At 71.2% G+C, this 52,060-nt stretch carries 44 protein-coding genes and 1 pseudogene (1 of these 45 only partly in view); 27 read left to right on the top strand and 18 right to left on the bottom strand.

Going from position 1 to position 52,060, the window contains the following annotated elements; all coding sequences use genetic code 11:
* The 11 genes from BEK98_RS37445 to BEK98_RS37495 form a co-directional block, all read left to right on the top strand.
* Positions 1-288, top strand: partial view of an ROK family transcriptional regulator gene (locus tag BEK98_RS37445; RefSeq protein ID WP_094221217.1) — the 3' portion only. 912 nt of this gene lie to the left of the window's left edge; 288 of the gene's 1,200 nt are visible here — the last part of the coding sequence; the start codon falls outside the window, past its left edge; its stop codon occupies positions 286-288.
* A 209-nt stretch (positions 289-497) separates the two neighbouring features.
* Positions 498-1,541, top strand: coding sequence for an ABC transporter substrate-binding protein (locus tag BEK98_RS37450; protein ID WP_094221218.1), 1,044 nt, complete (start codon positions 498-500; stop codon positions 1,539-1,541).
* Positions 1,538-2,386, top strand: coding sequence for an ABC transporter permease (locus BEK98_RS37455; RefSeq protein ID WP_094221219.1), 849 nt, complete (start codon positions 1,538-1,540; stop codon positions 2,384-2,386). Before BEK98_RS37450 ends, BEK98_RS37455 begins: the two co-directional genes overlap by 4 nt.
* Entirely contained in the window at positions 2,362-3,096 is a 735-nt protein-coding gene (locus BEK98_RS37460) for an ABC transporter ATP-binding protein (RefSeq protein WP_094221220.1), read from the top strand. The genes BEK98_RS37455 and BEK98_RS37460 overlap by 25 nt, the downstream gene beginning before the upstream one ends.
* A complete protein-coding gene (locus tag BEK98_RS37465; RefSeq protein ID WP_094221221.1) occupies positions 3,093-4,427 on the top strand; it encodes an LLM class flavin-dependent oxidoreductase in 1,335 nt (444 codons plus the stop codon). The genes BEK98_RS37460 and BEK98_RS37465 overlap by 4 nt, the downstream gene beginning before the upstream one ends.
* Before the next feature lie 41 nt (positions 4,428-4,468).
* Positions 4,469-5,359: a TauD/TfdA dioxygenase family protein gene (locus tag BEK98_RS37470; protein WP_094221222.1), complete on the top strand. Its 891-nt coding sequence runs from the start codon at positions 4,469-4,471 to the stop codon at positions 5,357-5,359.
* 122 nt (positions 5,360-5,481) lie between these two features.
* Positions 5,482-6,870: an amino acid permease gene (locus tag BEK98_RS37475; RefSeq protein ID WP_094221223.1), complete on the top strand. Its 1,389-nt coding sequence runs from the start codon at positions 5,482-5,484 to the stop codon at positions 6,868-6,870.
* A gap of 121 nt (positions 6,871-6,991) precedes the next feature.
* On the top strand, positions 6,992-7,639 hold the full coding sequence (locus tag BEK98_RS37480; protein ID WP_094221224.1) for a superoxide dismutase: 648 nt from the start codon (positions 6,992-6,994) through the stop codon (positions 7,637-7,639).
* 190 nt (positions 7,640-7,829) lie between these two features.
* Positions 7,830-10,049, top strand: coding sequence for an MMPL family transporter (locus BEK98_RS37485; RefSeq protein ID WP_094221225.1), 2,220 nt, complete (start codon positions 7,830-7,832; stop codon positions 10,047-10,049).
* Positions 10,050-10,054: 5 nt separating this feature from the next.
* Complete coding sequence (locus BEK98_RS37490) at positions 10,055-11,212, top strand: sensor histidine kinase (RefSeq protein ID WP_094221226.1); 1,158 nt, start codon at positions 10,055-10,057, stop codon at positions 11,210-11,212.
* Positions 11,209-11,844 (top strand): response regulator, encoded by a 636-nt coding sequence (locus BEK98_RS37495; protein WP_094221227.1) that lies wholly within the window; start codon positions 11,209-11,211, stop codon positions 11,842-11,844. Before BEK98_RS37490 ends, BEK98_RS37495 begins: the two co-directional genes overlap by 4 nt.
* On the opposite strand, the gene BEK98_RS37500 is transcribed toward BEK98_RS37495, so the two are convergent.
* The 7 genes from BEK98_RS37500 to BEK98_RS37530 form a co-directional block, all read right to left on the bottom strand.
* Positions 11,845-12,462: a histidine phosphatase family protein gene (locus BEK98_RS37500; RefSeq protein WP_094221228.1), complete on the bottom strand. Its 618-nt coding sequence runs from the start codon at positions 12,460-12,462 to the stop codon at positions 11,845-11,847.
* Between the two features lie 46 nt (positions 12,463-12,508).
* Positions 12,509-13,282: an SDR family NAD(P)-dependent oxidoreductase gene (locus BEK98_RS37505; protein ID WP_167444345.1), complete on the bottom strand. Its 774-nt coding sequence runs from the start codon at positions 13,280-13,282 to the stop codon at positions 12,509-12,511.
* 295 nt (positions 13,283-13,577) lie between these two features.
* Positions 13,578-14,123 carry an EF-hand domain-containing protein gene (locus BEK98_RS37510; protein WP_094221230.1) on the bottom strand — a complete coding sequence of 182 codons (546 nt, stop codon included), beginning with the start codon at positions 14,121-14,123 and terminating at the stop codon, positions 13,578-13,580.
* 163 nt (positions 14,124-14,286) lie between these two features.
* Positions 14,287-15,636 carry a cytochrome P450 gene (locus tag BEK98_RS37515; protein ID WP_167444346.1) on the bottom strand — a complete coding sequence of 450 codons (1,350 nt, stop codon included), beginning with the start codon at positions 15,634-15,636 and terminating at the stop codon, positions 14,287-14,289.
* Positions 15,633-17,045, bottom strand: coding sequence for a cytochrome P450 (locus tag BEK98_RS37520; protein WP_094221232.1), 1,413 nt, complete (start codon positions 17,043-17,045; stop codon positions 15,633-15,635). The genes BEK98_RS37515 and BEK98_RS37520 overlap by 4 nt, the downstream gene beginning before the upstream one ends.
* Before the next feature lie 6 nt (positions 17,046-17,051).
* Positions 17,052-18,059 carry a terpene synthase family protein gene (locus BEK98_RS37525; protein WP_094221233.1) on the bottom strand — a complete coding sequence of 336 codons (1,008 nt, stop codon included), beginning with the start codon at positions 18,057-18,059 and terminating at the stop codon, positions 17,052-17,054.
* Between the two features lie 140 nt (positions 18,060-18,199).
* Positions 18,200-19,627, bottom strand: a complete 1,428-nt coding sequence (locus BEK98_RS37530) for an FGGY-family carbohydrate kinase (protein WP_094221234.1) — start codon at positions 19,625-19,627, stop codon at positions 18,200-18,202.
* A 181-nt stretch (positions 19,628-19,808) separates the two neighbouring features.
* Here BEK98_RS37530 and BEK98_RS37535 point away from each other — a divergent pair, with 181 nt between their 5' ends.
* Genes BEK98_RS37535 through BEK98_RS37570 form a run of 8 tightly spaced genes read left to right on the top strand, consistent with a single transcriptional unit; the run spans position 19,809 to position 28,356 of the window.
* Positions 19,809-21,230 carry an ABC transporter substrate-binding protein gene (locus tag BEK98_RS37535; RefSeq protein ID WP_094221235.1) on the top strand — a complete coding sequence of 474 codons (1,422 nt, stop codon included), beginning with the start codon at positions 19,809-19,811 and terminating at the stop codon, positions 21,228-21,230.
* Positions 21,230-22,114, top strand: a complete 885-nt coding sequence (locus tag BEK98_RS37540; RefSeq protein WP_094221236.1) for a carbohydrate ABC transporter permease — start codon at positions 21,230-21,232, stop codon at positions 22,112-22,114. Before BEK98_RS37535 ends, BEK98_RS37540 begins: the two co-directional genes overlap by 1 nt.
* On the top strand, positions 22,111-22,935 hold the full coding sequence (locus tag BEK98_RS37545; protein ID WP_094221237.1) for a carbohydrate ABC transporter permease: 825 nt from the start codon (positions 22,111-22,113) through the stop codon (positions 22,933-22,935). The genes BEK98_RS37540 and BEK98_RS37545 overlap by 4 nt, the downstream gene beginning before the upstream one ends.
* Positions 22,932-24,023, top strand: a complete 1,092-nt coding sequence (locus tag BEK98_RS37550) for an ABC transporter ATP-binding protein (RefSeq protein ID WP_094221238.1) — start codon at positions 22,932-22,934, stop codon at positions 24,021-24,023. The genes BEK98_RS37545 and BEK98_RS37550 overlap by 4 nt, the downstream gene beginning before the upstream one ends.
* Positions 24,023-24,847, top strand: a complete 825-nt coding sequence (locus BEK98_RS37555; protein WP_094221239.1) for a DeoR/GlpR family DNA-binding transcription regulator — start codon at positions 24,023-24,025, stop codon at positions 24,845-24,847. The genes BEK98_RS37550 and BEK98_RS37555 overlap by 1 nt, the downstream gene beginning before the upstream one ends.
* Positions 24,825-25,898: an ABC transporter ATP-binding protein gene (locus BEK98_RS37560; protein WP_094221240.1), complete on the top strand. Its 1,074-nt coding sequence runs from the start codon at positions 24,825-24,827 to the stop codon at positions 25,896-25,898. The genes BEK98_RS37555 and BEK98_RS37560 overlap by 23 nt, the downstream gene beginning before the upstream one ends.
* Positions 25,895-26,917, top strand: coding sequence for a 2-hydroxyacid dehydrogenase (locus BEK98_RS37565; protein WP_094221241.1), 1,023 nt, complete (start codon positions 25,895-25,897; stop codon positions 26,915-26,917). The genes BEK98_RS37560 and BEK98_RS37565 overlap by 4 nt, the downstream gene beginning before the upstream one ends.
* 11 nt (positions 26,918-26,928) lie before the next feature.
* On the top strand, positions 26,929-28,356 hold the full coding sequence (locus BEK98_RS37570) for an FGGY-family carbohydrate kinase (protein ID WP_094221242.1): 1,428 nt from the start codon (positions 26,929-26,931) through the stop codon (positions 28,354-28,356).
* 41 nt (positions 28,357-28,397) lie between these two features.
* Here the strand turns inward: BEK98_RS37570 and BEK98_RS37575 are convergent, their stop codons facing one another.
* On the bottom strand, positions 28,398-29,060 hold the full coding sequence (locus BEK98_RS37575) for a DsbA family protein (RefSeq protein WP_094221243.1): 663 nt from the start codon (positions 29,058-29,060) through the stop codon (positions 28,398-28,400).
* Positions 29,061-29,199: 139 nt separating this feature from the next.
* Between BEK98_RS37575 and pepN (BEK98_RS37580) the strand changes: the two genes are divergently transcribed.
* The 3 genes and pseudogenes from pepN (BEK98_RS37580) to BEK98_RS37590 all read left to right on the top strand — a co-directional run.
* The gene (pepN, locus tag BEK98_RS37580) at positions 29,200-31,779 is read left to right on the top strand and encodes an aminopeptidase N (protein ID WP_167444347.1); all 2,580 of its coding nucleotides are present in this window, start codon (positions 29,200-29,202) and stop codon (positions 31,777-31,779) included.
* 207 nt (positions 31,780-31,986) lie between these two features.
* Positions 31,987-33,024, top strand: a complete 1,038-nt coding sequence (locus BEK98_RS37585) for a hypothetical protein (RefSeq protein ID WP_094221244.1) — start codon at positions 31,987-31,989, stop codon at positions 33,022-33,024.
* A 110-nt stretch (positions 33,025-33,134) separates the two neighbouring features.
* Positions 33,135-33,503, top strand: a pseudogene (locus BEK98_RS37590) (GNAT family N-acetyltransferase); the annotation flags it as partial.
* On the opposite strand, the gene BEK98_RS37595 reads toward BEK98_RS37590, so the two are convergent.
* The 6 genes from BEK98_RS37595 to BEK98_RS37620 form a co-directional block, all read right to left on the bottom strand.
* Positions 33,453-34,820: a glycosyltransferase gene (locus BEK98_RS37595; protein ID WP_244202144.1), complete on the bottom strand. Its 1,368-nt coding sequence runs from the start codon at positions 34,818-34,820 to the stop codon at positions 33,453-33,455. The pseudogene BEK98_RS37590 and the gene BEK98_RS37595 overlap by 51 nt on opposite strands.
* A 151-nt stretch (positions 34,821-34,971) precedes the next feature.
* Positions 34,972-36,105: a serine hydrolase domain-containing protein gene (locus BEK98_RS37600; protein ID WP_208643341.1), complete on the bottom strand. Its 1,134-nt coding sequence runs from the start codon at positions 36,103-36,105 to the stop codon at positions 34,972-34,974.
* Positions 36,106-36,199: 94 nt separating this feature from the next.
* Complete coding sequence (locus BEK98_RS37605) at positions 36,200-37,954, bottom strand: TIGR03767 family metallophosphoesterase (protein WP_094221246.1); 1,755 nt, start codon at positions 37,952-37,954, stop codon at positions 36,200-36,202.
* Positions 37,955-38,185: 231 nt separating this feature from the next.
* Positions 38,186-38,632 (bottom strand): NUDIX hydrolase, encoded by a 447-nt coding sequence (locus BEK98_RS37610; RefSeq protein WP_208643342.1) that lies wholly within the window; start codon positions 38,630-38,632, stop codon positions 38,186-38,188.
* A gap of 9 nt (positions 38,633-38,641) precedes the next feature.
* Positions 38,642-39,607 (bottom strand): pyridoxamine 5'-phosphate oxidase family protein, encoded by a 966-nt coding sequence (locus tag BEK98_RS37615; RefSeq protein ID WP_094221248.1) that lies wholly within the window; start codon positions 39,605-39,607, stop codon positions 38,642-38,644.
* A 2-nt stretch (positions 39,608-39,609) separates the two neighbouring features.
* Entirely contained in the window at positions 39,610-40,056 is a 447-nt protein-coding gene (locus tag BEK98_RS37620) for a VOC family protein (RefSeq protein ID WP_094221249.1), read from the bottom strand.
* Positions 40,057-40,161: 105 nt separating this feature from the next.
* Here BEK98_RS37620 and BEK98_RS37625 point away from each other — a divergent pair, with 105 nt between their 5' ends.
* On the top strand, positions 40,162-40,704 hold the full coding sequence (locus tag BEK98_RS37625; protein WP_094221250.1) for a CGNR zinc finger domain-containing protein: 543 nt from the start codon (positions 40,162-40,164) through the stop codon (positions 40,702-40,704).
* Between the two features lie 157 nt (positions 40,705-40,861).
* The gene (locus BEK98_RS37630) at positions 40,862-44,164 is read left to right on the top strand and encodes a S8 family serine peptidase (protein WP_094221251.1); all 3,303 of its coding nucleotides are present in this window, start codon (positions 40,862-40,864) and stop codon (positions 44,162-44,164) included.
* 54 nt (positions 44,165-44,218) lie between these two features.
* Here BEK98_RS37630 and BEK98_RS37635 read toward each other — a convergent pair whose 3' ends face one another.
* Positions 44,219-45,088: a hypothetical protein gene (locus tag BEK98_RS37635; protein ID WP_094221252.1), complete on the bottom strand. Its 870-nt coding sequence runs from the start codon at positions 45,086-45,088 to the stop codon at positions 44,219-44,221.
* A 1-nt stretch (position 45,089) separates the two neighbouring features.
* Positions 45,090-45,608 carry an RNA polymerase sigma factor gene (locus BEK98_RS37640; protein ID WP_094221253.1) on the bottom strand — a complete coding sequence of 173 codons (519 nt, stop codon included), beginning with the start codon at positions 45,606-45,608 and terminating at the stop codon, positions 45,090-45,092.
* 308 nt (positions 45,609-45,916) lie between these two features.
* Here BEK98_RS37640 and BEK98_RS37645 point away from each other — a divergent pair, with 308 nt between their 5' ends.
* Both BEK98_RS37645 and pepN (BEK98_RS37650) read left to right on the top strand, forming a co-directional pair.
* Complete coding sequence (locus tag BEK98_RS37645) at positions 45,917-46,936, top strand: aspartate-semialdehyde dehydrogenase (RefSeq protein ID WP_094221254.1); 1,020 nt, start codon at positions 45,917-45,919, stop codon at positions 46,934-46,936.
* Between the two features lie 164 nt (positions 46,937-47,100).
* Positions 47,101-49,677 (top strand): aminopeptidase N, encoded by a 2,577-nt coding sequence (gene pepN / locus BEK98_RS37650; RefSeq protein WP_094221255.1) that lies wholly within the window; start codon positions 47,101-47,103, stop codon positions 49,675-49,677.
* Positions 49,678-49,746: 69 nt separating this feature from the next.
* Here the strand turns inward: pepN (BEK98_RS37650) and BEK98_RS37655 are convergent, their stop codons facing one another.
* Positions 49,747-50,976: a M14 family zinc carboxypeptidase gene (locus tag BEK98_RS37655; protein WP_094221256.1), complete on the bottom strand. Its 1,230-nt coding sequence runs from the start codon at positions 50,974-50,976 to the stop codon at positions 49,747-49,749.
* Between the two features lie 173 nt (positions 50,977-51,149).
* On the opposite strand from BEK98_RS37655, the gene BEK98_RS37660 reads away from it, so the two are divergent.
* Positions 51,150-51,626, top strand: coding sequence for a DUF1203 domain-containing protein (locus tag BEK98_RS37660; RefSeq protein ID WP_094221257.1), 477 nt, complete (start codon positions 51,150-51,152; stop codon positions 51,624-51,626).
* A gap of 54 nt (positions 51,627-51,680) precedes the next feature.
* Here the strand turns inward: BEK98_RS37660 and BEK98_RS37665 are convergent.
* Positions 51,681-52,060: LysR substrate-binding domain-containing protein (locus tag BEK98_RS37665; RefSeq protein ID WP_244202139.1), on the bottom strand; the 380-nt coding region annotated here is incomplete at its 5' end.

Genomic DNA, 52,060 nt, shown 5'->3' on the forward strand with positions numbered 1-52,060 from the left:
GGGGACGAGGTGGCGGTACGGCTGCTGGTGGAGCGGGCGCGGATGACCGGGCGGGCGGCGGGGCTGCTGCTGGACGTGCTCAATCCGGAGACGGTGGTCGTGACCGAGGTGGGTGTCATGCACCGGGAGGACTGCCTGACCGCGCTGCGCGAAGCGGCCGGAAATCACCGGTCCGCGGCCGTGCTGCCGACGAGTTTCCCGGATTCCGTGCTGGCGGTCGCGGGCGGCTCCGTGGTGCTGGACGCGCTGTTCCGGGACCCGTTGGGTGCGTCACCTGAGGCTATTTAATTCAGAAACTCGGAATGTTGACAGGCGTCGCTCATGGCCGGGAACATCCTGGTCATGAGCCCGCTCACGAGCTGTCGCACCCTCTGTTGCTGACACATTGCCGCGCATGAAGCGCGTGTTTCTCGCTGCGTGAGTTTTTCCTGCTCCGGCTTGCCTTCCCGGAATTCCTCCTGCCTTTCCGCTCGCTCTTTTTCCCCGGGAGTCCTCCCATGCACCGTCGTGTCTTTCTCACGTCCCTGCTCTGCGCGTCCGCCGCCGTCGCCGGCCTCAGCGGCTGCGCGGACGGCAGCGCCGCCGCCGACACCAGGGGCGCCGCCACCAAGCCGCTCGCCGACAAGGTTCCGTCCGGCACCAGCCTGAAGATCGCCTCCTACCAGGGCACGCAGCAACTGCAGTTCAGACTGGCGAAGCTGCCCCCGCTGCCGTTCACCGTGTCGAGCTGGGTCAACATCGGGGCCGGTCCGGACGTCATCAACGCGTTCCGCGCCAAGTCCCTGGACCTCGCCAACAACGCGGGCATCCCGCCGATCCAGGCGCACTACCAGGGTTTCGACGCGAAGATCGTCGCGATCAACATCACCCGCAAGCCCAACTACCTCTTCGCCACCAAGCCCGGCAGCGACATCCGCACGGTCGCGGACTTCAAGGGCAAGAAGCTCGCCTTCTCCCAGGGGCAGGCGCAGGGTGTCGTACTGCTGCGGGCGCTGAAGCAGGCGGGCCTGAAGTACGACGAGGTGAAGCTGGTCCCGCTGACCAGCAACCAGTTCCTGACCGCCCTGCAGTCCGGGCAGGTGGACATCGCCCCGCTCGCCAACAGCCAGGCACCCGCCTACCTCAAGCAGTACGAGGGCAAGGGCGCCCACACCATCCCCACCGACGTCGTCGACCTGCTCAACCTGCTGTGGGCGCCGCAGTCCGTGCTGAACGACCCGGCGAAGGCCGCGGCGATCGCCGCCTACATCCCCGAGTGGGCCAAGGGCCAGGTGTGGCAGTACGAGCACCCGGACGTGTGGAACGAGGAGTTCTACGTGAAGACGCAGAACCTGACCCTCGACCAGGCCCGGGGCATCAGCAAGCTCGCCAACAAGCCTCTCTTCCCGCCCAGTTGGGACGAGGCGATCAAGTGGGAGCAGGAGACCGCCGACCTGCTCGCCGAGGGCGGCTTCGTGAAGAAGTTCGACGTCTCCTCGCTCTTCGACCACCGCTTCGAGTCCCTCGCCGCCAAGGCCGTACCGGCGGAGTATCGGAGGTGAGCGCCGTGACCACGACGACGACCGCCGTGGCGGCCACGGCCGCCGGGGAACTCCCCCAGGTCCGCCGGCGCCGCCGCCTCTCCCCCGGCCGCCGCCTGCCCGCGGCCCGGCTGGCCGGCCCGCTGCTGCTGGTCGCCCTGTGGGCCGCCGCCTCGGCCGCCGGACGGCTGGACCCGGGCGCCATCCCGGCGCCCTGGACCGTGCTGCGAACGGGCGTCCACCTGTGGACCGACGGCACGCTGCCCACCGACATCCTGACCTCGCTGGAGCGGGCCGCGTACGGCTTCGTGATCGGCCTGACCGCCGGCGTCGCCCTCGCGCTCGCCTCCGGGCTCAGCCGGGCCGGGGAGGCGCTGATCGACGGGACCGTGCAGCTCAACCGGGCAATCCCGACCCTCGGTCTGATCCCGCTGTTCATCCTCTGGCTGGGCATCGGCGAGACCTTCAAGATCGCCATCATCGCGATCGTCGTCTACATCCCGCTCTACCTGAACACGCACGCCGCGCTGTCCGGCATCGACAGCCGGTACGTCGAACTCGCCGAGGTGCAGGGCCTGTCGAGGTTCGCCTTCATCCGGCAGATCGTGATCCCGGGGGCGCTGCCCGGATTCTTCGTGGGACTCCGGCTCGCCGTCACCGGCTCCTGGCTGGGCCTAGTGGTCCTGGAGCAGATCAATGCCACCAGCGGCCTCGGCTATCTGATGTTCCAGGCGCAGAACTACGGCCAGACCCACGTCATCCTGGTCGGCCTGCTGATCTACGGCATCTTCGGACTGGTCTCCGACAGCGTGGTCCGGCTGATCGAACGGAGGGTGCTGTCGTGGCGCCGCACACTGAACAGCTGACCCGGCCCGCCGTCCAACTGCGCGGCCTGACCCGGTCGTTCGAGGAGCGTACGGTCCTCGACGGCATCGACCTCGACCTGCCCGCCGGCCAGTTCACGGCCCTGCTGGGGCACAGCGGCTCGGGCAAGTCCACCCTGCTGCGAGCCGTCGCGGGCCTCGACCACGGGGTCGCGGGCAGCGGGCAGCTCACCGCGCCCGAGCGGGTGTCGGTCGTCTTCCAGGACTCCCGACTGCTGCCCTGGCGCCGGGTACTGGACAACGTACTGCTCGGCCTGGACGGCAAGGACGCCGTCGAGCGTGGCCGTTCGGCACTGGCGGAGGTCGGCCTCGAAGGGCGGGAGCGGGCCTGGCCGGGCGAGCTGTCCGGCGGCGAGGCACAACGGGCCGCGCTCGCCCGCTCCCTGGTCCGCGAACCCGAACTCCTGCTGGCCGACGAGCCGTTCGGCGCACTGGACGCGCTCACCCGGATCCGGATGCACCATCTGCTGCGCGAGCTGTGGGAGCGCCACCGGCCCTCGGTGCTGCTCGTCACCCACGACGTGGACGAGGCGATCGTGCTCGCCGACCGCGTCCTCGTCCTGGACCAGGGCCGGATCGGCCTCGACCTGACCATCGACCGTCCCCACCCGCGCTCCTACCGCGAGCCGGTGCTGGGCGAATACCGCGAGCGGCTGCTGGCCGCACTGGGCGTCACGGAGGATCATCAGTGACACAGAGAAGGCTCCACCTCAACGCGTTCCTGATGAGCACCGGCCATCACGAGGCATCGTGGCGGCTGCCGGAGAGCGATCCGTACGCGCACGTCGATCTGGACCACTACGTGCGGCTCGCCCGGATCGCCGAGCGCGGCACCTTCGACTCGCTCTTCCTGGCCGACGGCCCGCACCTGTGGGGCAGCATCGCCCAGCGCCCGGCCGGCGCCCTGGAACCGCTCACCCTGCTCACCGCCCTGGCGACGGCCACCGAGCACATCGGTCTGATCGCCACCGCCTCCACCTCCTACAACTCCCCCTACAACCTGGCCCGCAAGTTCGCCTCGCTGGACATCATCAGCGGCGGCCGGGCCGGCTGGAACATCGTGACCACGGCGGGTGCCGAGGCCGCGCGCAACTTCGGCCTGGACGCGGAACCCGCGCACGCCGAGCGGTACGCCCGGGCCGCCGAGTTCCTCGACGTGGCCCTCAAGCTCTGGGACAGCTGGGAGGACGACGCGATCGTCGCCGACAAGGCGGCCGGGGTCTGGGGCGACGACGCCAAGATCCATCCGCCCCGGCACCAGGGGACGTACTTCAGCGTCGAGGGCGCGCTCAACGTGCCGCGCTCCCCGCAGGGCTATCCGCTGCTGGTGCAGGCGGGCTCCTCCGAGGACGGCAAGGCCTTCGCCGCCCGGTACGCGGAGGCGGTGATCACCGCCCAGCAGACACTGCGGGACGCGCAGGCCTTCTACGGCGACCTCAAGTCCCGTACCGCACAGGCCGGAAGGGACCCCGAGCACATCAAGGTGCTGCCCGGCATCGTCCCGGTGATCGGCGCCACGGAGGCCGAGGCGCGGGCCGCCGAGCAGTTGCTGGAGGACCACATCGTGTACGACCACGGGGTGAGCCGCCTGGAGAGCCTGCTGCAACTGCCCTCCGGAACACTGGAGTTGGATGCCCAGCTCCCCGCCGACCTGCCGCCCGAGTCCGCCATCGAGGGCGCCAAGAGCCGCTACACGCTGATCGTGGAGCTGGCCCGGCGCGAGCGGCTGACCGTACGGCAGCTGATCGGACGGCTCGGCGGCGGACGCGGGCACCTCACCTTCGCCGGGACACCCGAGCAGGTCGCCGACCAGATCGAGACCTGGTTCACCCAGGGCGCCGCCGACGGCTTCAACATCATGCCGGCGGTGCTGCCCTCCGGTCTGGAGACGTTCGTCGAGCACGTCGTACCGATCCTGCGCACCCGCGGCCTGCTCCGCACCGCCTACGGCCCCCGCCAGACCCTGCGGGAGCGCTACGGCCTCCCCCGCCCCGCCAACCAGCACACCGCAGCCCTCGTCTGACTCGCATGACTCATCCGACTCGTCTGAAAGGACCAGCGACCATGTCCATCGGGATCACCAAGGTCACCGCACGCATCGGCGCCCGGGTCTCCGGCGTCGACATCACCCGGCCCCTCGCCCCGGAGCAGGTCGCCGCGCTCCGCGAGGCCCTGAACGCCCACAAGGCGCTCGTCTTCGACGCCCAGGGCCTGGACGACGCCGGCCAGCAGGCCTTCGCCCGGCACTTCGGCGACCTGACCACCGCCCACCCGACGGTCGGCGCCGTCGAGGGTGCCCCGAACGTGCTGCCCGTGGACAGCGAGCGCGGCCGCGCCAACCACTGGCACACGGACGTCACCTTCGTCCTCAACCCGCCGCAGGCCAGCACCCTGCGCTCGATCACCGTCCCGCCGTACGGCGGCGAGACCCTGATCGCCAACGCGGCCGCCGCCTACCGCGACCTGCCCGAGCCGCTGCGCCGGCTGGCCGACACCCTGTGGGCCGAGCACACCAACGACTACGACTACGCGGTGCCGGACGAGGAGATCGACGAGGAGAAGGCGGCCCAGCGCGCCCAGTTCACGTCCATCGAGTACCGCACCGCGCACCCGGTGGTCCGCGTCCACCCGCTGACCGGCGAACGCGGGCTGTTCATCGGCGGGTTCGCGCAGCGGATCACCGGCCTGTCGGTGGGCGAGTCCCGCAGGATCCTCGACCTGCTCCAGGCGTACGTCACCCGCCCGGAGAACATCCTGCGCTGGCGCTGGTCGGAGAACCAGCTGGTCCTCTTCGACAACCGGATCACCCAGCACTACGCCATCGACAACTACGACGGGCAGCCGCGCCGTCTGCACCGGGTGACCGTCGCCGGTGACGTCCCGGTCGGCATCGAGGGCAAGGAGAGCTACTCGATCGAGGGCGACGCCTCGCACTACACACCCGTGGCCGCGTAACGTCGCACTCACCCTGCGTACAGGGGGTGTCCGCATACTGGGCGGCTCGTTCGCGTGAGCGGACGGGCCGCCCAGACTGTGGGCGTTTTTGCCCACTCTTCAGCACTGGACGAGCCGCGCCGATGCCCAGCACCACCACCGAGACGCCACCGCAGCAGCGGGACGGTGTCTCCCTCTCCCACGGTCTCAAGCAGCGCCACCTGTCGATGATCGCCCTCGGCGGTGTGATCGGCGCGGGCCTGTTCGTCGGCTCCGGCGCGGGTATCGCCGCGGCCGGACCGTCCATCGTGCTCGCCTTCACCCTCTCCGGCCTCCTGGTGATGCTGGTGATGCGGATGCTCGGCGAGATGTCGGCCGCCCACCCGTCCTCGGGTTCCTTCTCCGCGCACGCCGAGCGGGCGATGGGCCCGTGGGCGGGCTTCACCGCGGGCTGGTCCTTCTGGGTGCTGCTGTGCACGGCCGTCGGCCTGGAGGGCATCGCCGCCGCGAACATCGTCACCGGCTGGCTGCCGGGCACCCCACAGTGGGCCTGGGTCGCCCTGTTCATGCTGGTGTTCTGCGGGGCGAACCTGGCCGCGGTGAAGAACTTCGGCGAGTTCGAGTTCTGGTTCGCGGCCCTGAAGGTCGGCGCGATCTCGCTCTTCCTCGTCCTCGGCGGGCTGGCCATCGCCGGCGTACTCCCCGGCACGGACGCCCCGGGCACCGCGAACCTCACCCACTTCTTCCCGCACGGCGGCGAGGGTCTTATCGTCGGCCTGCTCGCCTCCGTCTTCGCCTACGGCGGCCTGGAGACGGTCACGATCGCGGCCGCCGAGTCCGAGAACCCGGTCAAGGGCGTGGCGAGCGCGGTCCGCACGGCGATGTGGCGCATCGCGCTGTTCTACATCGGGTCGATGGCGGTCGTGATCACGCTCGTCCCGTGGGACTCGAAGGACATCGCGAACCCGGACAAGGGGCCGTACGTCGCCGCCCTCGACCATCTCGGCATCCCCGGCGCCGGCCAGGTGATGAAGGTCGTCGTCCTCGTCGCCCTGCTCTCCGCGATGAACGCCAACATCTACGGCTCCTCGCGCATCGCCTACTCGCTGGTGGAGCGGGGTCAGGGCCCCAAGGTCCTGGCGAAGGTCTCCGGCGGGGTCCCGCGCATCGCCGTCCTCACCTCCTCCGTCTTCGGCTTCGTGTGCGTGCTGCTCAGCTACTGGCGGCCGGACGACGTCTTCCCCTGGCTGCTGAACATGATCGGCGCGGTGATCCTGGTCGTCTGGATCTTCATCGCGGTCTCCCAGCTGGTGTTGCGGCGGCGCGTGGAGCGGGAGGCGCCGGAGAAGCTGGTCGTACGGATGTGGGGGTTCCCCTGGCTGACGTGGGTCGCGCTGGCGGGCATGGCGGCGATCTTCGTGCTGATGGCGCGGGAGGAAGGCACCCGCGTTCAGCTGTACTCGACCGGTGGGATGACGTTGTTCCTCGCGGCCGTGGGGTACGTGTGGCAGCGGGTGCGGGCCAGGTCCTGACCTCGCCCTTCCCCTTCGAGCCCCTCCCGAAAGACCCCCGCGGTGCACCCGCGGGGGTCTTTTTGTTGCTAGCGTGTAGTTGCAAGCTCTTTGCAATAAGAGGTTCGAAGGGGAACGACCCATGCCCATCTACACGCTGCCCGACCTGCCCTACGACTACTCCGCGCTCGCCCCCGTGATCAGCCCCGAGATCATCGAGCTGCACCACGACAAGCACCACGCCGCCTATGTGAAGGGCGCCAACGACACGCTGGAGCAGCTCGCCGAGGCGCGGGACAAGGAGTCGTGGGGCTCGATCAACGGCCTGGAGAAGAACCTGGCCTTCCACCTCTCCGGGCACATCCTGCACAGCATCTACTGGCAGAACATGACCGGCCCGAAGGACGGCGGCGGCGAGCCTCTGGCGCAGGACGGTGTGGGTGAGCTGGCGGAGGCGATCAGGGAGTCCTTCGGTTCCTTCGCCGCCTTCAGGACACAGCTGTCCAAGGCGGCGGCCACCACCCAGGGTTCGGGCTGGGGTGTGCTGGCGTACGAGCCGCTGAGCGGGCGGCTGATCGTGGAGCAGGTCTACGACCACCAGGGCAACGTCGGCCAGGGCACGACCCCAATCCTGGTCTTCGACGCCTGGGAGCACGCCTTCTACCTCCAGTACAGGAACCAGAAGGTGGACTTCGTCGAGGCGATGTGGCAGGTCGTCAACTGGCAGGACGTGGCCCGCCGGTACACGGCGGCCAAGTCCCGCACGGACGTGCTCCTGCTCGCCCCCTGAGGCGCCCCGAAGTGTCCTGCCTCGTGATCGTCTTCTCACCCTTCACGTTGGCAGGCGGATGAAAGGAGGCCCCCGCGAGGACCTGACTCGCGGGGGTCTTCCCCACCCCGGGGGTCCACCGATCGGCTGACGGCAAGTTCAACCGAGCACCCGTGTCCGCCAAATGCCCTGCTCAGCAAGGCTTTTGGGTATGAACTCACTGACTGTGCGCATGGCGCGCTGGAGCGCCAGGCATCCCTGGCGGGCCCTCCTCGGCTGGCTGCTCTTCGTGGCGCTGTGCCTGGGCGTCGGCAGCGCCGTAGGCACCAACAGCGCGAAGACGGCCGACTACCGGGTGGGCGAGGCCGGCCGGGCCGAGACCATGGCCGACGAAGGGCACCTGGGACGCCTGTCCACCGAACAGATCCTGATCTCCGCCCGGTCGGGCCCCCTGGACGAAGGACCCGCGGCTTCCGCCGTCCGCGAGCTGACCGGACGCATGCGGCACCTGCCCGAGGTCGCGGACGTGGCCGACCCGGTGCGGTCCTCCGACGGACGCGTCCTCATGGTCGAGGTGTCGCTCAAGGGCGAGGAACTGGACGCCGACCACAAGGTCGGCGCGCTCCTCGCGCAGACCCGGGCGGTACAGCGGGCACACCCCGGCCTGCTCGTGCAGGAGACCGGATCCCCCTCCGTCAGCAAGGGAGTCGACCAGCAGCGCGACGACGACCTGGCCCTGTCCGAGAAGATCAGCCTGCCCGTCACCCTCGTCACCCTGCTGATCGTGTTCGGCTCACTCACCATGGCCGCCGTACCGCTGCTGCTCGCGCTGTCGTCGATCGCGGCGGCCGTCGGACTGGCGATGGTCGCCTCGCACCTCACCCCCGACGCCGGGGTCGGCAAGAACGTCATCCTCATGATCGGCCTCGCGGTCGGCGTCGACTACACGCTCTTCCACCTCAAGCGGGAGCGGGAGGAGCGCGCCCGCTCCGGTGGCCGGCTCGGGACGGAGGCACTGGTGGAGCTGGCGGCGGCGACGTCCGGGCGGGCCGTCGTCGTCTCCGGTCTCGCGGTCGTCGCCTCCACCGCCACGCTGTACCTGGCCTCGGACGTGATCTTCTCCTCGCTCGCCACCGGCACGATCGTGGTCGTACTGGTCGCGGTGGCCAGCTCCCTGACCGCGCTGCCGGCACTCCTGACCGTGCTGGGCAAGCGGGCCGAGCGCAGGGAGCGGATGGGGGTCCCCCCGCTCGAGCGAAGCCGAGAGTGGGGGAGGGCGGTGCACGGCAAGCCCGCCCGGCGCCCGCGCGGCGGGAGGGACGGCTGGTTGTGGTCCGCGCTGCTGCGCCCCGCCGCCCGGCATCCGCTCGCCACCCTGTGCTGCTCGGTCCTCGCCCTGCTCGCCCTCACCCTCCCCCTGACCGGCCTGCGGATCACCGAGATGAGCCGGGACACCCACTCCCGCGCGATCCCCGAGATGCGGGTGTACGACCGGCTCAACGCGGAGTTCCCCGACCGGCGGGTCGCCCACCAGGTCGTCGTACAGGCCCCTGCCTCGCGCTCCGCCCAGGTCACCTCGGAACTGCGCGCACTGGCCCACCGGGCCGCCGCCGACCCGCTGTTCACCGACTACGCCCGCATCCGCACCGCCGCCGACCACCGCACCAGCACCCTGGAGCTGCGGGTGCCGTACCTGGGCAACTCCCCTCAGGCCGAGGCCTCCCTGAAGCATCTGCGGCACGACTACCTGCCCGCCACGGTCGGCCGGATCAGCGGCGCGCGGTACGGCGTGAGCGGTGACGTGGCCCGCTACGCCGACTATCCGGCCCATCAGGACGGCAAACTGCCCCTGGTCCTGGGCGCACTGCTGCTGGTGACGTTCCTGATGACGCTGTACGCGTTCCGCTCGGTCGTGCTCGGCGTGCTCGGTGTCGTACTGAACCTGCTGTCGGCGGCGGCCGCGCTCGGTCTGCTCGTGCTGGTCTTCCAGCACACCTGGGCCGAGGGGCTGCTGGACTTCCGCTCCACCGGGTCGATCGGTTCGCGGGTGCCGCTGTTCCTGTTCGTGATCCTCTTCGGTCTGTCGATGGACTACCAGGTGTTCGTGGTCAGCCGGATCCGGGAGGCGGTGCTCGCCGGCACGCCCACCCGGCAGGCTGTCGTCGAGGGCGTCCGGCGGTCGGCGAGCGTGGTGACCAGCGCGGCCGTGATCATGACGACCGTCTTCGTGAGCTTCGTCTTCCTGCACATCATCGAGATGAAGCAGATCGGATTCGTGCTCGCCGCTGCCGTCCTGCTGGACGCCTTCGTGGTGCGCGTGCTGATCCTGCCGGCGGCCCTGCTGCTGTTCGGCGCGCGCGCCTGGTGGCCCGTGCGGCCGTCGGAAACCGAGGTCCCCGGCCCGAACCCCGCGCTGGTGGACGTAGGTTGACAGGTATGGTCACGACCGCCGACGCCCTCTGGGCGACCTCGCTGCGCCGCTGGAACGTGGTGTGCCGGCTCCTGTTCGCCGCGATGGCGGTCGGGATCACCGCGCTGAGCCAGGGCGCCGACCGGTACGCGGCCCTCGCCCTGCTGGGCAGTGTGGCCCTGTGTTTCGTCGTGCTGGACCGCCGCCCCGCCCATCCCGTCGTACGGCCGCACGGGTATCTCGCGGTGCTGGTGATCGCGCTCGCCGGTCTCGCCTACCTGGGGACCAGTTACGCGGCCCTGTTCATGGTCACGCTGCCGCACTACTGGATGTTCGGCCGCACCCCGAGGATCTCCCTCGCCTTCCTGGGGCTGGCCACCACCGGCACGCTGCTGGGCGGCTGGGTGCGGCAGGGCTGGTCCGGCAAGTTCTTCGGCGAGACGGTGGTGGGCACGCTGATCGTGGTGGCGGTCGGGGTGCTGATCGGGCTGTGGGCGCGCGCGGTGGTCGAGCAGAGCAGCGAACGCGCGCGGCTGATCATGGAATTGGAGCGCACGCAGGCCGAGCTGACCCAGGCGCATCTGCGGCAGGGCGCGGCGGAGGAACGGGAGCGGATGGCACGGGAGATCCACGACACGCTCGCGCAGGGCTTCGCCTCGATCGTCGTCCTGGCGGAGGCGGCCCGGGACGGCCTGGCCACCGACCCCGCACGCAGCGCCCGGCAGCTGGTCTCGATCGAGTCGACCGCCCGGGAGAACCTGGCGGAGGCCAGGGAGTTGGTCGGCTCGGCCCGGCCGGGCGGCGCGCACCCCGGCTCGGTGGCGCAGACCCTGCAGCGGATCGTCGACCGGTTCGCCGAGGACACCGGGCTGACCGTGGACGCGGAGCTGGCCGACCTCGACTGCGACCAGCAGACCCGGATCGCGCTGCTGCGCTGCACCCAGGAGGCCCTGGCCAACGTGCGCAAGCATGCCCGGGCCTCGACGGTCGGGGTGCTGCTGGCCCGGCGTCCGCACGGCGTGGAACTGGAGGTCACGGACGACGGCACCGGATTCGTGGTCGGGGCCTCCACGGGCTTCGGCCTCGACGGGATGCGCAAACGGCTCGCCGAACTGGGCGGGCGGCTGACGGTGACCAGCTCGGTGGGGGACGGGACCCGGATCCTGGCGGTGATTCCGGCATGAGCGAAGAGGTGCTGCGGGTCGTCGTGGTGGACGACCACACCGTGATGCGGGCCGGGGTGATCGCGCTGCTCGACGGCGAGGAGGACATCGAGGTCGTGGGCGAGGCGAGCGACGGCCGCGCCGCCCTCGGTCTGGTCGCCAGCCACAACCCGGACGTGGCCCTGGTAGACCTGCGCATGCCCGTGCTGGACGGGGTCGCGACGACCACCGAGATCGTCGCCCGGCACCCGCGCACCCGCGTGCTGATCCTCACCACGTACGACACCGACGCCGACATCGAGCGCGGGGTCGAGGCCGGTGCCATCGGCTATCTGCTCAAGGACACCACCAGGGAACAGCTGGTCGACGCGATCCGCTCGGCCGCGCGCGGTGAGACCGTCCTCGCCCCCCGGGTGGCGGAGAAGCTGGTGGCCCGTATGCGGCGCCCGGTCCAGGATCCGCTGACCGCCCGCGAGACCGACGTCCTCGACGCGGTGGCGGACGGGCTCACGAACGCCGAGATCGGCCGCCGTCTGGTCATCTCCGAGGCCACCGTCAAGACGCATCTGCTGCGTCTCTTCGCCAAGCTGGACGTCAACGACCGGACGCGGGCGGTGGTGGTGGCCATGGAGCGGGGGCTGCTGCGGCGGTGACTACGGCTCACAGGGCACGTTGAGCGAGAGCAGTGCCGTGTCGTCCCCGGTGATCCTGATCTCGCTCACCGCCGCGTTGTGCAACCTCGGGAGGACACGGCGGTACTCCGCGACCGGGATGTGCAGGAGCGAGCACAGCACCAGTCGGAGCAGGGTGTTGTGGGCGACGACGAGAACCCGTTCGCCGGGGTGTGCGGCGGCGATCCGGCGCAGGGCGGCCGTGCCCCGGGCGGCTGCGGTGCGAGGGTCCTCTGCGCCGGGGAACGGGTGCGCCACCGGGTCGGTGCGGAAGGCCCGCGCCGCCTCGGGGTTCTCCTTCTCGAACTCGGCGAGCGTACGGCCCTCCACCACCCCGAAGTCGCATTCCCTCAGGTCGTCTTCGCGCCCCGGGGTGAGGCCGAGGGCGCGGCAGGCGGGCTCGGCGGTGGCGATCGCCCGGGACAGGGGCGAGGTCCAGACCGCGTCCACCGGATGAGCGGCGGCCCAGCGGCCCAGCGCCTCGGCCTGGGCGCGCCCGGTGTCGGTGAGGCCGACGTCGCTGACGCCGGCGTACCGGTTCTCGGCGTGCCAGACGGTCTGGCCGTGGCGGGCGAGCAGGAGGGTGGCGGCCGAGGTCATGGTGAGCAGTATTCCCGGTGCCGGTCCCTCCGGCCGGCCGCGGTCGTCAACCGGCCGAGAACGTGCGGGCGTAGCGGCCGGCGGTCCAGCCGCCGTCCACCACCAGCGTCGACCCCGTCATGTAGGAGGAGGCGTCACCGGCCAGGAACATGACGGCTTTGGCGATCTCCTCCGGCGCGGCGGGGCGCTGGAGGGGGACATGCGCGAGAAGTTCCTCGGGAGCGTAGCCGAGACGGGTGAAGTCGGTGTTCTGGAGCAGGGGCGTGGCGACGGCACCGGGGCAGATCACGTTCACCCGGACGCCCTGGGCGACGACCTCCATGGCGGCCGCGCGGGTGAGACCGAGTACGGCGTGCTTCGAGGCGCAGTAGGCCGCGAGCCCGGGGATGCCTTCGAGGCCCGCGAACGACGCCACGTTGATGATCTGTCCGCCGCCTCCTCGGATCATCAGCGGCAGAGCGGCGCGCATGCCGAGGAAGACGCCGGTCTGGTTGACCGCCACCATGCGGGTGTAGTCCTCGAGCGACGTGGTGTGGAGCGGACCGGGGCGCATGACACCGGCGTTGTTCACCAGCACGTCCAGCCGTCCGAAGCGCTCCTCGACCTCGTCGATAAGGTCGCTCCACGAGGTCTCGTCGGCGACGTCGAGCTCGCGCAGCAGGAACCGGTCGGCGCATCCGGGTTCGACGGGCCGGCCGTCCCGCGGTGTCAGGTCGGCGGCGATGACGGTGGCGCCGTCGTCGAGCAGCGCCTGGGTGACAGCGGTGCCGATCCCGCCGCACGCGCCGGTGACCAGGGCGATCCGTGCGGCGCCGCTCATGGCCGGACTCCTTCGGTCGGAGCTTGTGTCGGCGCTTGTGTCGGGGCGCAGATCTGCTGCAGGAAGTCCGCGACGCTCAGTGTGCCGCTCCACACCCATTGGGCCACGGCGTGGTCCGGCGCGACCTGGACCCTGCGCAGTTCGGTCGAGGGAGAACGAGTCGGCCCACTCCTGGATCCGTGCGGTCATGTCCGACGGGGAGATCGTCATGCCATGCTCCATTCCTCGGGAACAACCGGGCGCCACGGTCCCGGCACACGAGTGCCGGGACCGTCGTACGCCAGGGCGTGCGATGTCAGTTCAGGGGGCCGAACATGACGACGCCGGGTGCCTCGGGGTCGTTGCTGCTGTAGACGTCGCGGGCCGCGCGGACGAACTCGTCGACGCTCACGAAGCCGTCGCCATTGAGGTCGATGCGGGAGAACGTCTCGGAGCTGAGCTGTTCGTTCACGCCATAGGCGCGGTAGATCCGCTCGACCTGCAGGGGCGTCAGCCTGCCGTCGCCCTCCTCGTCGGCGGCGTTGAAGGTGACCACCGACACCTTGACCATCTTGTCGACGTACTCGGGGTCGTTCTCCAGGCCCTGCGCGATCGCGGCGACGAACTCCTCGCGGGTGATCTCCCCGTTGCCGTCGGCGTCGGCGGCCCTGCGGATCGCCTCCCACCAGGCGTCGAAGGTCTCGTCGATCTCGGTGGCGAGCTTGGCGTCCATGGCGGGACGCAGGGCGCGCATGCGCTGGGCCATGATCTGGAAGTCGGCCTTGCTGATGGCGCCGTCCCGAGTGACGTCGAGGGTGTCGAAGACCCGGTCCAGGTTGGTCTGCTGCACATTTCCGAGCATGTTTCCTCATCTCCTGTTACTGGTCGGGATCCGGCGGGCCGGATCGCTGGTTCCGCCCGGCCGGGCCCTCCCGCGGGCATGCCGCAGGAGGGTCCGGGGTGTGCCGGGCAGGTCTTTCGAGCAGGCCGGTCTCCCGGGGCGTCCGGGGAGCGGCCGCTTCGGCTCAGGCGTCGCGTCGCCGCGCGGTCAGGACGAGGCGGTCCGGGGAGAGTGCGGCACCGGCCACCTCGCGAGGGGCGCGGGACGAGACCGGGACGAGACGCCAGCGCGCCGTGACGGTCGCCACGGTGGCGGCGAGTTCGGTGAGGGCGAAGTGGTCGCCCAGGCATTTGTACGGGCCCGTGCTGAAGGGCAGGAACGGTGGTGGGGCCGTGTCGCCGTCGAGCCAGCGTTCGGGGCGGAACTCCAGGGGCCGTGGGTAGAGCGCGGGGTCGCGGTGCAGAGTGGCGGGGCTGAACAGGAGTTCCGCACCCGCCGGCAGAGCCACCCCGCCGAGCGTCGTGGGGCCCGCGGGCCGGCGCATGAGCATCCAGGCGGGACTGTGCAGCCGGAGCGTCTCGCGGACCACGCTCCGGGTGTACGGGAGGCCCGCCAGATCGTCGAAGGTCACCGGACGACCGCCCAGTTCCTCGTCGAGTTCGGTGGTCAGGCGCTTCTCCACCTCGGGATGGGTGGCGAGTTCGTGGTAGAGCCAGGTGAGGGTGGTGGAGACGGTCTCGATTCCCGCGGTCAGGAAGGTCATGGCCTCGTCCCGCAGCCGTGCGGGAGACATGGGCTCGCCGGTGTCGGGATCGCGGGCGGCGACCAGCATGGACAACAGGTCGCCCCGGTCGCCGCTGTCCCGGCGGTGCGCCTCGACCAAGTCGTCGACCAGACCCCGCAGTCGGCGCTGTGCGGTGTCGAAGCGGCGGTTGCCGGGAGTGGGCAGCCGGTCCAGCCACGCGGCGGGCGAGACGACCCTGCGGCCCATGCCCTGGATGAACACGGGGAGCCAGGCCTGGATGCCGGCCACCTGCTCGCGGTCGAGTCCGCCGCCGAAGAGGACCTTCGCCACCACCTCGCTGGTGAGCGCGTACATCTCGGCGCAGATGTCGAGAGCGGCGCCCGGTGTCCAGTCGGCGCAGTGGTCCGCGGCGACCTGTCGCATGACGTCCGTGTACGTCCTGAGCCGCTCCCGGTGGAAGGCGGGCAGCACGAGCCGGCGCTGCCGCTGGTGTTCGTCGCCGTCCGTGGTGAACAGCCCGTTGCCCTGGTACGGGCGGAACTTCTCGTAGAACCGGCCCTTGCGGTAGGTGGCGGCCTCGGAGGCGAACACCTGGTGGACCAGGTCCGGTGAGTTGAGCACGTACACGTCCAGCGGTCCGATGCGGATGCGCACGATGTCACCGATGGGCCGGATGGACTGCAGGAGCTGGACAGGGTTCCGCAGCAGGGGGACGGCGTGGCCGAGGAGCGGCAGACGGCCCGGTGCGGTGGGGACCGGTGCGGTCGGTGCCGTGGCGGAGACGGTCACTGCTCTCCCTCGGATCCGGCGGGGCGGGGAACGCCGGCCGGGCGGCGGTGCAGGCGCAGGCTGAGGCCGCGGGGCTCGATGATGCTGCGCCCGCTGAGCCTGACCGGCCGTCGGCCTGCGGGGGTGAGCTTCCAGGTGGCCAGGATGGACGCCAGTGCCAGGGTGATGTTGTCGACGGCGAAGTCGCGGCCGATGCACTTTCTGGATCCGGCGCCGAACGGGATCATCGTCAGCGCGCGTTCGGCCTTCGCCCAGCTGCGTGCGTCACCGCTCCAGCGCCCGGGGTCGAAGCGTTCCGGCTCCGGGAACAGGTCGGCACGGTGGTGGAGGATGTACGGGCTGAGCAGGATGTCGGCTCCGGCCGGGAGCCGGTGGCCGCCCAGCTCGGTGGGGCGCACGGTGAGCCGGCTGAACATCCAGGCGGCCGGCCGGATCCGGAAGGTCTCGGCGACGACGTCGGCCAGAACCGGCAGCCGCGGTGGGGGTTCGTCGCGGGCGGCGGTGCCACGGGCCCGACGGGCCTCCTGTGCGACGACGGCATCGAGGGCGTCGTCGACCGAGAGGTAGTGGAGGGTCCAGGCGAGCATGGCGGCCGTGGTGCCGATGCCGGCGATGAACATCGTCATCACCTGCTCGCGGACCTCCGCGTCCGACAGGGCGGATCCGTCACCGTCTTCGGCCAGGAGCATCGACAGCAGGTCGCCGTGGTCGGTCCCGTCCCGCCGGTAGGCCGCGACGGTCTCGTCGATCCTGGCGTACAGCGACAGACGGGCCTGCTCGTAGCGCCGGTTGGCCGCGAGCGGCAACCGGGCCAGACCGGGGGCGACCATGCGCAGGAAAGCGCCGCTGACCAGTGTGTCGACGTCGGCGAGTGTCCGCTGGACCGTCTCCGCCGCGGTGTCCGTGTGCGCGAACCAGGACGCGAACATCGTCGAGACGGTGATGCGCAGGGCGAGTTCCTGCATCACCCGGTAGACATCCAGTACCTGCCCCTCGCGCCAGGTACCCAGGACGGCCGCGATCTCACGACCGGCGAGCTCCTGGTAGTCCGCGAGTTTGCCGGGGTGGAAGGCCGGCTGGGTCAGCCGGCGCAGCCGCGTGTGCTTGGCGTCGGGGCAGGTGGCCAGACCGTCGCCGAAGAAGACGGCGATGTTCTCGAAGAACGGACCGCCCTTGTCGTAGTCACGGCGTCCGGTGAGCAGGACCTGCGCGACCAGTTCGGGACCGCACACGACGTAGGTCGGCCGGGGCCCCAGCCGGATCTCCACCAGGTCACCGTGCGCGGGCAGCGACGTCAGGAAGCCGGTGGGGTCCGTGAGCAACTGCCTGAGGTGCCCCACGACCGGCAGGGCGCCGGGCGCGAGCGGTGCCGGGCGGGCCGTCGGCCGGGCGGGATGGATCGCTGTCACAGTTCCTCAGCCCTCGGCGCCGACGAGCAGGGAGGTCGCCCATTCGGGCAGCGTGCGGTGTGCGTGATGGCGGGTGGTGATCCGCTCCCACTCGTAGTCACCGCAGATCCAGTCATGGAGGATGTCCGCGTACCCGGCCACCGCGACCCGCTGGGAGTCGTCCAGGGCCCGGGCAAGGCGGGGCAGCTCCCGCCGTTCGAGCTCCACCAGCTCGTCGGCCTTGCCCTGCGCGATCCCGGACGCGATGACCAGCGCCTCGTCCCGGGTGCAGCCGTGGGTGCGTTCGACGAGGTGGATCACGTTGTGCCCGCCGGTGACGTCCTCGTGCACGAGGGACATCGAGTCGTTGCGTAACCCGACCAGATCCGCGGCGAGTTGCCGCATACGCCGCAACAGCGGGTGGTGCCACACCACCGGCGCGACCTCGACGCCACCCCAGTGCTCTGCCAGGTCGTTCTGCCCGAAGGCGCACGTCGTGGCGGCCCGGAGCTGGAAGTACTCCTCCAGGTCGGTGTGGACGCGGCCGTCGGTACGGTCGATCGCCTCGGTGAGCTGCGACGCGAAGTACGACGACCAGTGGTGGGCCACGCGTGAGCGCAGCGGAGCGGACATCCCCCGGACCATGCGCTCCCACAGGTCGGCGAACGCCCGTACCGTCGGCGCCTGATGGCGCTCCGTGCCCGGCACACCGTGCACGATGTCGATCAGCGCACCGCAGATGCGGGCCACCCGCCGCGGATCGCGCCCGGCCTCCCCGTCCAACTGGTCATCGAACGGCAGGAAGTACCAGCCCATCATCTGCGCGGCGGTACAGCACGCGTCGAGGTCGGCCAGGGGGTAGAAGAACCCGGCCACCTCCGTCAGGCGCCAGTTCGTGAAGTCCTCGACGGCCTGCTCGCCGTGCAGCAGATCGAACCTTCTCATCCAGTCGATCGCGCTCTCGCGAGCCGCGTCCACATGCGGGTTGAACCGAAGCGGCCACGGGGCAGTGAACACCACACCCTGATACGTCACGTATGCGCCTTTCGTGAAGTCCCTTCTCCAGGAAGGATCTTGTGGCGCGCGGGACCCCTGCAAGGCTTGTCCCGGTCTGTCCATCCGATCGAGCTAAAAGCCCGTCAGAATGTTTTGTGCCTTGATCACCGACGGCTCCCTCACGGCCGTAGCCGCGCCCGCGCATGCGCCGCCACCGCCCCCGGCAGCCACCCCCGGAACTCCAGCTCCCCCACCAGCCGGGCGTACGGCTCGGCGAAGCGTGCGGTGCGGTCCGGGCGGGGCTCGACCGTCGTGCCGATGCGGACCATGCCGTCGGCCGCGTCCGCGAGCGTGGGTGCGGCGCCGGTGCCGTAGGCCGCCAGTGCGGCCATGCCCAGGGCGGGTTCGGTCTGTTCCGGGACCCTGGCCGGGCGGCCCAGGATGTCGGTGCGGAGCTGGGTCCAGTAGGGGCTGCGGGCCGCGCCGCCGGTGAAGGTGAGAGGGCCGTCCAGAGGGGCGCCGAGATGGTGGAGGTAGTCCAGGCAGAGGCGTTCCGTGAAGGCGACGCCCTGCAGGAGGGCGGCCCACAGGTCGGCGTCGGACTCCGGGGCGCCGAGGAGGAGGGCGGTGGCCTGCGGGGCGTGGAAGGGGAAGCGTTCGCCCGGGGAGACGAGGGGGTAGGCGACCGCGTTCGAGGGCTCGAAGGCGGCGGCCGCGGCGTCCAGCGCGGCCGGGTCGGCACTGCCGAAGCGGGCCGTCAGGACACCGGCGCCCACGCTGGAGGCGCCACCGGGCAGCCACGTGCCGTCGGGAGCACGGTGGTTGTAGACCACGCCGGTCGGGTCATGGACCGGATCCGCGGCGGCCCCCTTCAGCACCAGGGTCGTCCCCAGCACCGAGTTCCACGCACCCTCCCGCAGCGCGCCCGAGGCGATCTGTGCCGCGCAGCCGTCCGTCATGCCCGCGACGACCGGGGTGCCGGCCGGGATGCCGGTGGCCTCGGCGGCCGCCGGGCAGACCTCGCCCAGCCGGGTGCCGGGGCGTACGACGTCGGGCAGGGCACCGGAGGGCAGCCCGGTGAGGTCCGGCCAGCGGTCGCGCTCCACGTCGTACGCCGTCTTCAGGGCGTGGCTGGAGTCGGTGGGGACGGGCCCGCCGACGAGACGCGCGTTGATCAGGTCGGGCTGGTGCGCCACCCGGCCGGGACCGTACCGGCCGACCAGCCACCGCGCCTTCGGCAGCGCCCAGGTGTCCTGCACCGCGAGCCCCGCCGACCGCAGCCGGCCTGCCTCGGCCGCCGCCCGCCCGTCGTCGTACATCAGCGCCGGGCTCACCGGGCGGCCGGTGTCGTCCGTGAGCAGTACGGTCCCGGAGGTCCCGCACACCGCGAGTCCCGCCACCCGCACCCGCACCCCGTCGAGCGCGGCCCGGCAGGCCGCGCACACCGCCTCCCACCACTCCCCCGGATCCTGCTCGTGCCGCACCCCCTCCCGCCGCCCGCGCCGCAGGGGCGCCGCGCCGCTGCCGAGGACGCCGCCGTCGACCGTCACGAGCAGGGCACGCACCCCCTGCGTGCCGAGATCGATCCCGAGCCACGCCAAACCCATCCGGACCTCCCGCAGATAGCGAACGGTCTTGTGAACTTCCCATATCTCTCTGAGATTTCCCCCTGATTTCCCCGTGCACAAGGGATTGACGGGCTTCCTTCGCCGTTACACCCTCTGTTATCGAGTCGACTCGCACTGTTAACCCGGCCCGACCCCACCGCCCCACCGACGGAGGTCACGGATGAACAGGCACGTGCACGACCGCCGGCGCTTCCTCGCCCTGACCGCGGGGGCCGCCGCGACCCCGTTCCTCGCGGCCTGCGGCGCCGGCTTCGGCGGTGACGACGAGAAGAGCGACGGTTCGGCCGCGGACGACGTCACCGGCTCCTTCGACTGGCGGCGGGAGAAGGGCACGACGGTCAGGGCGCTGCTCAACAAGCACCCGTACGCGGACGCCCTGATCGCCGACCTGAAGTCCTTCACCGAGAAGACCGGCATCGAGGTGAAGTACGACGTCTTCCCCGAGGACAACTACTTCGACAAGCTCACCGTGGATCTGTCGAGCGGGCGGGCCTCGTACGACGTCTTCATGCTCGGCGCCTACATGGTGTGGCAGTACGGGCCACCGGGGTGGCTGGAAGACCTCGGCCCCTGGATGCGCAACTCCTCCGCCACCGGCGCCGAATGGGACCAGGCCGACTTCTTCCCGAACCTCCTGCAGGCCGACCAGTGGTCGCTGAAGGCGGGCGCGCCGCTCGGTCAGGGCGGGCAGTATGCGCTGCCGTGGGGCTGGGAGACCAACGTGGTCGCCTACAACACCGAGGTGTTCGACAGGCTGGGGCTGAAGCCCGCCGAGTCCTTCGACGAGCTGCGCGAGCTGGCCGGCGCCATCAAGAAGAGAGCCCCTGGCGCCGGGTTCGACGGGATGTACGGGATCGCCGTGCGCGGGTCCAGGAGCTGGGCGACCATCCACCCCGGGTTCATGACCATGTACGCCCGCAACGGGCTGCACGACTTCACCGTCAAGGGCGGGAAGCTCACCCCCGCCATGAACACCCCGAAGGCCGTCGCCTTCACCGAGGACTGGGCCGGCATGGTCAGGCAGGGCGGGCCGCCGTCCTGGACGTCGTACACCTGGTACCAGTGCTCCAGCGACCTCGGCGCGAAGAAGGCCGGGATGCTGTTCGACGCGGACACGGCCGCCTACTTCCAGGCCGTGAAGGGAGCCTCTCCCGCCTCGGGGAAGATCGCCTTCCACCCCGGGCCCAAGGGGCCGGACGGGTCGCTCGCCACCAACATGTGGATCTGGTCGCTCGGCATGAACGCCAGGAGCAGGCGGAAGAGCGCCAGTTGGCTCTTCCTTCAGTGGGCGACCGGGAAGGAGCACCTGCGCAGGGCCGCCCTCACGAACAACCACATCGACCCCGTACGGAAGTCGGTCAGCCAGGACGGCGCCTACAAGGACAAGATGCGGCACCTGCCCGGGTTCATCGAGACCTTCGAGACGGTCGTCGACCAGACGAAGATCCAGTTCACCCCGCAGGCCCAGTTCTTCGACGCCACCACCAGCTGGGCGGCCGGCCTCCAGGAGATCTACGGCGGGAAGGACGCCCGGTCCGTGCTGAACGGGCTGGCGAGCGACCTCAGGTCCAAGGTCGGCTGATGGGCCTGCGAGTCACCCTGCGCCCGTACCTCCTCGTCGTACCGGCGCTGCTCCTCACCTGCGGAATCCTCTACCCCTTCGCGCTCGGCCTGTACTACACGCTGTTCGACTTCTCGGCGAGCAAACCGCAGCCGGACATGGTGCGCTTCCAGAACTACGAGACCGTGTTCACGCAGGACGCCTTCTGGAACTCGGCCTGGGTGACCGTGCTGTACGCGGTCGGCGCGGCTGCCGTGGAGACCGTGCTCGGGGTCTCCGTCGCCCTGCTGCTGCACCGCTCGTCCCTGGTCGGCCGGGTGCTGGAGAAGATCCTGATCCTGCCCCTGATGATCGCCCCGGTGATCGCGGCGATCATGTGGAAGCTGATGCTCCAGCCGTCGGTGGGTGTGGTCAACCACCTGCTGAAGCCCTTCGGGCTCGGCGGGGTGCAGTGGACGGACACCCCGACGGGCGCCCTGTTGTCGTCGATCGCCGTGGACGTCTGGGTCTACACCCCGTTCGTGGCGATTCTGGCGCTGGCCGGTCTGCGGTCGCTGCCCACCTCCCCCTTCGAGGCGGCGGCCGTGGACGGCGCCGGCTGGTGGTACACCTTCCGGCGGCTGACCCTGCCGATGCTGTGGCCGTACGTCCTGGTCGCGGTGATCTTCCGGTTCATGGACTCGCTGAAGGTCTTCGACATCATCTACGCCCTGACGGAGGGCGGTCCGGGCGACTCCACGGTCGTCCTGCAGATCCGGGCCTATCTGGAGGCGATCCGCTTCCAGCGGTACTCCTTCGGGATCAGCTACACGATCGTGCTGTGGGCCGTGGTGTACCTGGCCGCGATGGTCCTCGTCCGGCATCTGGGGCGGATCCAGCGGAAGGCCGCGGAGGTGTCCCGGTGAAGCGACGCCTGGTGGGCCGGCTGGCCGATGCCGCCCTCATCCTCTACTTCCTCTTCGCGCTCTTCCCGATCGCCTGGATGGTGCTCCTCTCCCTCAAGCCCGCCGACCAACTCTTCAGCACGTACTTCTCGTTCACCCCGACGCTGGACTCCTACCGGACCGTGCTGGGGGACAGCGAGGGCATCCCCTTCGTACGGTTCTTCGTCAACAGCCTGGTGGTGTCGGTGGGCGCGGTCGCGCTCTCGCTGGTGGTCGGGCTGCCGGCGGCGTACGCCTCGGCGCGCTGGCGGTTCCGGGGCTCGGAGAACCTGATGTTCACGCTGCTGTCGTTCCGGTTCGCGCCCGAACTCACCGTGATCATCCCGCTGTTCGTGCTCTACCAGAAGCTGGGGCTGTTCGACACGTACGTCGGCATGGTGTGGGTGCTGCAGCTGGTCACGCTGCCGCTGGTGGTGTGGATCATGCGGTCGTACTTCACGGATCTGACACCGGAGCTGGAGCAGGCGGCGCTGCTCGACGGCTACTCCCGCAAGCAGGCCTTCTTCCGGGTGGCCCTGCCGCTGGTGAAGCCGGGCATCGCGGCGGTGTCCCTGCTGGCGTTCATCTTCGCCTGGAACAACTTCGTCTTCCCGCTGATCCTCACCTCCAGCTCCGCGCAGACCGTGACCGTGGGCGCGCTGTCCTTCCTGGGCGGCGACCGGCCCAAGTACAACCTCACGGCCGCGGCCGCACTGGTCTCCGTCGTACCGCCGCTGCTGCTGGCCCTGACCATCCAGCGGTATCTGGTGCGCGGGCTGTCGTTCGGGGCGGTGAAGTCATGAGCGTCGCACTGCGGGACGTGCACAAGGCGTACGGCCGGACGACCGCTCTCGACGGGATCGAACTCCGGGTGGAGGAGGGCGAGTTCTTCTGTCTGCTCGGGCCGTCCGGCGCGGGCAAGACCACCACGCTGAAGACCGTCGCCGGGCTTGAGCGGCCCGACTCCGGGACCGTCGAGATCGACGGCCGGGACGTGCGGGACGTGGAGCCGTACGACCGGGGTGTGGCCATGTGCTTCGAGAGCTACGCCCTGTATCCGCACCGCTCGGTGTACGACAATCTCGTCTCGCCGCTGCGCTCACCGAGGCACCGGCTGCCCGCCGCCGAGGCCCGGGAGCGGGTCGGGGCGATTGCCGAACTTCTCGGTATCAGCGGTCTGTTGGACCGCTCGGTGGGGCAGCTGTCCAACGGGCAGCGGCAGCGGGTCGCCCTCGGCCGGGTGCTGGTGCGTCCGGCCCGCGCCTTCCTCCTCGACGAGCCCCTCTCCCACCTGGACGCCAAGCTGCGCCAGCAGATGCGCGCCGAGCTGAAGGCGATCGGGGCCGTCCGGCGCACCACCACGCTGTACGTCACCCACGACTCCGTCGAGGCACTGGCGCTCGGCGACCGGATCGGGGTCATCCGGGACGGGCGGATCGTGCAGACCGGCACCCGGGAGGAGATCTGGTACCGGCCTTACGACACGGAGGTTGCGCGGGCCTTCGGGCGGCCGCGGATCAATCTGCTGCCGGGGACGGTGACGGAAGCCGGGGAATTCCGGTCGGTGGACGGCGCGGTCGAACTGCCGCTGCCCGTGCGGGCGTCCGCCGGCAGCGAGGTGCTGGTCGGGGTACGGCCCCGGGACGTCTCCCTGGCCGGGGACGGCCACCGGCTCTCCGGGTCCGTGTACGTGACCGAGGTGCTGGGCCGCTCCGTCGAGGTCACCGTGCGGATCGGCGCGCAGCACCTGTCGCTCGTCGTACCCCGGAGCGAGGCGGCCGGGCTGCGTCCCGACGAACCGGTCCGCCCGGCCGTCCGGGCTGAGAACCTGCTGGTGTTCGAGGCCGACCGGCCAGGGCGTCCGGGACGACGGATCGGGAAGAGCACGTGATGAGCAGTGGTGCACAGCAGGGACCCGCGGCCCGGCAGGCCGCCATGGCCGAGCGCGTGCTGGCCGAGGGCTCGGCCACCGCGGCCGAGCTGGCCGAGCGGTTCGGGGTGAGCCTGATGACGATCCACCGGGACCTGGACGAACTCGAACGGCAGGGGATCGTCAGGAAGTTCCGGGGCGGGGTGACCGCGCAGCCGTCCGGGGTGTTCGAGTCGAACGTGCAGTACCGGCTGAAGACCATGCGCCCGCAGAAGGCCGCGCTCGCCTCACACGCCCTGCGGCAGATCGAGCCCGGCATGGCGATCCTCCTCGACGACTCCACCTCCACGCTGGAGATAGCCCGTCGGCTCCGGCTCGGCGAGGTCACCCCGCTCACGGTCGTCACCAACTTCCTGGAGGCGATCAACCTCCTGGCCGGCCGGCGGGGCATCCATCTGATGGCCCTGGGCGGCGACTACGACGGGCTGCACTCCTCCTTCCTCGGGGTGTCCTGCGTGGAGGCGGTCGAGCAGCTGCGGGTGGACGTGGGCTTCGTGTCGACGTCGGGCGTGCACGGCGGCTACGCCTACCACCAGGAGCAGCACATCGTCTCCGTGAAGCGGGCGATGCTCGACGCGGCCGCGCGCAACGTGCTGCTGGTCGACCACACCAAGCTGGGCCGGGTCGCCCTGCACCGGGTGGCCCCGCTCTCCCGCTTCGACCTGCTGCTGGTGGACGACGGCGCGTCGGCGGAGGCGCTGCGCGACCTGGACGAGCACAAGGTGCGGTACGAGGTGTGCGCCACGGATCCGAGGGAGGGCGATGACCGCGCTGGAGTTACGTGAGCTGCGAAAGACCTACCGGTCGCGGGGCCGCCCGGCGGTGGAGGCGGTCCGGGGCCTGGACCTGGGACTGCGGTCCGGTGAACTCCTCGGGCTGCTGGGCCCGTCGGGGTGCGGAAAGTCCACCACGCTGCGGATGATCGCGGGTCTGGAGTCGGTGACCGGCGGGGACATCCTGGTCGGGGGCGCTTCGGTGACCGGCCGTCCGGCGCAGGAGCGGAACATCGGGGTCGCGTTCGAGAACTACGCGCTGTATCCGCCGCTGACGGTCGCGGAGAACCTGGCGTTCGGGCTGAGGGCGCGCCGGAGGAGCCTGCGCGGAGATGTGCGGCGCAAGGTCGCCGAGATCGCCGAGCGGGTCGGCCTCACCGACGTCCTCGACGCCCGCCCGGCTGGACTGTCCAGCGGGCAGAAGCAGCGCGTTTCGCTGGCCCGGGCGCTGATCCGGGAACCGGACGTCCTCCTGCTGGACGAGCCGCTGTCCCATCTCGACGCGGCCCAGCGCGACACCACCCGCCGGGAGCTCAAGCGCATCCAGCGCGACCTGGGCCACACCACGATCCTGGTCACGCACGACCAGGAGGAGGCCCTGTCCCTCGCCGACCGGATCGCCGTCATGCGGGACGGTGTGATCCAGCAGCTCGGCACGCCCTACGAGATCTACGACAGCCCCGCCACGTCCTTCGTGGCGGACTTCGTCGGCGAGCCCGCGATCAACCTGCTGCCCGGCACCGCCACCGCCGACGGCCACGTACGCCTGTCCGCCGGGGTGCGGATCGCGCTCCCGGTGCCGGTGGCCGAGGGGCGGGCCGTGGTGGTCGGCATCCGCCCCGAGGACCTGAGCCTCACCGGCGACGGCGGCATCCCCGCCCGGGTCGTGGCCCATGAACCCCTGCTGGAGTCGGGCATCGCCACCCTCGCCCTCGACGGGGTGGAGCGGCACCTGGTGGTGCTCACCGGGCCCGAGGTGCGCCTCGCGCACGACGAGCGGGTCCGGGTGGCGGCCGGACTCACCCATGTCTTCGACGCCGAGACGGGAGACACCCTGCGATGACCTCCAGTGTGCGTGTGGTGGCCGCCGGCGACCACTTCGTCCTGCCGTCCCTCATCACGGCCGCCCTCGGGCAGGAAGCCGCCTGTGATGTACGGGAGTTGACCCTGGGCTGGCCCCTCGAACCGTTCGGGCCGGTCGCCGAGGTGAGCGAGGCCAGTGACGCCGAGGACGAGCTGATCTCCGCCCTCGACGGCGCGCAGGTCCTGGTCACGCAGATGGGTCCGGTCACCGAACGCGTCCTTGGCGCCTGCCCCCAGCTGCGGCTGGTGGTGGTCTGCCGGGGCGGGCCGGTCAACGTCAACCTGGACGCGGCGAAGCGGCACGACGTCCGGGTGTGCTTCGCGCCCGGCCGCAACGCCGCCGCCACCGCCGAGTTCACCGTCGGCCTGCTCCTCGCCGCCCTGCGCCGCATCCCACAGGCCCATGAACTCCTGGCCCGCCAGGGGAGTTGGGCCGGATCGGCGTACTACACCTACGAGCGCGGCGGACTGGAGCTGGAGGACCTGCCGGTCGGGCTGGTCGGCTACGGCGCGGTGGGCAGCCGGGTGGCGCGGGTGCTGTGCGCCTTCGGGGCGCGGGTGATGGTGTACGACCCCTATGTGCGCGGGGAGGTGCACGGGCTGCGGATGCCTTCGCTGGACGACCTGTTGCGCCGCTCCGCCGTCATCACCCTGCACGCCCGGCTCACCGCCGAGACCCGCGGTCTGATCGGTGCCCGTGAGCTGGCGCTGCTGCCGCCCGGAGCGGTGGTGGTGAACGCGGCCCGGGGGCCGCTGCTGGACGAGGACGCGCTGTGCGACGCGCTGGAGGGCGGGCGGCTCGCGGCGGCGGCCCTGGACACCTACGCCCGCGAACCGCTCCCGCCGGACTCCCGGCTGCCCGCTCTGGCCGACCGTGTCGTCCTCACCCCGCACCTGGGCGGGGCCAGCCGGGCGGTCGCGGAGAAGGCGGCCCGGATCGCCGCCGCCGAGGTGGGCCGCTGGGTGCGCGGGGAGCCGCTCGCGCACTGTCTGACGTGAAGGGGAGCCGCATGTACGTCGGGATCGATGTGGGCACGTCCATGGTGAAGGCCGCCGCCTTCGACCGCGGCGGCCGTGAACTGGCCGTCGAGGCACGGCCGGTGGGGCTCAGTCTGCGCGGCGGGGCCGTGGAGCAGGACATGGAGGAGGTGTACGGGGCAGTCGTCGCCGTCCTGCGGGCGCTGACCGCTCGGGTACCGGAGCCCGTGGAGCTGGCCGGGCTGACCGGGCAGGGCGACGGGGTGTGGCTGGTGGACGCGGCGGGCCGACCGGTGCGGCCCGCGGCCTCCTGGATGGACGGCCGGGCCCACGCACTGGTCGACCAGTGGCTGGCGGACGGCACCTTCGAGAGCGTCTTCCGGCGCACCGGCAGCGCGATGTTCCCGGGCTGCCCGGGCCCGCTGCTGGCGTGGCTGGACCGGTACGAGCCGACGTCCCTGGAGGCGGCCGCGGCGGCCGTGTACTGCAAGGACATGGTCTTCCAGCGGCTGACCGGCGCGGCGCGGGCGGTGACGGACGTGTCGGACGCGTCGATGCCGTTCCTGGACCCGCGCACCCGGTCCTACGACAACCGGGTGGTGGAGCTGCTCGGCCTGACCCACCGCCGGGGCCTGTTCGCGCCGGTCAGCGATCCGGTGGCGACGGGCGAGGCGCGCGGCGCGGGGCTGCCGCCCGGCACCCGGCTGGCGAACGGCCCGTACGACCTGCCGGCCTGTGCGCTCGGCGCGGGCGTCACCGCGCCCGGTGACGGCCTGCTGATCGTCGGCACCTGCCTGGCCGCCCTGGTCGCCACCACGGACCTGGACCTGGGCGGCGAACCGGCCGGCCTGTACATCTCCACCGACCGGCCCGGTCACTGGCTGCGCGCGATGCCCGCGATGGTCGGCACGGCGGCCCTGGACTGGGTGCTGAGCACCACGGGCGTGCGGCACGAGGAGGTGGACGCCCTGCTGGCCGCCACCCCGCCGGGCGCCCACGGGGTGCGCGTGCTGCCGTACTTCGCGCCCTCCGGCGAGCGCGCCCCCTTCGTGGAGCCCCGGCTGCGGGCCGAACTCACTGGTGTCTCCCTGGAGTCGACGCCCGCCGACCTGATCCGCGCCACCTGCGAGGGCATCGGCTACGCGGCCCGGCACTGCCTGGCGGCGGCGGGTCTGACCGGGACGCTGGCGGTGTGCGGCGGCGGCACCCGCAGCCCCGCCTGGATGCGGCTGCTGGCGGACGTGCTGGGCCGCCCGCTGCGGGTGGTGGAGGGCGAGGTGGGCGCGCGGGGCGCGGTGCTCGCGGCGGCCGAGCGGTTCGGCACGGCCCTGGACGCGGCGGCCTGGACCGAGCCGACCCGCGTCGTGCAGCCGGACGCGGACCGGGCCGCGTACTACGCGAAGGGGTACGAGGAGCACCTGGGCCGCCTGGCTCAGGCACGCGAACGGGCCCGGAGCTGACCGGGCCCGTTCGGCGGGACGTGCAGGACGTGCAGGTCGCTTTACAGGTTGCTGAAGTCGGGGCCCTTGGTGCGGGTCCGCTTGATCTCGTAGAAGCCGGGGACGGAGGCCACGGCGAGGGTGCCGTCCCACAGGCGGGCCGCCTCCTCGCCCTTGGGGGCGGGGGTGACGACCGGGCCGAAGAAGGCGATCTGCTCGCCGTCGGGGCCCGGGACCGCGATGACCGGGGTGCCGACGTCCTGGCCGACCTTCTCGATGCCCTCCTTGTGGGAGGCGCGCAGCTCGGCGTCGAACTCGAAGTCCTTCTGCTCGGCGTACTCGATCAGCTCGGCGGGCAGGCCGACGTCCGCGAGCGCACCGGCGATGGCCTCCAGGGTCGCGCCCTCACCGTTGTTGTGGAAACGGGTGCCGAGCGCGGTGTAGAGGGGGCCGAGGACGTCCGCGCCGTGCTTCTGCCAGGCCGCGGTGACCACGCGCACGGGCTGCCACGCCTTGACGGCGAGCATCTCCCGGTACTCCTCGGGCAGCTCGTCCAGCTTGTTCTCGTTGAGGACGGCGAGGCTCATGATGTGCCAGCGGACCTCGATCTCGCGGACCTTCTCCACCTCCAGCACCCAGCGGGAGGTCATCCAGGCCCAGGGGCACAGCGGGTCGAACCAGAAGTCCACGGGGGTCTTGCCGCTCGTGGTCACGGTCTCGGACATGCGTCTCCTCAGCGAAATGGGCTTTTGAAGCGGCAACATTCCCCTGGTCACCCTCATTCCCTGGTGCCCCGTGTCAGGGGCGCGTGGCAGGATCGGTGCTGTTCCGCGCCATCCAAGCGACCACGAGGGAGTGCCGCCCGTGCCCGGTGAGAATCTGACCCGCGACGAGGCCCGTGAGCGGGCCGCCCTGCTGTCTGTCGACGGGTACGAGGTGGCGCTGGACCTGCGCTCCGCCGTGGGCGACGGGGACGGCGGGCCGCGCACCTTCCGCTCGGTGACCACGATCAGGTTCCGCTGCAACGAGCCGGGCGCGTCCACGTTCGCCGACCTGGTCGCGCCGAGTGTGACCTCGGTCACGCTCAACGGGAAGGATCTGGACCCGGGTGAGGTCTTCGACGGTTCCCGGATCGCGCTGGAGGACCTGGCCGCCGAGAACGAGCTGACGGTCGACGCGCAGTGCGCCTACTCCCGCACCGGCGAGGGCATGCACCGCTTCGTGGACCCCGAGGACGGCGAGGTCTACCTCTACACACAGTACGAGCCGGCCGACGCCCGCCGTGTCTTCACCAACTTCGAGCAGCCGGACCTGAAGGCGCCGTACCGCTTCGAGGTGCAGGCGCCCGAGGGCTGGACGGTGTGGAGCAACGGCGCCGGGGAACGCGCCGACGGCGTCTGGCGGTTCGCGGAGACGAAGCCGATCTCGACGTACATCACCTGCGTGGTGGCGGGGCCGTACCACTATGTGACGGACTCCTACGAGCGCACCCTGGAGGACGGGACGAAGCTGGAGATCCCGCTCGGCGCCCTGTGCCGCAAGGGACTCGCGCCCTACTTCGACGCCGACGACGTCTTCCTGGTCACCAAGCAGGGCCTGGACTTCTTCCACGAGCACTTCGACTACCCGTACCCGTTCGGGAAGTACGACCAGGCGTTCGTGCCCGAGTACAACCTGGGCGCGATGGAGAACCCGGGGATGGTGACCTTCCGCGAGGAGTACATCTTCCGCGGGAAGGTGACGCAGGCGTCCTACGAGGCGCGGGCCAACGTCATCCTGCACGAGATGGCGCACATGTGGTTCGGCGACCTGGTCACCATGGTGTGGTGGGACGACCTGTGGCTGAAGGAGTCCTTCGCGGACTTCATGGGCACGTTCGCGAACGTCGGCGCGACCCGTTTCACCGACGCCTGGGTCACCTTCGCCAACCGCCGCAAGGCCTGGGCCTACCGCGCGGACCAGCTGCCCTCCACGCACCCGATCACGGCGGACATCCGCGACCTGCAGGACGCCAAGCTCAACTTCGACGGCATCACGTACGCCAAGGGCGCCTCCGTGCTGAAGCAGCTGGTGGCCTACGTCGGCGAGGAGGCCTTCCTGGAGGGCGCCCGCCGCTACTTCAAGCGGAACGCGTACGGCAACACGCGCCTGGGCGACCTGCTGTCGGTGCTGGCGGAGACCAGCGGCCGGGACATGTCCGCGTGGGCCCGCTCCTGGCTGCAGACGGCCGGGGTGAACTCGCTGACCCCGCAGGTGCTGCTGGACGCCGAGGGCCGGGTGGCCGAGCTGGCGGTGGTGCAGGAGGCGCCGGAGTCGCACCCCGAGGAGCGCCCGCACCGGGTCGCGGTGGGCCTGTACCGGCGCACCGCCGAGGGCGCGCTGGAGCGGTACGCGCGCGTGGAGACGGACGTCGAGGGTCCGCGCACGGTGGTGGCGGAGCTGGCCGGCGCCGAGACCCCGGAGCTGGTGCTGGTCAACGACGACGACCTGACCTACTGCAAGATCCGCTTCGACGAGACCTCGCTGGCCACCCTGCGCGAGCACCTGGGCGCGCTCACCGACCCGCTGGCGCGGGCCCTGTGCTGGTCCGCGCTGTGGAACCTGACCCGGGACGCCCTGCTGCCGGCGCGGGACTTCGTGGACCTGGTGCTGCGGTTCGCGGGCCGGGAGTCCGACATCGGCGTGCTGCAGATGCTGCACGCCTGGGCGAACTCGGCGCTGGTGCACTACGCGGCGCCCGAGTGGCGGGCGGCCGGCGAGGAGTTGCTGGCCGAGGGCGCGCTGCGGGAGCTGCAGGCGGCCGAGCCCGGCAGTGAGCACCAGCTGGCCTGGGCGCGCTTCTTCGCGACGGTCGCCTCCGGCGGGACGGACCTGGCGCTGCTGAAGGGTCTGCTGGACGGCACGGAGACGGTCGAGGGCCTGGACGTGGACCAGGAGCTGCGCTGGGCGTTCCTGGGACCGCTGGCGGCCCACGGGGTGGCCGACGAGTCCGTCCTCACGGCCGAACTGGCCCGTGACGACACGGCGTCCGGCAAGCGCCACCAGGTCCGCTGCCTGGCCGCGCGCCCGTCGGCGGCGGTCAAGGCACAGGCCTGGGCGCAGGTCGTGGAGTCCGACGCCCTGTCGAACGCGCTGGTGGAGGCGACGATCGCGGGCTTCGACCAGCCCTCGCAGCGGGAGCTGACGGCGCCGTACGCCGAGAAGTACTTCGCGGCGATCGAGCGGGTGTGGCAGGAGCGGTCGATCCAGATCGGCATGGACGTCGTACGGGGCCTGTTCCCCGGCTTCCAGGACCGTCAGGAGACGCTGGACGCGACGGACGCGTGGCTCGGGGCCCACGCGGACGCGGCGCCCGCGCTGCGCCGGCTGGTGCTGGAGGCGCGGGACGATCTGGCGCGGTCGCTGCGCGCACAGGCGTGCGACCAGGCGGCCGCCGACGCCTGATCCTTGGCCTGAGCTTCCCCGGTCGGTGACCGTTACGGAATTCAGTCAATAGCGCCCGTAACCCCTGGTCCACACCCGATTGGACCAGGGGTTTTCCACCCCTACTCGACACCCGAACACTTGCCCTTTAGTACCGTCTTGTCAGCATTCCTCGACGACCGTGTAACAGCGGTTAAGGGTGGGACAGAGCGCGGGAATCTCGGGGCCATGACGCACAACACCCCGCTCTCCCCCCGCCCCCTCCGTCACCTCTCCGAGGTCCACCGCCGTGTTCTGACGGCGGCCCAGCTCCGCTCCCACGGCGTCTCCACGGCCGAGCTGAACGAGCAGTGCCGCCCCGGCGGCCCCTGGCAGCCGCTGCTGCCGAACGTGATCCTGCTCCACCCCGGCCCGGCGACGAGCGAGGAGCGGCTGCACGGGGCGCTGCTGTACGCGGCACGGGAGTCGGCCCCGGGCGTCCCGGCCCAGCCCACCGCCGACGAGCCGCACCGCCCGGTGTACGCGGACGCCGTCATCACCGGCCTGGCGGCCCTCACCCTGCACGGCTTCTCCTCCACCCCGCCGCTCCTGTCCCTGGACCGCGTCGACGTCCTGATCCCCCGCCTGCGCCGCCTGCGCTCCGCGGGCTACGTCCGCGTCCTGCGCACCCCCTCCCTCCCCACCCCCTGCGCGGTGACGGGCCTGCCGGTGGCACCGGTGCCGCGCGCGCTGGCCGACGCGGTGGCGGAACTGACGGACGCGGCCGCGGTACGCCGCCTGCTGACCGAGGCGGTACGCGCCGGCCACTGCGAACCGGCCGCGGTGGTACGGGAGCTGACCAACGCGAAGCTGCTGACCCGCCCGCACGTGGTGGACGCGGTGGACTCGCTGGTGGCCGAGGGCCGAGCCATCGCGGAGGACCGCCTCTACCGGATGGTCAGCGAGTACGGCCTGCCCGACCCCGTCTGGAACGTGGACCTGCGCCTGCCCGGCGGCCCCCACCTCGGCGGCCTGGACGCCTACTGGCCCGAGCAGGCCGTCGCGGTCGAACTGGACACCCGCGCCCCCCGCCAGGACGAGGACGCCCTCTGGTCGGAATACGCCCGCAAGCGCGAGCACTTGGAACGCCTGGGCATCACGGTCGTCTACATCACCCCCAGGAAGCTCCGTGAGTCCCTGGAACAACAGGCGACGGTGGTCCGCACGGCCCTGATGGCCTCCGGCGACCGCGACCCGGCCGCCTATGTCGTGGTGCTGCCCCGGTAGTGACGGACGGAGGCGACACCAGGAGGGGAGAGGAGGGGCCACCGGGGCGATGCCGGTGGCCCCTCCTCATGTCCAACTCCCGTCACGCTCAAGCGCGTTACGGTGGACCGATGAGCGATGAATCCGTCGTACTGCGCCCCGCACGCGAGGACGATCTGCCCGTGCTCGAACGGTTCCTGCTGGAGCCGCAGAGCGCCGGGCCGTTCCAGTGGTACGGGTGGTCGGACCCCGGGCGGTTCAGGCGGCGCTTCGCCGAGAACGGGATGCTGGGCGAGGACGGCGGCCTGCTGGTCGTGGAGTCGGCCGCCGAGCCGCTCGGGTTCGTCGCCTGGCGGAAGGTCGTCGTCTCGCCCTCCACCCACTGCTGGAACATCGGCGCCCAGCTGCTGCCCGAGGCCCGCGGGCGCGGGGTCGGCAGCCGGGCCCAGCTACAGCTCGTCCGCCACCTCTTCGCCCACACCCCCGTGATGCGGATCGAGGCGGACACCGAGGCCGAGAACATCGCCGAACAGCGGGCCCTGGAGAAGGCCGGCTTCACTCGCGAGGGCGTACTGCGCGGCATCGTCTTCCGGGACGGGAAGTGGCGGGACGGCGTCGCCTACAGCGTGCTGCGCGGCGACCCGCTGCCCGCCCACGTGTGAGGCGTACACCTCGTCGAGCAGCGCGGCGTACGCGGCGATCATGCGGGTGCGGCTGAAGCGCTCACGGCTGCGTTCCAGGGCGGGAGCCAGCTCGGCGCGGCCCGTGATCGCGGCCGTCCAGGCGAGGGCGATGGCGCCGGGGTCGGGCGGGGTGACGAAGCCGTGGCCGGTGACGATCGCCGCGCTGTCGCCGACGTCCGTCGTCACCGGGACGGCACCGCACATCATGCCCTCGATCAGGCACAGCGGCGCCGCCTCCCCGGAGACGGAGGTCAGGGCGACGACGTCGGAGCCCGCGTAGACGGCCTCCATGTCGTGCCGTACGCCCAGGAGGTGGACCCTCTCCGCGAGCCGGCGGTCCTCGCCGAACGCGACCTCGATGTCGGCCCACAGCGACGGGTTCCCGTCGGTCATGCCCGCGCCGCACATCAGGACGTGTCCCTCGGGCTCGCGCGCCAGCCACGCGCGGGCCGCCCGGAGGAAGAGGGGCACGTTCTTCATCTGCGCGTACCGGGCCGCGAAGACCACCACCGGGGCGGCGGCCGGAATGCCCAGGGACGCGCGGAACGCCAGCCGGGCCGCCGGGTCCGGGCGGAAGCGCAGCAGGTCGACGCCGTTGGGGATCACGTGCAGCAGGTCGGCCGGGATGCCGGCGGCCTCGTAGGCGGCCCGCGTCGACTCGGCGCAGCACACGCACGCCGCCACCGTGCCGTCGGCGATTGCGGCCTTCAGCTCGTCCAGGGCGGGGCCCTGGTTCTCGGGGTCGGAGCGGTGCAGGCAGACCACGACCGGGCGGCGGGGCAGGCCGCCCTGGTTCAGGAGGGCCAGCGGCTGTTCCTTGAGGGAGAGGATCACGTCCGCCCCGGCCATGGCCCGAGCCGTTTCGGCCAGCTCCGGCCCGCTGAAAACGGACGCCGCGACCGAGCCGTCCACCAGGCCCGCGGTGCGGCCCAGCGAGGTGACGCCGACCTCGCCGGCCGTCAGCGCGCGGTAGCAGTGGTCGTCCTCCATGCGCTGCCGGGTGGCCTCGCGATGGACCTCGCCATGGATGCTGAGTACCTGGTGGGACTGGCCGCCCTCGGCCAGTCCCAGTACGACGTCGCTGTGCACGATCCTGGCTCCTCCGGAGAAGAAGCCCTCGTAGACCGACAGCACACGCAGTCCGTGCCTCGCGCGCACACGACCACCCGCCTTGCATAAATGATCGAGAAGATCGAGCCATCCCCGTCCATAGCGGGATAGCCGATATGAGGCGGTACGGACATTGCGGGCGCGTTAACACGGAACGACAGGAATGAAACGTTGGCTAACAGAATTCCCCGTCGATCACCGCGTCCATGTCCCCGGCCCAGTCCCCGTTGAAATTCAGCGCCAGCGCATGGCGGCCGTCCTCCGTCGCCACCGCCCCGGACGCGGAGCCGTGGATGCCGCCGCCATGGCCCCAGACATGAACACCGCAGGTCAGCTCGGTGTCCATGAGGCCGAGGCCGTAGCGGGTGTTCGGGATGCCGTCCGCCCGTACCGTGGTCTTCATTTCCTTCAGCTGCTGCGGCGGAAGGAGTTTCCCGCGCAGCAGAGCGCTGTAGAAGCGGTCCAGATCCGCGGAATTCGAGATCATTTCACCGGCCGAGGACGCGATGGACGGGTTGAGCTTCGTGACGTCGTACGACGGACCCGTCGCCGTCTGGGCGAGTTTCGAGTAGGCACGGCTGCTGGGGTGCGGGACGGTGACCTGGGTGCCGGGGACGGAGGTGGCCGTGAGGTGCAGGGGGCCGATGATGCGGTGGGTGATTTCCGTGGCGTACGAGTGGCCCGTCACCTTCTCGATCACCATGCCGGCCAGGACGTAGTTCGTGTTCGAGTACCCCCAGGACGCGCCCGGCTTGAAGTCCGGCTCGTGCTTCATCGCGATCGCGACCAGGTCGCGCGGGGTGAGCGTGTCGTAGCGGTGCGCGAAGAAGCCGTCCTTGGTGAAGTAGGTGCGGCCGAAGTCGTCGTCGGCGGTGTAGTTGTAGATGCCGCTGGTGTGGTTGAGGAGCCGGCGGACGGTGATGCGGCTCCCGTCGTGGCCGTGGCCGTGCACCACCCCGGGCAGCCACTTCTCCACCGTGTCGTCCAGCGACAGCCGGCCCTCCGCCTCCAGCTGGAGCAGGACCGTGGAGACGAACGTCTTGGTGATGCTGCCGACGCGGTAGCGGTCGGCCGTCGAGCGCGGTGCGCCCGTGCGGGTGTCGCCCACGCCGGCCGTCGTGGACCAGGTGCCGTGGGCGTCCTTCGCGGTGGCGGTCACCCCGGGAACCCCGGCCTGGACGGCCGCCTCGATCGCCTTGCGCGTGGCGGAGTGGCCGCCCGTGGCGGGGCCGGCCGCGAAGGCCGGGCCCGCCAGGGCCGCCGACAGGAGCAGGGCGGTGGCGCCCACCAGCGTCGTACGTGCACGCATGTCTTCCCCCAACTGTGCCGTTCGGTTCGGTCGGGGGGAGGGACCTGGTGGTGGTGTGCGAAGGTTGCCTGCCTGTAGGCCGGTTGAGTGAGTTTCAGCCCTTCTTGAGCACCAGCTCGGTGTTCCGGTCGGCCGCGCTGCCCGCGAGGGTCGTCCTGGCACCGGGCGCGTTGTAGGCCAGCTCGCGGTAGAGGGCGGCGAGGCCGGTCTGGGAGAGGTCGGCGAAGTCCGTGCGGTGCGGGGCGGCGGACTCGATCAGGGTGGTGAACAGGGAGATCGTGCCGTCCTTGTTGTCCACCAGCTCGACGACGCGGGCGAGGTGGGGGTAGTCGATGTGCGAGGCGGTGGAGATCTCCCAGAAGGAGCGGCCGCCGGAGGCCTGGTGCGGGGTGATGACGTTCTTGTGGATGTGGCCGTTCACCCAGGCCAGCACGTTGCCGTGGGAGGCGAGGAGGGACACCACCTCGGCGCCGTTGTGGCGGCGCTCCCCCGGGTGGGCCGGGTCGCGGCGGGTGTTGGTCATCGTCTTGCTGGTGTGGTGGCTGAAGACGACGGCGTAGGAGTCCTTGTTGTCCTTGAGCGTCTTGTCCAGCCACTTCAGCTGGGCGGTGCCGACGGAGCCCTCGTAGTGGCCGCCCGCGTCGGTGGTGTCGAGGCTGATGCCGATGACGTCGTCGGAGATACGGAAGGCGTAGTACTGGGTGCCCGCGTCCAGGTTCGCCGAGGAGTAGCCGTGGCCGACCGGGCCGTGGCCCTGGTGGGCGGGGTCCAGGTGGGCCTTCAGATAGTCCGCGGAGGTGTACGGCGCCCGCTTCTCGTCCGGGGTGACCGAGCGCATGGAGCGGGCGTGGGCCTTGAGGAAGTCGCGGTAGCCGACGCCCTTGGGGTCGGTGGCGTTCTTGATGGCGTCCTGGAGCTTCTTGGCCTCGGCGGCGGAGACGTTCATCAGCTTCTTGCCGCCGATGGCCGCCTCGGCGAGGTAGGGGTCGCCGTGGGAGCCGTAGCAGCCGAGCGGGAGGGAGTCGTGGTTGCCGACGGTGGAGTACCAGGGCAGGTTGAGGCCGGGGCTCTTCACCTCGCGGACGGCGGCGGCCAGGAAGCCCTTCAGGTACGGGAAGCCGAGCGCCTTGTCGCCGTCGCGGGTGGTGGAGTCGGGCTGCCAGTACAGCTTGAGGCCGCTGTTCTGCACGCCCTCGTAGTGCCGCGGGTCCCCGGAGTTGGGGGTGATGCGGCCGCCGCTCATCACCTTCATGAACCACTCCAGTTCGGAGTGGGCGTTGTTGTCGGTGTTGTCGCCGGTGGTCATCACGAAGTGCAGCGGGGCGCCGGTGACGGGGGCGCCGCGCAGCGCGTTGACCCGCTCGACGAGCGAGATGGCGCCGGGCACGGTCAGCGCCTCCTGCGGGCGCCAGGCGTGCGGGTCGGTGGAGCGCAGGTACTCCAGCCGCAGCGGGTGCTGGACGTCCTGCAGGTGCAGGTCGGTGAACTGCACGAAGGCGGCGAGGGTGGTACGGCGGCTCGCGCGGCCGGACTTGGGCGTGGCCAGCTCGCTGCGCACGACCCGCTTCCAGCCCGGGCCGTCGCCCAGGCGCCGGTAGCCGGAGCTGTTCCGGGGGGCGGCGACGGAGGACAGGGTGGTGCCCTTGGTGTAGGGGGCGAGCGGGCTCGCAGCGGAGGCCTGCCGGGAGTGGGCGACGGGCGCCTCGGCGGCTCTGGTGGCGGCCTGGCTGTCGGTGGTGCGCAGGGCGTAGCCGACGCCCGCGGAGAGCGAGACCGCTCCGGCGGCGGCGAGGACGGTACGGCGGTGGACCCCCAGTGCGGAGGTGGCGACAGAGCGTATGCGCGACATGGCGCGATCTCCCCGAGTGCGAACGCGTCGGCAGTGGTCGCGGGCGATCGCTCTCGCGAACATCCCGCTCGCTCTGGATGCTTGGCACCGGGAATGACCTGTACGTGAACACGACAGCAACGCGCAGCGCCGATCACCGTACGTGGATCTCTGGCCACCCTTCACGCCCACGACCGCTCCTCGGGCGGCCGGGCAACGGTCACTCCGTGTTCATTTTCCGGGGTAGTGCAGCTATTCGACCCGCCCCGCCGCCGGCCGCTCGTGCCACAGCCGCAGCGCCGTGTCGATGAGCGGCACCCGGTTCAGACCGGGTACGGCGGCCAGGTCCTGCCAGGCGGCGAAGTCGGTGGAACCGCCGACCTCGTGCCGGAGTTCACCGTCGGTCACCTCACCCGCGTAGACGAGCCGCACGCCGTGATAGTCCGTACGGCGGCCGAACAGACGGGAGCCGGTGAGCCGGAGGGAGTCCACGCCGAGGAGACCGGTCACCTCGATGCGGTAGCCGGTCTCCTCGGCCACCTCGCGGCGGACGGTGTCGTACGGGTCCTCGCCGTGCTCCATGCCGCCGCCCGGCAGCACCCACTCGGGGGTGCCGTCGGGGCCCGGCGAGCGGGCGAGCAGGATCTGTCCGTCGCGGACGCACACGGCGTAGGCCGCCACCCTCAGCTTCCGTCGCATGGACGGACGTTAGCGCGCGGTGTCCGGGTTGGCGGGCGAATATTCCGGCGCGGACCAGCGCAGGGGCAGGGCGGCGGGAGTCTCCACCGCCTCCTCGACGGTGAAGCGGACCGTCCGCTCGCCGTCGGCCGTGAACTCGGTACGGGCCTCGCCGGTGAGCTGCAGCACCGTGCCGGTCGTCCAGTCCAGGAAGAGCAGCCCGGCGCGCGGGTCCGTGCGCAGGTTGCCGAGGGTGAGGAACATGGCGTTGCCGGCGTAGTCCGGCCAGGTCAGTTCGCGCGGTGAGACGACCTGGACGAAGCCGGGGTTGCCGCCGCGGTGGCTGACGTCGGCTCCGCCGGGGTGTGCGGTGGCCAGGAAGAAGGTGTCGGCTGCGGCGATGAACTCGACCTGGTCCGCTTGCAGTTGGTCCGTCCGTCGGGGTGCTCCCGGGGTGCGGTCGTCGATCCGCTCGTACGACTCCCGGCGCTGGATGTATTTGGGGCAGTTGGAGAAGACGTGGTCCGCTTCTATGGCGAAGCCCCTTGTTGTCGGCCTCAGCCGACCATTCAGGCGCATGCGGCGGCGGGTGCGGGGGTCGAGGGCGATGGTACCGACGAGGGTGCCCGGGGTTTTCAGGGCCATGGTGAGTGGGTCAGTCAGGTCGTCGTTCGGGTGTGGGTCATCTGTGGTTGCTCGCGCAGTTCCCCGCGCCCCTTTGGGTTGGCTGTCCAGCCGTTGGCCAGAATCCGCGACCACGGACATCTGGCGGGGACCCGTGGCCCGGACGAAACCGGGTGTGCCCGTGAGCGCCGAAGCCCACACCCTCCCCGTCGCCGGATCCGCCGCGCCCACCACCAGCAGGGGCTGAAGCTCCAGGAAAGCCGCCGCGACCGGCTTGATGTCCTGGCCGAGGGAGCGGCCGACGTGGTCGGCGCGGTCCCGGACGCCGACCAGGTCCTGCAGGGCGCGCGAGCCCGCGTGATAGCCGCTCATGGCTAGAAGAAACCGCAGGTCGGGGCGTCCGCGTGCGGGGCCGGGGCGCTCTCGGCGCCGAGCGGTCCGGAAATCTCCAGGCGGGTGCCGTCCGGGTCGTGGAAGAAGATTCCGCCCGAGGCCGCCCCCTCCCGGTGGGCCACCACGCCCTCGTGGGCGAAGTCGACCCCGGCGCCGCGCAGCGCCGTCTCGTACTCCCGGACCCGCTCGATCGAGTCGGCCGTGAAGGCCAGGTGGTGCAGTCCGGCCCGGCCGCCGTCGTACACCCCTTGCGCCTGCTGCCAGAGGGTGAGGACGGGGCCTTCGCCGCCGTCGCCCAGGAACGCGTACCGACGGTCGTCCTCCTTGCCCTCGGTGAGCAGGGTGAAGCCCAGGACGTCCCGGTAGAAGGCGAGCGAGCGGTCGAGGTCGGTGACGTTGAGGCCGGTGTGGCCGGTGCGCAGAGTCATGGCTTCCCTTTCAGGCTTATAACCTTCGACTTCACGTTAGAGGGTTAGAAGCGGAAGCGCAACCGGTCACGTACCCTTGAGGGGTTAGCCGAGAAGGAGTGCCCGATGTCCGCCGCCCGCGATCCCCGCCCGCTCACCGGTGAGCCGCTCGCCCTCGACCTGATCAACACCCGGTGGAACAAGGAGGGCGTCACCCAGGACCTGCTCGCCGACGCCGAGGGGCTCGCGGTGTGGCTCGCGAGCAACGGGCTCGACGGCACCCACGCGGCCGACGCGGCCGTACTGGACCATCTGCGCCAGGCGCGGGAGGCGCTGCAGGCCGCGGTGGACGGGTCACTGGCCGAGGGGGCACCGCTCGTCGACGCCGTCCTCGCGCACGGGCGCATCCGGCCCCGGCTGACCGAGCGGGGGGCGGCCGAGGAGCCCGAGTTCGCCGACCCCGCCTGGGGCCCGGCCTGGCTGGCCGCCCGGAACTACCTGGAACTTCTGGCGCAGGCCCCGGACCGGATCCGCGGCTGCGCCCACGAGTCGTGCATCCTGCACTTCTTCGACACGTCCAGGAACGGCACCCGCCGCTGGTGTTCGATGGCCGGGTGCGGCAACCGGGCGAAGGCGTCCCGTCATTACGCCCGCTTGAAGGAGAACTGAGCGAATTACGGACCAGACAGGTCCAATCCACTCAGAACCCATCGCGGGTTTTCCCCATACATCCATATCGATTCGGTCAACGGTCCCCAAATTTCGGCCCTTTGGGTAAAGCTGTGCCCTCGTCCGGCACTGGATTCTTTACCTACAAGGGATGCCGATGACCCACACCCCCGAGCGCGACCCGATACCCGGCCACAGACGCCTGGCCCGCATAGGCCTGGCCGTGGGCGTGGTGGCCGCTCTCTGCGCGACCGGGCCGATACCCCTGGCCCTCGCCGCGGACGCGCCGCCCGCCGCGGCCACCGACCCCGGCGTCAAGTCCGCCCATGACAAGCTCGGTTCGGACGACGCCGACCTGCTCGCCGAGGCCAAGGCGGACGGCGACAAGAACGTCACGATGATGATCGCGACCGCGCCCGGGAAGACCGAGCAGGTCACCGAGGAGCTGGACGCGGTCAAGGGCGGCTCGGTGGGCCGTACCTACGACAAGCTCGGCTACGTCCGCGCCACCGTCCCGACCGCCAAGGCGGACTCGGCGATCGCGGCCGCCGCGAAGCTCTCCTCGGTGCACGCCATCGACCTGCGCCAGGAGATCGCGCTCGACGACCCGACGCCGAACGCGGACACCGCCAAGTCGGCGACGGCCACCAAGACTTACCCGGGCCCCGGCAAGGACACCCCCGCCGAGAACCCGTACAACCCGTCCTTCGAGACCGGCGCCGTCGACTTCGTCGACGAGCACCCGAAGGCGGACGGCCGGGGCGTCACCATCGGCATCCTCGACTCCGGCGTCGACCTCGGACACCCGGCGCTGCAGAAGACCACCACCGGCGAGCGCAAGATCGTCGACTGGGTCACCGCGACCGACCCGATCCTGGACAGCGACGCCACCTGGCGGCCCATGGTCACCGCGGTCTCCGGCCCGAGCTTCAGCTACGGCGGCCAGACCTGGGCGGCGCCGGCGGGCTCGTACCAGATCAGCACCTTCAAGGAGTCCGCGACCACCGGCGGCGACGAGAAGGGCGACCTCAACCGGGACGGCGACACCACCGACAGCTGGGGCGTCCTGTACGACGCGGCGGCCGGCACGGTCACGCTCGACCTGAACAACAACCACGACTTCACCGACGACACGCCGATGAAGCCGTACAAGGACGGCTACCAGATCGGCTACTTCGGCACCGACGACCCGAAGACGGACGTCGTCGAGCGGGTGCCGTTCGTCGTGCAGATCCGCAAGGACGTCCCGATGGACCCCTTCGGCGGGTCCTGGGTCGGCAAGAAGGCCGACTTCGTCAACATCGGCGTCATCGAGTCCGAGCACGGCACCCACGTGGCCGGCATCACCGCCGCCAACGGCCTGTTCGGCGGCGAGATGAACGGCGCGGCCCCCGGCGCGAAGATCGTCTCGTCCCGTGCCTGCACCTGGACCGGCGGCTGCACCAACGTCGCCCTCACCGAGGGCATGATCGACCTGGTCGCCAACCGGGGCGTCGACATCGTCAACATGTCGATCGGCGGCCTCCCGGCGCTGAACGACGGCAACAACGCGCGCGCCGAGCTGTACACCCGGCTCATCGACACCTACGGCGTCCAGCTGGTCATCTCCGCGGGCAACTCCGGTCCCGGCGCCAACACCATCGGCGACCCCGGTCTGGCCGACAAGGTGATCTCGGTCGGCGCGGCCATCTCCCGGCAGACCTGGGCCGCCAACTACGGCTCGCAGGTGGAGAAGCGGTACGCGATGATGCCGTTCTCCTCCCGCGGCCCGCGTGAGGACGGCGGCTTCACGCCGACCCTGGTCGCGCCCGGTGCCGCGATCAACACCACCCAGACCTGGCTGCCGGGCTCCCCGGTCGCCGAGGCGGGCTACTCGCTGCCGGCCGGCTACTCGATGCTCCAGGGCACCTCGATGGCGTCCCCGCAGGCCACCGGCGCCTCCGCGCTGCTGCTGTCGGCCGCCAAGCGGAAGGGCATCGACCTGACGCCCGCCACGCTGCGCACGGCGCTGACCTCGACCGCCGACCACATCAAGGGTGTGCAGGCGTACGAGGAGGGTGCGGGCCGCATCAACATCGTGGACGCGTGGGACGCGATCCGCGACGACGCGACCGCGCACGACTACACCGTGAAGGCCCCGGTCGACACCGCGCTCGACCAGGCGCTCAAGACCCCGGGCTACGGCACCGGTCTGTACGACCGCGAGGGCGGCCTGAAGGCCGGTCAGAAGAAGACGTACGACGTCACCATCACCCGTACCTCCGGCCCGGACAAGGCCGTGTGGCACGAGCTGCACTTCGAGAACAACGCCGGTGACACCTTCCGGATCCTCGGCGACGACGTCGTGCGGCTGCCGCTGAACCAGCCGGTGACCGTCAAGGTCCAGGCGGCGCCGCGGTCGGCGGGCATCAAGAGCGCGATCCTGGAGGTCGACGACCCGAGGACGGAGGGGGTCGACAAGCAGATCCTCACCACCGTCGTGGTCTCCACCCCGGTGAACTACACCTACTCCGCGTCGAGTTCGGTGCAGCGCAACAGCACGCAGTCGTACTTCCTGAACGTGCCGGTCGGCGCCAAGTCCCTCGAGGTCGCGATGAGCGGGCTGACGGACAAGAGCCAGACCCGGTTCATCGCGATCCACCCGTACGGCACTCCGGTCGACAACACCGGCACCCCGTACTGCTACAACAACTACCTCGACGGCAACGGCTGCAAGCCGGACGTCCGCTCCTACGCCGACCCGCAGGCCGGTGTCTGGGAGATCGAGGTCGAGTCGCGCCGTACCTCGCCGCTGCTCGACAACCCGTACACGCTGGACGTCTCCGTCCTCGGCGCGGCCTTCGACCCGGAGACCGTGACCGTGCCCGAGGCCAAGGTCGGCACCCCGGCCACCGCCTCCTGGAAGGTGACCAACAAGTACGCGGCCCTCGACGGCAAGCTGGTCGGCGGTCCCCTCGGCTCCTCCAAGACGGCCCGCCCGTCGATCAAGGAGGGCGAGACCCAGACGACCACGGTGGACGTCCCGGCCGGTGCCAAGTCCCTGGACGTGGCCATCGGAAACGTATCTGATGCGGCCGCCGATCTTGACCTGACCGTGTACGACGCGAGCGGCAAGCAGGTCGCGCAGTCCGCGGACGGCGACTCGGAGGAGGCGGTCTCCGTCCCGTCCCCGGCCGCCGGCACGTACACGATCAAGGTCGTGGGCTACTCGGTCCCGTCCGGTTCGACCGACTACGACTACCGGGACGTGTTCTTCTCCTCCACGCTCGGCACCGTCACGGTCGACGACGCGACCCCGGTCAAGCTCGGCACGGGCGACTCGGCCACGGTGACCGGCCAGGTCACGGCCGCCGCCGAGGCCCCCGCGGGCCGCGAGTTCTTCGGCCGGCTGCAGCTGGTGAACGCGCGCGGCACGGTCGCGGGCGTCGGCAGCGTGAAGATCGAGAAGGTCACGCCGTAACGGGGCTGACCTGAGGTGAGGTGAGGGGCGGGTGTCCGGAGGGACACCCGCCCCTCACGGTTTGCCGGTCGGCTCCTCGTCCTCGGACGGGCACGTGGTGTGCCGCGAGTCGGGCAGCGCCTCGGTGATCCAGGCGCGGTCGGCGGCCACGCGGGTGTCGCCGACGGACCACCGGCTCGCGGTCTTCTGCCCCTGGTCGACGCCGACGAGCACGTGCTGCCCCTTGTGCGGGGCCGGCGTCGCGTCGTCGTCGAGGAGGAAGGCGACCTCGGCCGGGCCGTGGGCGGGCTTGTAGGAGCGGGTCACGGTCAGCACGATCCGGGTCCAGGGGGTCTGCGGCTGCGGATCCACCGCGGCCACCGTGCCCTCGACCACCAGCTTGGAGCAGGCCAGAGCCTGCGCCGGGTCGGAGGGCCGGCCGCTGTCGCCGGAGTACTCCGGGCTCCGGGCGTCGCTCTTCGCGTCGGCGCTGCTCCCGCCCATCGACTCGTCCGCTCCGGTGTGCGTCACGAGCCAGCCGAGCCCGGCGACCATGCTGAAGGCCGCCCCGAAGGCGAGCGAGCCGAGCGCGAGGCGCAGGGCGCGACGCGGGCCGGACGGGCGCCCCGGGCGGGTCGGGCGTACGGGAGCGGTGGGGCGTGTGGTGCTCCGGGGGCGTTTCCCGGACGGGGCGCTCCGGGCGGGGCCCGCCGTGGCCCCGGCCTCCGCAGCCGCCTGCTCCTCCCCCTGCTCCTCCCCGGTCAGTGCCTCCGCGAGCCAGGTCAGCTGGTCCTTCAGCAGCGCCACGTCGGCCTCGGCCGAGCGGTGTTCGCTCAGGTAGGCGGCGTCCCCGCGGGCTTCATCGGGCAGGGGCTCGCCCGTGATCGCGGCCATGAGCGCGTCCATGCCGGCGTACTCCCCCGCGCCCTCGTGTTCGGCGGTCACGTCACACCACCTCGTCCTCGTGCAGCCTCTCGCGCAGCGCGCGGACCGCCGTGTGCAGCCTGCTCTTCACCGTGCCCTCGGGAACACCCAGCTCCTCGGCTATCCCGCGCACCGGCAGGTCGGCGAAGAAGCGCAGGATCACGACCTGCCGCTGGGCGTCGGGCAGTTCGTCCAGACCCCGGGCGACGGCGAGGGAGAGCAGGCTGGTCTCCTCGCCTGAGGGGTGCACCGGCTCGCGCAGCGACGCCAGCCGCTCCCCCAGCCGCTCCTGGCGCCGCTTGGCCCGGTGCCAGTCCATGGCCAGGTTGGAGGCGACCACCGCCACCCAGGCGGACACGTTCCGCGGCGCCTCGCGCCCGCTCGCGGCCCGCTCCAGCAGCCGCAGGCGGACCTGCTGCACCCCGTCCGGCAGGTCCGCCTGCGGCACGCCACCGAGCGCGAGCACCGCCCGCACCCGGCGTTCCTGGGCCGCGTCCAGAGGATCTTCCTCGTGGACACGGCGGGCCGTTCTGCGCAGCACAAGCCACCCCCCTCACCGCGTTTCCTCTACGACGCCGCAGCGCACGGAAACGTTCGGCGGAACCCCGGTACACCGTTCAGAGGCGTACGTCACACCGCCGCGCGGGGCAGCACAGCTTGCGGCACGGGGCGGCCGTGAAGCGAATTTCTCCAGCTCAGCGGGGGTGTGGGCGGGAGTTCCGCAACCGCTCGCTGGGACGGGGCGTCCCAGTCCTCGGGCATGACCCGCAAAGAATTGGACAGGCGGACCGTGGTCGGCCGCATGATGGAAACGCCGCAGACACACAGAAACACCTAGAGGGAGTCGCCGTGAGGGTCGGAATCGTCGGAGCCACCGGTCAGGTCGGCACGGTCATGCGCAGGATCCTCGTGGAGCGGAACTTCCCGGTCACCGAGCTGCGCCTGTTCGCCTCGGCCCGCTCGGCCGGCACCGTGCTGGACGGCGTGACGGTGGAGGACGCGGCGACCGCCGACTACACCGGCCTCGACATCGTGATCTTCTCCGCGGGCGGCGCGACCTCCAAGGCGCTGGCCGAGAAGGTCGCCTCCCAGGGTGCCGTGGTGATCGACAACTCCTCCGCCTGGCGCAAGGACCCCGAGGTCCCGCTGGTGGTCTCCGAGGTGAACCCGCACGCGATCGCCGACCGCCCCAAGGGCATCATCGCCAACCCGAACTGCACCACGATGGCCGCGATGCCGGTGCTGAAGCCGCTGCACGAGGAGGCCGGCCTGGAGGCGCTGGTCGTCGCCACCTACCAGGCGGTGTCCGGTTCGGGTCTCGCGGGCGTGGCGGAGCTGCACGGCCAGGCCCAGAAGGTGGTCGCCGACGCCGACAAGCTCACCCACGACGGCGAGGCGGTCGACTTCCCCGAGCCGGGTGTCTACAAGCGGCCCATCGCCTTCAACGTGCTCCCGCTGGCGGGCTCGATCGTCGACGACGGTCTGAACGAGACCGACGAGGAGCAGAAGCTGCGCAACGAGTCCCGCAAGATCCTGGAGATCCCGGGTCTGAAGGTCTCCGGCACCTGTGTGCGCGTCCCGGTCTTCTCCGGCCACTCCCTCCAGGTCAACGCCCGCTTCGCCCGCCCGATCTCCCCGGAGCGCGCCACCGAGCTGCTCGCGGGCGCCCCGGGCGTCGTCCTCTCCGAGATCCCGAACCCGCTGCAGGCGGCCGGCAAGGACCCGTCGTTCGTCGGCCGCATCCGCGGCGACGAGACGGTGGAGCACGGCCTGGCCCTGTTCATCTCCAACGACAACCTCCGCAAGGGCGCCGCGCTGAACGCGGTGCAGATCGCGGAGCTGGTGGCGGCGGAGCTGTCGGCGAAGTAACGCGAATGATCTGAAATGGGGCGGTCACCTCCGGGTGGCCGCCCCTCCTGTTTCCGGCCCATAGGGCTTTCCCTAGGGCTGCGCCGCGCAGCCCTAGGACGTCGCCCTCCGCGCAGGTCCCGTGGAAGGATGACCGAACGCACACATAACGAGGAGATGACCGCGTGCCTGGCACAAACCTGACTCGCGAAGAGGCTCAGCAGCGGGCGACGCTGCTCACCGTTGACTCGTACGAGATCGATCTCGACCTCTCCGGCGCGCAGGAGGGCGGCACCTACCGGTCCGTGACCACGGTGCGCTTCGACGTCGCCGAAAACGGGGCCACGTCCTTCATCGACCTCGTCGCGCCGGCGGTCCACGAGGTGACCCTGAACGGCGACGCGCTCGACCCCGCCGCGGTCTTCGAGGACTCGCGGATCGCGCTGCCGGGGCTGCTGGAGGGCCGTAACGTCCTCCGGGTCGTCGCCGACTGCGCCTACACCAACACCGGCGAGGGCCTGCACCGCTTCGTCGACCCGGTCGACGAGCAGGCCTACCTGTACACCCAGTTCGAGGTGCCGGACGCCCGCCGCGTCTTCGCCTCGTTCGAGCAGCCGGACCTGAAGGCGACCTTCCAGTTCACCGTGAAGGCGCCGGCGGGCTGGACCGTCATCTCCAACTCCCCGACGCCCGAGCCCAAGGACGACGTCTGGGTGTTCGAGCCGACGCCGCGCATCTCGTCGTACATCACCGCGCTGATCGTCGGGCCGTACCACTCGGTGCACAGCGTGTACGAGAAGGACGGGCAGAGCGTGCCGCTCGGCATCTACTGCCGTCCCTCGCTCGCCGAGTTCCTCGACTCGGACGCGATCTTCGAGGTCACCCGGCAGGGCTTCGACTGGTTCCAGGAGAAGTTCGACTACCCGTACCCGTTCAAGAAGTACGACCAGCTGTTCGTGCCCGAGTTCAACGCGGGCGCGATGGAGAACGCGGGCGCGGTGACCATCCGCGACCAGTACGTCTTCCGGTCCAAGGTGACGGACGCGGCGTACGAGGTCCGCGCGGAGACGATCCTCCACGAGCTGGCCCACATGTGGTTCGGCGACCTGGTCACCATGGAGTGGTGGAACGACCTGTGGCTGAACGAGTCGTTCGCCACCTTCACCTCCATCGCCTGCCAGGCCTCCGCGCCCGGCTCCAGGTGGCCGCACTCGTGGACCACGTTCGCCAACTCGATGAAGACCTGGGCGTACCGGCAGGACCAGCTGCCGTCCACGCACCCGATCATGGCGGACATCCGCGACCTGGACGACGTCCTGGTCAACTTCGACGGCATCACGTACGCCAAGGGCGCGAGCGTGCTGAAGCAGCTTGTCGCGTACGTCGGCGAGGACGAGTTCTTCAAGGGCGTGCAGGCCTACTTCAAGGCGCACGCCTTCGGCAACACGCGCCTGTCGGACCTGCTGGGCGCCCTGGAGGAGACCTCCGGGCGTGACCTGAAGACCTGGTCGAAGAAGTGGCTGGAGACGGCCGGCATCAACATCCTGCGCCCGGAGATCGCCACCGACGCCGACGGCGTCATCACCTCCTTCTCCGTCCGCCAGGAGGCCCCGGCCCTGCCCGCCGGTGCCAAGGGCGAGCCGGTGCTGCGCCCGCACCGCATCGCGATCGGCCTGTACGACCTCTCCGCCGACTCCGGCAAGCTGGTGCGCACCGACCGGATCGAGCTGGACGTCGACGGTGAGCTGACCGCCGTACCGCAGCTGACGGGCAAGCGCCGCCCCGCGGTGATCCTGCTCAACGACGACGACCTCTCCTACGCCAAGGTCCGCCTGGACGAGGAGTCGCTGAAGACCGTCACCGAGCACCTCGGCGACTTCGAGGCGTCCCTGCCGCGCGCCCTGTGCTGGGCGTCGGCCTGGGACATGACGAGGGACGCCGAGCTGGCGACCCGCGACTACCTCTCCCTGGTGCTGTCCGGCGTCGGCAAGGAGTCCGACATCGGCGTGGTGCAGTCGCTGCAGCGCCAGGTGAAGCTGGCGATCGACCTGTACGCCGACCCGTCCACCCGTGAGGCCCTGCTGACCCGCTGGACCGACGCCACGCTGGCCCACCTGCGGGCCGCCGAGCCGGCCGGCGACCACCAGCTGGCCTGGGCGCGCGCCTTCGCGGCGACCGCCCGGACGCCGGAGCAGCTGGACCTCCTGGAGGCCCTGCTGGACGGCACCCACACGGTCGAGGGCCTGGCCGTCGACACGGAGCTGCGCTGGGCGTTCGTGGAGCGGCTCGCGGCGGTCGGCCGCTTCGACGAGGCGGAGGTCGCGGCCGAGTACGAGCGGGACAAGACCGCGGCCGGTGAGCGGCACGCGGCCACCGCCCGGGCGGCCCGCCCGACCCCGGAGGCCAAGGCGGAGGCGTGGGCGTCGGTCATCGACTCCGACAAGCTGCCGAACGCCGTGCAGGAGGCCGTGATCAGCGGCTTCGTCCAGACCGACCAGCGCGAGCTGCTCGCGTCGTACACGGACCGGTACTTCGAGGTCGTCAAGGACGTCTGGGACTCCCGTTCGCACGAGATCGCCCAGCAGATCGCGATCGGCCTGTACCCGACGATCCAGGTCTCGGAGGAGACCCTGACCAAGACGGACACCTGGCTGTCCGCGGCCGAGCCCAACGCGGCTCTGCGCCGGCTGGTCTCGGAGTCCCGCTCGGGCGTCGAGCGGGCGCTGAGGGCCCAGGCGGCGGACGCGGCGGCCGGCGAGTAGTCGTCGCCGTACGGCCATGAAGGCGCCCGGTGTGCGCAGTGCACCGGGCGCCTTTCCGTCTGTTCGGTCTCAGTCGCACACCCTGCGGGCGACGTCCAGCATGGTCCGTACGTGCAGTGCGGTCTGCGCGGACACCGGTATCCACCGCAGCTCGTAGGTCTTGTCGAGTTCCCGGCACCACTCGTGCACCAGGTCCGTGAGGGCGCAGGCGGTCCCGGGGGCGGTGCCGGCCAGGGCCCGGCGCAGCATGGCCGCCGCGCGCAGCGGGATACGGCGGGCGGCGATGCCGAGGGTCGCGAAGTGGCCCCGGGAGCCGCCGCGCTCGTCCGCGCAGGTGGCGGCGATCGACGGCGCCACGTCCAGCAGTTCCCGGGCGGCGGTGTGCAGGGGCAGCAGGTCCTCGTCGGGTGCGCCGTCTCCCAGCAGCTCGGTGATCTCCCGGGTACGGCCCAGCAGCAGCTCGGCCGCCCGGGCGGCCTCTCCCCGCGGGTCGGGTTCGGGCCGGGGGTCGCTCACCGCGGGGGCGGACCAGGCCGGTGCCTCGACGACGGCGGTCAGGGTGCCGTAGCGCCACGGGTAGAGCCAGGTGCTCTCGGCGACGTAGCCGCTCGGGTCGCGTTCGCTTCCGGTGTTGCCCTCCGGGAGCCGCAGGACGCCGGGCGGGTCCGGCTGCCAGTCGGGAGCGTCGTACGGGCGGTGGTCGAGGGGGATGCGCAGGAGTGCGGCCGTCTCGCGGAAGGCGCGCGCGGCTCCGGGCACCCTCCTGGTCTGCAGGGTGAAGGCACCGCCGACCTCGATGCCGTGCAGGGTGAACTGGGCCACGGGCCGCAGTTCGTCGAGCAGCCACACGAGGGCCGCCGACTCGGGCAGCGGCTCCCGGCCGGTGCCGGGGACGGGCAGCGACTCGGGCTGGCAGGCGAACTCGGGCCGGTAGAAGTGCCGGTGGCACTCCGTCAGCGACGGGGCCGGCTCTTCCGGCTGCCAGCCGTGCGCGAGGCGGGCGCCGTCCGGGTCGAGGCAGAGCAGGAAGTGCCAGGTGCAGCCGAGTGCCTCCGGAATCTCCGGCCGGTGGGCGAGGAGCCGGGCGAGCCGCAGCGCGGAGGCCCCGCCCACCGGCTCGTTGGCGTGCGCACCGGCGACGGTGAGGATCTGCCGCTCCCCGTGCCCGGCGGACAGCACCCACAGCGGCCGCCCGCCCCGGCTCTCGCCGACGGCCCGCAGCCGCAGCACCCCCGGCGCGGCGGCGACCAGCGCACGGGCACGCCGCTCCAGTTCGTCGACGCCCGGATAGCCCACCATGGCAACTCCACTTCCGCTACTGGATGTTGAGCGATTCCATGGGAGCGTCGGGAGTGGGGCCCGTCAAGAGTGACCCGCGATCTCAGGTCACCGTTCCCAGAGACTGAGCGGGAGTGGAGTGCGAGGTCCGAATCCCGCCAGTAGGCGGCATCGCGACGCACCACTCTGGACACATGACCACGTACACGGCACGCCCTCTGACGCCCATAACCCTCAAGGAGCTGCGCACCTCCGACGACGCGGGCCGCCCCATGCTCCCCTTCACCGACGACGAGGGCGGCGCCCCCCTCCGCTGCTGCCTGCGTCGCAGCGCACCCGGCGAACGCATCGCCCTGGTCTCGTACGCACCCCTGCGCCGCTGGGCGGCCGAGACGGGCACCGACCCGGGGGCCTACGACGAACAGGGCCCCGTCTTCATCCACGCCGACGACTGCCCCGGCCCGGCGGACGCCACCCTGCCCTTCACCGACGCCCACCGCACGGTGCGCCGTTACTCCACCGACGGCCGCATCCTGGGCGGCCGCCTGGTCGAGGACCCGTCCGGATTCGAGGGGGCGTTCGCAGAGGCGTTCGCCGATGCCGAGGTGGCGGCGGTGCAGGTGCGGGCGGTGGAGTACGGGTGCTTCTTGTATGAGGTGCGGCGACCCTGACAGGCCGGCGTCGGCCACCGTAGGACAGCCGTCTCCACGAACTGCCGTACGAGGTCACGCCCGAGTGGCGCCGCCGGGACCAGCCGCATCCTGCAAGGCTTCCAGCACCCTGCCGACCGCCGCCCCCGCCTCCGCCCCCTTCCGTACCGCCGCCACCACATGCCGTACCGGACGGTCCTCACCCAGTTCGCGCATCACCACGCCCTCGCGGCGGGCCGCGGCCATCCGGGGGACCAGGGCGACGCCCATCCCCGCCTCGACCATGGCCAGGATCGCGGTCCAGCCGGAGGCCGAGTGGCCCTGGTGGGGGCTGAAGCCGGCGGACTCGCAGGCGCGGCGGGTGATGTCGGACCAGGGGCCGCTGCCGCCGAAGATCCAGGGTTCGGCGGCGAGGTCGGTGAGGGTCAGGGAGGGGGTGGTGGCCAGGGGGTGGG

Source organism: Streptomyces diastatochromogenes (assembly GCF_002242805.1).
GTDB classification, from domain to species: domain Bacteria; phylum Actinomycetota; class Actinomycetes; order Streptomycetales; family Streptomycetaceae; genus Streptomyces; species Streptomyces diastatochromogenes.

Excerpts from the sequence above, each read along its gene's own strand:
- BEK98_RS37575 (WP_094221243.1), bottom strand. The coding sequence starts at position 29,060 with ATGTCCGAGACCGTGACCACGAGCGGCAAGACCCCCGTGGACTTCTGG.
- BEK98_RS37495 (WP_094221227.1), top strand. The coding sequence starts at position 11,209 with ATGAGCGAAGAGGTGCTGCGGGTCGTCGTGGTGGACGACCACACCGTG.
- BEK98_RS37530 (WP_094221234.1), bottom strand. The coding sequence starts at position 19,627 with ATGGGTTTGGCGTGGCTCGGGATCGATCTCGGCACGCAGGGGGTGCGT.
- BEK98_RS37490 (WP_094221226.1), top strand. The coding sequence starts at position 10,055 with ATGGTCACGACCGCCGACGCCCTCTGGGCGACCTCGCTGCGCCGCTGG.
- BEK98_RS37655 (WP_094221256.1), bottom strand. The coding sequence starts at position 50,976 with ATGGTGGGCTATCCGGGCGTCGACGAACTGGAGCGGCGTGCCCGTGCG.
- BEK98_RS37610 (WP_208643342.1), bottom strand. The coding sequence starts at position 38,632 with ATGCGACGGAAGCTGAGGGTGGCGGCCTACGCCGTGTGCGTCCGCGAC.
- BEK98_RS37510 (WP_094221230.1), bottom strand. The coding sequence starts at position 14,123 with ATGCTCGGAAATGTGCAGCAGACCAACCTGGACCGGGTCTTCGACACC.
- BEK98_RS37500 (WP_094221228.1), bottom strand. The coding sequence starts at position 12,462 with ATGACCTCGGCCGCCACCCTCCTGCTCGCCCGCCACGGCCAGACCGTC.
- BEK98_RS37570 (WP_094221242.1), top strand. The coding sequence starts at position 26,929 with ATGTACGTCGGGATCGATGTGGGCACGTCCATGGTGAAGGCCGCCGCC.
- BEK98_RS37540 (WP_094221236.1), top strand. The coding sequence starts at position 21,230 with ATGGGCCTGCGAGTCACCCTGCGCCCGTACCTCCTCGTCGTACCGGCG.
- BEK98_RS37450 (WP_094221218.1), top strand. The coding sequence starts at position 498 with ATGCACCGTCGTGTCTTTCTCACGTCCCTGCTCTGCGCGTCCGCCGCC.
- BEK98_RS37585 (WP_094221244.1), top strand. The coding sequence starts at position 31,987 with ATGACGCACAACACCCCGCTCTCCCCCCGCCCCCTCCGTCACCTCTCC.
- BEK98_RS37625 (WP_094221250.1), top strand. The coding sequence starts at position 40,162 with ATGTCCGCCGCCCGCGATCCCCGCCCGCTCACCGGTGAGCCGCTCGCC.
- BEK98_RS37475 (WP_094221223.1), top strand. The coding sequence starts at position 5,482 with ATGCCCAGCACCACCACCGAGACGCCACCGCAGCAGCGGGACGGTGTC.
- BEK98_RS37535 (WP_094221235.1), top strand. The coding sequence starts at position 19,809 with ATGAACAGGCACGTGCACGACCGCCGGCGCTTCCTCGCCCTGACCGCG.
- BEK98_RS37605 (WP_094221246.1), bottom strand. The coding sequence starts at position 37,954 with ATGTCGCGCATACGCTCTGTCGCCACCTCCGCACTGGGGGTCCACCGC.
- BEK98_RS37555 (WP_094221239.1), top strand. The coding sequence starts at position 24,023 with ATGAGCAGTGGTGCACAGCAGGGACCCGCGGCCCGGCAGGCCGCCATG.
- BEK98_RS37615 (WP_094221248.1), bottom strand. The coding sequence starts at position 39,607 with ATGAGCGGCTATCACGCGGGCTCGCGCGCCCTGCAGGACCTGGTCGGC.
- BEK98_RS37470 (WP_094221222.1), top strand. The coding sequence starts at position 4,469 with ATGTCCATCGGGATCACCAAGGTCACCGCACGCATCGGCGCCCGGGTC.
- BEK98_RS37660 (WP_094221257.1), top strand. The coding sequence starts at position 51,150 with ATGACCACGTACACGGCACGCCCTCTGACGCCCATAACCCTCAAGGAG.
- BEK98_RS37630 (WP_094221251.1), top strand. The coding sequence starts at position 40,862 with ATGACCCACACCCCCGAGCGCGACCCGATACCCGGCCACAGACGCCTG.
- BEK98_RS37600 (WP_208643341.1), bottom strand. The coding sequence starts at position 36,105 with ATGCGTGCACGTACGACGCTGGTGGGCGCCACCGCCCTGCTCCTGTCG.
- BEK98_RS37480 (WP_094221224.1), top strand. The coding sequence starts at position 6,992 with ATGCCCATCTACACGCTGCCCGACCTGCCCTACGACTACTCCGCGCTC.
- BEK98_RS37505 (WP_167444345.1), bottom strand. The coding sequence starts at position 13,282 with ATGAGCGGCGCCGCACGGATCGCCCTGGTCACCGGCGCGTGCGGCGGG.
- BEK98_RS37550 (WP_094221238.1), top strand. The coding sequence starts at position 22,932 with ATGAGCGTCGCACTGCGGGACGTGCACAAGGCGTACGGCCGGACGACC.
- BEK98_RS37565 (WP_094221241.1), top strand. The coding sequence starts at position 25,895 with ATGACCTCCAGTGTGCGTGTGGTGGCCGCCGGCGACCACTTCGTCCTG.
- BEK98_RS37560 (WP_094221240.1), top strand. The coding sequence starts at position 24,825 with ATGACCGCGCTGGAGTTACGTGAGCTGCGAAAGACCTACCGGTCGCGG.
- BEK98_RS37620 (WP_094221249.1), bottom strand. The coding sequence starts at position 40,056 with ATGACTCTGCGCACCGGCCACACCGGCCTCAACGTCACCGACCTCGAC.
- BEK98_RS37485 (WP_094221225.1), top strand. The coding sequence starts at position 7,830 with ATGAACTCACTGACTGTGCGCATGGCGCGCTGGAGCGCCAGGCATCCC.